The sequence below is a fragment of the Arthrobacter sp. CJ23 genome, from assembly GCF_024741795.1.
GTDB lineage: Bacteria > Actinomycetota > Actinomycetes > Actinomycetales > Micrococcaceae > Arthrobacter.
The window spans coordinates 344,298-397,998 of the sequence record NZ_CP102950.1 but is presented as its reverse complement, the minus strand read 5'-3'; the positions used below and the strand labels follow the sequence as shown (position 1 = coordinate 397,998).

At 65.6% G+C, this 53,701-nt stretch carries 60 protein-coding genes and 1 pseudogene (2 of these 61 only partly in view); 23 read left to right on the top strand and 38 right to left on the bottom strand.

Annotated elements, in window-relative coordinates:
* The 7 genes from hutH to NVV90_RS01705 form a co-directional block, all read right to left on the bottom strand.
* On the bottom strand, positions 1–197 hold the beginning of the coding sequence (hutH, locus tag NVV90_RS01735) for a histidine ammonia-lyase (protein WP_258439481.1). The gene continues 1,396 nt to the left of window position 1, outside the view; the window shows 197 of its 1,593 coding nt (coding positions 1–197); the start codon lies at positions 195–197; its stop codon lies off the left edge, out of view.
* Between the two features lie 5 nt (positions 198–202).
* Positions 203–1,933 (bottom strand): urocanate hydratase, encoded by a 1,731-nt coding sequence (locus tag NVV90_RS01730; RefSeq protein WP_258439480.1) that lies wholly within the window; start codon positions 1,931–1,933, stop codon positions 203–205.
* Between the two features lie 171 nt (positions 1,934–2,104).
* A complete protein-coding gene (locus tag NVV90_RS01725) occupies positions 2,105–2,911 on the bottom strand; it encodes an IclR family transcriptional regulator (RefSeq protein ID WP_258439479.1) in 807 nt (268 codons plus the stop codon).
* A 214-nt stretch (positions 2,912–3,125) separates the two neighbouring features.
* Positions 3,126–4,097, bottom strand: coding sequence for an NAD(P)-dependent alcohol dehydrogenase (locus tag NVV90_RS01720; protein WP_258439478.1), 972 nt, complete (start codon positions 4,095–4,097; stop codon positions 3,126–3,128).
* Positions 4,094–4,327 (bottom strand): helix-turn-helix transcriptional regulator, encoded by a 234-nt coding sequence (locus tag NVV90_RS01715; RefSeq protein WP_258439477.1) that lies wholly within the window; start codon positions 4,325–4,327, stop codon positions 4,094–4,096. Before NVV90_RS01715 ends, NVV90_RS01720 begins: the two co-directional genes overlap by 4 nt.
* The gene (locus NVV90_RS01710; protein ID WP_258439476.1) at positions 4,321–4,749 is read right to left on the bottom strand and encodes a hypothetical protein; all 429 of its coding nucleotides are present in this window, start codon (positions 4,747–4,749) and stop codon (positions 4,321–4,323) included. The genes NVV90_RS01715 and NVV90_RS01710 overlap by 7 nt, the downstream gene beginning before the upstream one ends.
* A 141-nt stretch (positions 4,750–4,890) precedes the next feature.
* Positions 4,891–5,280, bottom strand: coding sequence for a hypothetical protein (locus NVV90_RS01705; protein WP_258439475.1), 390 nt, complete (start codon positions 5,278–5,280; stop codon positions 4,891–4,893).
* 241 nt (positions 5,281–5,521) lie between these two features.
* On the opposite strand from NVV90_RS01705, the gene NVV90_RS01700 reads away from it, so the two are divergent.
* Positions 5,522–7,021, top strand: a complete 1,500-nt coding sequence (locus tag NVV90_RS01700; RefSeq protein WP_258439474.1) for an amino acid permease — start codon at positions 5,522–5,524, stop codon at positions 7,019–7,021.
* Positions 7,022–7,059: 38 nt separating this feature from the next.
* A complete protein-coding gene (locus NVV90_RS01695; protein WP_258439473.1) occupies positions 7,060–7,695 on the top strand; it encodes a LysE family translocator in 636 nt (211 codons plus the stop codon).
* 47 nt (positions 7,696–7,742) lie between these two features.
* Here NVV90_RS01695 and NVV90_RS01690 read toward each other — a convergent pair whose 3' ends face one another.
* Positions 7,743–8,606: an SDR family oxidoreductase gene (locus NVV90_RS01690; RefSeq protein ID WP_258439472.1), complete on the bottom strand. Its 864-nt coding sequence runs from the start codon at positions 8,604–8,606 to the stop codon at positions 7,743–7,745.
* A gap of 122 nt (positions 8,607–8,728) precedes the next feature.
* On the opposite strand from NVV90_RS01690, the gene NVV90_RS01685 reads away from it, so the two are divergent.
* Entirely contained in the window at positions 8,729–9,106 is a 378-nt protein-coding gene (locus tag NVV90_RS01685; RefSeq protein ID WP_258439471.1) for a helix-turn-helix domain-containing protein, read from the top strand.
* 36 nt (positions 9,107–9,142) lie between these two features.
* On the opposite strand, the gene NVV90_RS01680 is transcribed toward NVV90_RS01685, so the two are convergent.
* The gene (locus tag NVV90_RS01680; RefSeq protein WP_258439470.1) at positions 9,143–9,892 is read right to left on the bottom strand and encodes a 3-hydroxybutyrate dehydrogenase; all 750 of its coding nucleotides are present in this window, start codon (positions 9,890–9,892) and stop codon (positions 9,143–9,145) included.
* Complete coding sequence (locus NVV90_RS01675; RefSeq protein WP_258439469.1) at positions 9,892–11,280, bottom strand: MFS transporter; 1,389 nt, start codon at positions 11,278–11,280, stop codon at positions 9,892–9,894. Before NVV90_RS01675 ends, NVV90_RS01680 begins: the two co-directional genes overlap by 1 nt.
* A gap of 129 nt (positions 11,281–11,409) precedes the next feature.
* On the opposite strand from NVV90_RS01675, the gene NVV90_RS01670 reads away from it, so the two are divergent.
* The gene (locus NVV90_RS01670) at positions 11,410–12,327 is read left to right on the top strand and encodes a LysR family transcriptional regulator (RefSeq protein WP_258439468.1); all 918 of its coding nucleotides are present in this window, start codon (positions 11,410–11,412) and stop codon (positions 12,325–12,327) included.
* Between the two features lie 27 nt (positions 12,328–12,354).
* Here NVV90_RS01670 and NVV90_RS01665 read toward each other — a convergent pair whose 3' ends face one another.
* The 4 genes from NVV90_RS01665 to NVV90_RS01650 all read right to left on the bottom strand — a co-directional run bounded on the left by NVV90_RS01665 (position 12,355) and on the right by NVV90_RS01650 (position 14,952).
* Positions 12,355–13,275, bottom strand: coding sequence for a spermidine synthase (locus NVV90_RS01665; protein WP_258439467.1), 921 nt, complete (start codon positions 13,273–13,275; stop codon positions 12,355–12,357).
* Between the two features lie 63 nt (positions 13,276–13,338).
* Positions 13,339–13,842, bottom strand: coding sequence for a GNAT family N-acetyltransferase (locus NVV90_RS01660; protein ID WP_258439466.1), 504 nt, complete (start codon positions 13,840–13,842; stop codon positions 13,339–13,341).
* Between the two features lie 35 nt (positions 13,843–13,877).
* Positions 13,878–14,567 carry an O-methyltransferase gene (locus tag NVV90_RS01655; RefSeq protein ID WP_258439465.1) on the bottom strand — a complete coding sequence of 230 codons (690 nt, stop codon included), beginning with the start codon at positions 14,565–14,567 and terminating at the stop codon, positions 13,878–13,880.
* A 58-nt stretch (positions 14,568–14,625) separates the two neighbouring features.
* Positions 14,626–14,952 carry a thiamine-binding protein gene (locus NVV90_RS01650; RefSeq protein WP_258439464.1) on the bottom strand — a complete coding sequence of 109 codons (327 nt, stop codon included), beginning with the start codon at positions 14,950–14,952 and terminating at the stop codon, positions 14,626–14,628.
* A gap of 113 nt (positions 14,953–15,065) precedes the next feature.
* Between NVV90_RS01650 and NVV90_RS01645 the strand changes: the two genes are divergently transcribed.
* Positions 15,066–15,698 (top strand): TetR/AcrR family transcriptional regulator, encoded by a 633-nt coding sequence (locus NVV90_RS01645; protein ID WP_258439463.1) that lies wholly within the window; start codon positions 15,066–15,068, stop codon positions 15,696–15,698.
* A gap of 5 nt (positions 15,699–15,703) precedes the next feature.
* Here the strand turns inward: NVV90_RS01645 and NVV90_RS01640 are convergent, their stop codons facing one another.
* From NVV90_RS01640 to NVV90_RS01625, 4 genes are read right to left on the bottom strand one after another with little or no spacing between them, the layout of a single operon-like run.
* Positions 15,704–16,015, bottom strand: a complete 312-nt coding sequence (locus NVV90_RS01640) for an AzlD domain-containing protein (protein WP_258439462.1) — start codon at positions 16,013–16,015, stop codon at positions 15,704–15,706.
* On the bottom strand, positions 16,012–16,770 hold the full coding sequence (locus NVV90_RS01635) for an AzlC family ABC transporter permease (protein WP_258439461.1): 759 nt from the start codon (positions 16,768–16,770) through the stop codon (positions 16,012–16,014). Before NVV90_RS01635 ends, NVV90_RS01640 begins: the two co-directional genes overlap by 4 nt.
* Positions 16,767–17,252 carry a hypothetical protein gene (locus tag NVV90_RS01630; protein ID WP_258439460.1) on the bottom strand — a complete coding sequence of 162 codons (486 nt, stop codon included), beginning with the start codon at positions 17,250–17,252 and terminating at the stop codon, positions 16,767–16,769. Before NVV90_RS01630 ends, NVV90_RS01635 begins: the two co-directional genes overlap by 4 nt.
* Before the next feature lie 49 nt (positions 17,253–17,301).
* Complete coding sequence (locus NVV90_RS01625; protein WP_258439459.1) at positions 17,302–18,177, bottom strand: glycerophosphodiester phosphodiesterase family protein; 876 nt, start codon at positions 18,175–18,177, stop codon at positions 17,302–17,304.
* A gap of 49 nt (positions 18,178–18,226) precedes the next feature.
* On the opposite strand from NVV90_RS01625, the gene NVV90_RS01620 reads away from it, so the two are divergent.
* The gene (locus NVV90_RS01620; protein ID WP_258439458.1) at positions 18,227–19,564 is read left to right on the top strand and encodes a DUF445 domain-containing protein; all 1,338 of its coding nucleotides are present in this window, start codon (positions 18,227–18,229) and stop codon (positions 19,562–19,564) included.
* Positions 19,565–19,603: 39 nt separating this feature from the next.
* On the opposite strand, the gene NVV90_RS01615 is transcribed toward NVV90_RS01620, so the two are convergent.
* Positions 19,604–20,029, bottom strand: a complete 426-nt coding sequence (locus NVV90_RS01615; protein WP_258439457.1) for a hypothetical protein — start codon at positions 20,027–20,029, stop codon at positions 19,604–19,606.
* Between the two features lie 218 nt (positions 20,030–20,247).
* Between NVV90_RS01615 and NVV90_RS01610 the strand changes: the two are divergent.
* Positions 20,248–20,517: pseudogene (locus NVV90_RS01610) on the top strand (DUF445 family protein); the annotation flags it as partial.
* A gap of 116 nt (positions 20,518–20,633) precedes the next feature.
* Positions 20,634–21,371 (top strand): dienelactone hydrolase family protein, encoded by a 738-nt coding sequence (locus tag NVV90_RS01605; RefSeq protein ID WP_258439456.1) that lies wholly within the window; start codon positions 20,634–20,636, stop codon positions 21,369–21,371.
* 27 nt (positions 21,372–21,398) lie between these two features.
* On the opposite strand, the gene NVV90_RS01600 is transcribed toward NVV90_RS01605, so the two are convergent.
* From NVV90_RS01600 to NVV90_RS01590, 3 genes are all read right to left on the bottom strand, one after another.
* Positions 21,399–22,199, bottom strand: coding sequence for a biotin-dependent carboxyltransferase family protein (locus NVV90_RS01600; protein ID WP_258439455.1), 801 nt, complete (start codon positions 22,197–22,199; stop codon positions 21,399–21,401).
* Between the two features lie 69 nt (positions 22,200–22,268).
* Positions 22,269–23,018, bottom strand: coding sequence for a LamB/YcsF family protein (locus NVV90_RS01595; RefSeq protein ID WP_258439454.1), 750 nt, complete (start codon positions 23,016–23,018; stop codon positions 22,269–22,271).
* On the bottom strand, positions 23,008–23,805 hold the full coding sequence (locus NVV90_RS01590) for a hypothetical protein (protein WP_258439453.1): 798 nt from the start codon (positions 23,803–23,805) through the stop codon (positions 23,008–23,010). Before NVV90_RS01590 ends, NVV90_RS01595 begins: the two co-directional genes overlap by 11 nt.
* Before the next feature lie 133 nt (positions 23,806–23,938).
* On the opposite strand from NVV90_RS01590, the gene NVV90_RS01585 reads away from it, so the two are divergent.
* From NVV90_RS01585 to NVV90_RS01575, 3 genes are all read left to right on the top strand, one after another.
* Positions 23,939–24,124, top strand: a complete 186-nt coding sequence (locus NVV90_RS01585; RefSeq protein WP_258439452.1) for a hypothetical protein — start codon at positions 23,939–23,941, stop codon at positions 24,122–24,124.
* Between the two features lie 21 nt (positions 24,125–24,145).
* Positions 24,146–24,451, top strand: a complete 306-nt coding sequence (locus tag NVV90_RS01580) for a DUF1905 domain-containing protein (protein ID WP_258439451.1) — start codon at positions 24,146–24,148, stop codon at positions 24,449–24,451.
* Between the two features lie 61 nt (positions 24,452–24,512).
* On the top strand, positions 24,513–25,898 hold the full coding sequence (locus tag NVV90_RS01575; protein WP_258439450.1) for an MFS transporter: 1,386 nt from the start codon (positions 24,513–24,515) through the stop codon (positions 25,896–25,898).
* A 107-nt stretch (positions 25,899–26,005) separates the two neighbouring features.
* Here NVV90_RS01575 and NVV90_RS01570 read toward each other — a convergent pair whose 3' ends face one another.
* Positions 26,006–26,467 carry a DUF6278 family protein gene (locus NVV90_RS01570; RefSeq protein WP_258439448.1) on the bottom strand — a complete coding sequence of 154 codons (462 nt, stop codon included), beginning with the start codon at positions 26,465–26,467 and terminating at the stop codon, positions 26,006–26,008.
* A gap of 136 nt (positions 26,468–26,603) precedes the next feature.
* Here NVV90_RS01570 and NVV90_RS01565 point away from each other — a divergent pair, with 136 nt between their 5' ends.
* Both NVV90_RS01565 and NVV90_RS01560 read left to right on the top strand, forming a co-directional pair.
* Positions 26,604–27,206 carry a hypothetical protein gene (locus tag NVV90_RS01565; RefSeq protein WP_258439447.1) on the top strand — a complete coding sequence of 201 codons (603 nt, stop codon included), beginning with the start codon at positions 26,604–26,606 and terminating at the stop codon, positions 27,204–27,206.
* Positions 27,207–27,332: 126 nt separating this feature from the next.
* On the top strand, positions 27,333–27,743 hold the full coding sequence (locus tag NVV90_RS01560; RefSeq protein WP_258439446.1) for a DUF6855 family protein: 411 nt from the start codon (positions 27,333–27,335) through the stop codon (positions 27,741–27,743).
* Positions 27,744–27,763: 20 nt separating this feature from the next.
* Here NVV90_RS01560 and NVV90_RS01555 read toward each other — a convergent pair whose 3' ends face one another.
* From NVV90_RS01555 to NVV90_RS01525, 7 genes are all read right to left on the bottom strand, one after another.
* Positions 27,764–28,261, bottom strand: a complete 498-nt coding sequence (locus NVV90_RS01555; RefSeq protein WP_258439445.1) for a DUF2871 domain-containing protein — start codon at positions 28,259–28,261, stop codon at positions 27,764–27,766.
* Positions 28,262–28,295: 34 nt separating this feature from the next.
* Positions 28,296–29,303, bottom strand: coding sequence for a LacI family DNA-binding transcriptional regulator (locus NVV90_RS01550; RefSeq protein ID WP_258439444.1), 1,008 nt, complete (start codon positions 29,301–29,303; stop codon positions 28,296–28,298).
* An 85-nt stretch (positions 29,304–29,388) separates the two neighbouring features.
* The gene (locus NVV90_RS01545) at positions 29,389–30,336 is read right to left on the bottom strand and encodes a carbohydrate kinase (protein ID WP_258439443.1); all 948 of its coding nucleotides are present in this window, start codon (positions 30,334–30,336) and stop codon (positions 29,389–29,391) included.
* Positions 30,333–31,394 carry an NAD(P)-dependent alcohol dehydrogenase gene (locus NVV90_RS01540; RefSeq protein ID WP_258439442.1) on the bottom strand — a complete coding sequence of 354 codons (1,062 nt, stop codon included), beginning with the start codon at positions 31,392–31,394 and terminating at the stop codon, positions 30,333–30,335. Before NVV90_RS01540 ends, NVV90_RS01545 begins: the two co-directional genes overlap by 4 nt.
* Positions 31,395–31,430: 36 nt before the next feature.
* Positions 31,431–32,345 (bottom strand): carbohydrate ABC transporter permease, encoded by a 915-nt coding sequence (locus NVV90_RS01535; RefSeq protein WP_258439441.1) that lies wholly within the window; start codon positions 32,343–32,345, stop codon positions 31,431–31,433.
* Entirely contained in the window at positions 32,342–33,310 is a 969-nt protein-coding gene (locus NVV90_RS01530; protein WP_258439440.1) for a carbohydrate ABC transporter permease, read from the bottom strand. Before NVV90_RS01530 ends, NVV90_RS01535 begins: the two co-directional genes overlap by 4 nt.
* A 20-nt stretch (positions 33,311–33,330) precedes the next feature.
* Positions 33,331–34,683: a sugar ABC transporter substrate-binding protein gene (locus NVV90_RS01525; protein ID WP_258439439.1), complete on the bottom strand. Its 1,353-nt coding sequence runs from the start codon at positions 34,681–34,683 to the stop codon at positions 33,331–33,333.
* Between the two features lie 208 nt (positions 34,684–34,891).
* Here NVV90_RS01525 and NVV90_RS01520 point away from each other — a divergent pair, with 208 nt between their 5' ends.
* The 3 genes from NVV90_RS01520 to NVV90_RS01510 all read left to right on the top strand — a co-directional run bounded on the left by NVV90_RS01520 (position 34,892) and on the right by NVV90_RS01510 (position 37,868).
* Positions 34,892–35,815, top strand: coding sequence for an AraC family transcriptional regulator (locus tag NVV90_RS01520; protein ID WP_258439438.1), 924 nt, complete (start codon positions 34,892–34,894; stop codon positions 35,813–35,815).
* A 116-nt stretch (positions 35,816–35,931) separates the two neighbouring features.
* Complete coding sequence (locus NVV90_RS01515; protein WP_258439437.1) at positions 35,932–37,083, top strand: Gfo/Idh/MocA family oxidoreductase; 1,152 nt, start codon at positions 35,932–35,934, stop codon at positions 37,081–37,083.
* Positions 37,080–37,868 carry a TIM barrel protein gene (locus NVV90_RS01510; protein ID WP_258439436.1) on the top strand — a complete coding sequence of 263 codons (789 nt, stop codon included), beginning with the start codon at positions 37,080–37,082 and terminating at the stop codon, positions 37,866–37,868. The genes NVV90_RS01515 and NVV90_RS01510 overlap by 4 nt, the downstream gene beginning before the upstream one ends.
* An 82-nt stretch (positions 37,869–37,950) precedes the next feature.
* On the opposite strand, the gene NVV90_RS01505 is transcribed toward NVV90_RS01510, so the two are convergent.
* Positions 37,951–38,844: a DMT family transporter gene (locus tag NVV90_RS01505; protein WP_258439435.1), complete on the bottom strand. Its 894-nt coding sequence runs from the start codon at positions 38,842–38,844 to the stop codon at positions 37,951–37,953.
* A gap of 85 nt (positions 38,845–38,929) precedes the next feature.
* Here NVV90_RS01505 and NVV90_RS01500 point away from each other — a divergent pair, with 85 nt between their 5' ends.
* The gene (locus NVV90_RS01500) at positions 38,930–39,802 is read left to right on the top strand and encodes a LysR family transcriptional regulator (RefSeq protein ID WP_258439434.1); all 873 of its coding nucleotides are present in this window, start codon (positions 38,930–38,932) and stop codon (positions 39,800–39,802) included.
* 69 nt (positions 39,803–39,871) lie between these two features.
* On the opposite strand, the gene NVV90_RS01495 is transcribed toward NVV90_RS01500, so the two are convergent.
* Positions 39,872–40,216 (bottom strand): cupin domain-containing protein, encoded by a 345-nt coding sequence (locus tag NVV90_RS01495; RefSeq protein WP_258439433.1) that lies wholly within the window; start codon positions 40,214–40,216, stop codon positions 39,872–39,874.
* Positions 40,217–40,446: 230 nt separating this feature from the next.
* Between NVV90_RS01495 and NVV90_RS01490 the strand changes: the two genes are divergently transcribed.
* Both NVV90_RS01490 and NVV90_RS01485 read left to right on the top strand, forming a co-directional pair.
* On the top strand, positions 40,447–40,623 hold the full coding sequence (locus NVV90_RS01490; protein ID WP_258439432.1) for a hypothetical protein: 177 nt from the start codon (positions 40,447–40,449) through the stop codon (positions 40,621–40,623).
* A gap of 258 nt (positions 40,624–40,881) precedes the next feature.
* Positions 40,882–43,041, top strand: a complete 2,160-nt coding sequence (locus NVV90_RS01485; protein ID WP_258439431.1) for a glycogen debranching N-terminal domain-containing protein — start codon at positions 40,882–40,884, stop codon at positions 43,039–43,041.
* Between the two features lie 33 nt (positions 43,042–43,074).
* Here NVV90_RS01485 and NVV90_RS01480 read toward each other — a convergent pair whose 3' ends face one another.
* Genes NVV90_RS01480 through NVV90_RS01455 form a run of 6 tightly spaced genes read right to left on the bottom strand, consistent with a single transcriptional unit; the run spans position 43,075 to position 49,791 of the window.
* Complete coding sequence (locus NVV90_RS01480; RefSeq protein ID WP_258439430.1) at positions 43,075–44,115, bottom strand: NAD(P)-dependent alcohol dehydrogenase; 1,041 nt, start codon at positions 44,113–44,115, stop codon at positions 43,075–43,077.
* Positions 44,116–44,144: 29 nt separating this feature from the next.
* On the bottom strand, positions 44,145–45,125 hold the full coding sequence (locus NVV90_RS01475; protein ID WP_258439429.1) for a D-2-hydroxyacid dehydrogenase: 981 nt from the start codon (positions 45,123–45,125) through the stop codon (positions 44,145–44,147).
* Complete coding sequence (locus NVV90_RS01470; protein WP_258439428.1) at positions 45,122–46,231, bottom strand: tartrate dehydrogenase; 1,110 nt, start codon at positions 46,229–46,231, stop codon at positions 45,122–45,124. Before NVV90_RS01470 ends, NVV90_RS01475 begins: the two co-directional genes overlap by 4 nt.
* Positions 46,228–47,796, bottom strand: coding sequence for an aldehyde dehydrogenase family protein (locus NVV90_RS01465; RefSeq protein ID WP_258439427.1), 1,569 nt, complete (start codon positions 47,794–47,796; stop codon positions 46,228–46,230). The genes NVV90_RS01470 and NVV90_RS01465 overlap by 4 nt, the downstream gene beginning before the upstream one ends.
* Before the next feature lie 17 nt (positions 47,797–47,813).
* Positions 47,814–49,091 (bottom strand): FAD-binding oxidoreductase, encoded by a 1,278-nt coding sequence (locus NVV90_RS01460; RefSeq protein ID WP_258439426.1) that lies wholly within the window; start codon positions 49,089–49,091, stop codon positions 47,814–47,816.
* 25 nt (positions 49,092–49,116) lie between these two features.
* Complete coding sequence (locus tag NVV90_RS01455; RefSeq protein WP_258439425.1) at positions 49,117–49,791, bottom strand: haloacid dehalogenase type II; 675 nt, start codon at positions 49,789–49,791, stop codon at positions 49,117–49,119.
* Positions 49,792–50,205: 414 nt separating this feature from the next.
* Here NVV90_RS01455 and NVV90_RS01450 point away from each other — a divergent pair, with 414 nt between their 5' ends.
* The 4 genes in view from NVV90_RS01450 to solA are tightly spaced (at most 56 nt apart) and all read left to right on the top strand, a layout consistent with a single transcriptional unit that may run on beyond the window.
* Positions 50,206–51,123, top strand: coding sequence for an ABC transporter substrate-binding protein (locus NVV90_RS01450; protein WP_258439424.1), 918 nt, complete (start codon positions 50,206–50,208; stop codon positions 51,121–51,123).
* A gap of 56 nt (positions 51,124–51,179) precedes the next feature.
* Entirely contained in the window at positions 51,180–52,067 is an 888-nt protein-coding gene (locus NVV90_RS01445) for an amino acid ABC transporter permease (RefSeq protein ID WP_258439423.1), read from the top strand.
* Complete coding sequence (locus NVV90_RS01440) at positions 52,064–52,831, top strand: amino acid ABC transporter ATP-binding protein (RefSeq protein ID WP_258439422.1); 768 nt, start codon at positions 52,064–52,066, stop codon at positions 52,829–52,831. The genes NVV90_RS01445 and NVV90_RS01440 overlap by 4 nt, the downstream gene beginning before the upstream one ends.
* Before the next feature lie 3 nt (positions 52,832–52,834).
* Positions 52,835–53,701 carry the 5' portion of an N-methyl-L-tryptophan oxidase gene (solA, locus tag NVV90_RS01435; RefSeq protein ID WP_258439421.1) on the top strand. It continues 267 nt past the right edge of the window, so 867 of the gene's 1,134 nt are visible here — the first part of the coding sequence; the start codon lies at positions 52,835–52,837; the stop codon falls past the right edge of the window.

Below are 53,701 nucleotides of genomic sequence, written 5' to 3'. Positions count from 1 at the left end.
CCGGTGGAGATGCCGTAGGCCGGCGTGTCGCTGACAGCCAGCTCATCGATGTGGGCGCGGACCTTGGCGACGTTGTCCAGGGCTTCCTGGGAGATGGTGATCTGCGCGCCGTGGCGTGCGACCGCGAGGACGTCCTCGGGGGTGACGCCGCTGGAACCGAGGGTGACAGTCAGGGGTTCGTGGGTAGTAATAGTCACTTGGGTTACTTACTTTCGTTCATGGGGATGCGGACGCCGCGTTCGGCGGCGACCTCGACGGCGCGTTCGTAGCCGGCGTCGACGTGGCGGATGACGCCCATGCCGGGGTCGTTGGTGAGGAGGCGCTCGAGCTTCTCGGCAGCGAGGTCCGTGCCGTCGGCCACGGAGACCTGGCCGGTGTGGATGGACCGGCCGATGCCCACGCCGCCGCCGTGGTGGATGGACACCCAGGTGGCGCCGGAGGAGGCGGCGGTCAGGGCGTTCAGCAGCGGCCAGTCGGCGATCGCGTCGGAGCCGTCCTTCATGGCTTCGGTCTCGCGGTACGGGGAGGCCACGGAGCCGGAGTCGAGGTGGTCACGGCCGATGACGATCGGGGCCTTGACCTTGCCCTCGGCGACGAGCTTGTTGAAGAGCAGGCCGGCCTGGTGGCGTTCGCCGTAGCCGAGCCAGCAGATGCGGGCCGGGAGGCCTTCGAACTCCACGCGCTCCTGGGCGGCGTCGATCCACTTGTGCAGGTGCTTGTTCTCCGGGAAGAGCTCCTTGATGGCTTCGTCGGTGACGCGGATGTCTTCCGGGTCGCCGGAGAGCGCCACCCAGCGGAACGGGCCCAGGCCCTCGCAGAACAGCGGGCGGATGTAGGCCGGGACGAAGCCGGGGAATTCGAACGCCCGCCCGTAGCCGCCCTTGCGTGCTTCGTCGCGGATGGAGTTGCCGTAGTCGAAGACCTCGGCGCCGGCGTCCTGGAACTCGACCATGGCCTGTACGTGGCGGGCCATGGAGGCCTGCGCCTTCTTGGTGAAGCCTTCCGGGTCCGCGGCGGCCTCGGCGTGCCATTCCTCGACGGTGATGCCCTCGGGAAGGTAGGACAGCGGATCGTGCGCGGAGGTCTGGTCGGTGACGACGTCGATGCTCAGCTCGCCGGCCTTGTGGCGGCGGAGCAGTTCGGGGAAGACCTCGGCAGCGTTGCCGACGTAGCCCACGGACCAGCCGCGGCGCTCGTCCTTGGCCTTCTGGACCTTGGCGATGGCGGCGTCCAGGTCGGTCTCGACCTCGTCCAGGTAGCGCTTGCCGACGCGGCGGCGCAGCCGGGTCTCGTCGACGTCCACGATCAGGCAGGCGCCGTCGTTCAGGGTGACGGCGAGCGGCTGGGCGCCGCCCATGCCGCCGCAGCCGCCCGTCAGGGTCAGCGTCCCGGCCAGCGGGCCCTCGGTGGAGCCTTCCGCAGCGGGAGCGGGGTGGCGGCCTTCGGCTGCCAGCTTGTTGCCGACGGCGGCGAAGGTCTCGTAGGTGCCCTGCAGGATGCCCTGCGTGCCGATGTAGATCCAGGAACCGGCGGTCATCTGCCCGTACATCGTCAGGCCCTCGGCCTCGAGGCGGCGGAACTCGGGCCACGTCGCCCAGTCGCCGACGAGGTTGGAGTTGGCGATCAGCACGCGCGGGGCCCACTTGTTGGTGCGGAAGACGCCCACCGGCTTGCCGGACTGGACCAGCAGGGTCTCGTCCTCTTCCATGTCCCTCAGGGTGTCCGCGATCGCGTCGAACGCCTTCCAGGAACGCGCGGCGCGGCCGGTGCCGCCGTAGACCACGAGGTCCTCGGGGTGCTCGGCGACCTCGGGATCCAGGTTGTTCATCAGCATGCGCAGCGGCGCCTCGGTCTGCCAGCTCTTGGCGGACAGCTCCGTGCCGCGGGGCGCCTTGACCGGGCGCGTTCCGGTGGTGAAATCGGCGGATGCCATGGGGACTCCTTCGTCGCGTGGAAAGTTGAGCGGGATTTGCTTCTGTCTCTACTAAAGCCCCTTTGCGGAGCCTTCGGAATGGCTTTTCGAAGGGTGCTGTCCGGGATTCCAGACCGGACCAGCTGGCCTTCCGGCACCCGGCCCGCCGCCGCTCCGGGTGGGAGCGGCAAGCTACTGGGCGGGGCGTCCGTGGAGCCGGACCGAGAGCTCGTCGGCGGCCTTCTGGATGCGCGCGGCCAGGACCGGCCAGTCCTCGGCCGGCAGCTTCTCCTCCAGGAACGTGACAGCGACGGCGGCCGTCGGCCAGCCCAGGTGGTCGGTGACGGCGGCGGCGATCGAACCGAAGCCAAGCGTCACTTCGCCGTGTTCGGTGGCGTAGCCGCGCTGCCGGACCTGGTCCAGGTGCGAGGACAGCGCGGAATACTTCATGATGGGCGATTCCATCTCATGCCGGGCGGTGAAGGCGGCCGCGTTTGGATAGAGGGCGCGTACCTGGGACTTAGGCAGCGCGGCCAGGATGGCGCGGCCGCTGGCGGTGAGGTGGCTGGGCAGGCGGACCCCGACGTCGGTCACCAGGGACGGGCGGTTTTTCGCGCGTTCCTCGACGATGTAGAGCACGTCCCGGCCATGCAGCACGGCGAGGTGCGCGCTCTCGCCGATCGAGTCCACAAGGGCGGCCAGCAAGGGGCGGCCCAGCCGGGACAGCGGCTCCTGGCGCGAATACGCGGAACTGAGTTCGAAGGCGCTGATGCCCAGGCCGTAGCGCTGCTCCTCATGCAGGTGCAGGACAAAGCCGTTGGCCTCCATGACACCCAGCAGGTGATAGACGCTGGACCGCGGCAGGCCCAGCGCTGTGGCGATATTGGACGCAGCCATCGGCCCGCGGCGGGACGCGAGGAGCTTCAGGATGCGCAGGGTGTTTTCCGCGGCGGGGACCTTGGAGGTGGCTTTGCCTGGTGCTGGCGGCTGTATGGTCATGGCTCCTCATCGAGTACAGGGACTGGCGGCGCGATGCGGCGCTGTCCTCGGACGCCCGGAGCTGCGGCCAATGCGGCCTGTCCGGGATCCCGTACTTAAGCGTGCGCCGCCTTGCAGGCAGCGCACAAACCATCGGAACACATCATTGTCTGAAATACCAGACGTTTGCCGCGACTATCGCGCCCGCAGCCGCCGGCCGCGCCGCGGCTTTTCCTCAGACGGTGACCACGGCCTTCCCGCGGGCGCGGCCCCCGCGCATGTACCGGATGGCGTCCGGCGCCTCGCCCAGTGAGAAGACCTTGCCGATGGCCGGCTTCACACTGCCCGCCTCAAGCAGCATGGCCAGGGCCTCGAGTTCCCGGTAGTTCTCGGTCGAAACCAACCCCTTGAATTTCTGCCCGGAGAACAGTGACATCAGCGGCGCACCCAGGGAGCGCTCAAACCCGCCGGTCAGTTTTCCACCGCCCTCACCGCCGACTATCACCAGTGTCCCCCGCGGCCCAAGTGCGGTCCGCAGGACAGACAGCGGCCGGCTGCTGGCGGTATCAATGATGACGTCGTAGAGCACTCCTGCGGCGGCAAAATCGTCCCGCGTGTAATCGATGACGTGGTCAGCGCCAAGGGACCTGGCCAGCTCCACCTTTCCGGTGCTGCAGACCCCTGTGACCTCTGCCCCGAATGCCTTGGCCACCTGGATCGCAAACGAGCCCACTCCCCCGCCGGCCCCGATGACCAGGACCTTCTGGCCGGCACTGACCTTTCCGCCGTCGCGGACGGCCTGCAACGCCGTGACGCCGGAAATGGGCGCCACCGCAGCTTCCTCAAACGTCAGGTTCGCGGGCTTGGCGGCAAGCAGTGATTCTTTCGCACAGACGTACTCGGCGAAGGACCCCTCGCATGTGCCGAACACTTCGTCGCCGGCCTGGAAGCGGGTCACGCCAGCACCAACCGCCTCGACGACGCCGGCAACCTCCCGTCCGCGGACCTGCACCTTGGGCTTCTTCAGTCCGAAGCCGAAGAGCCGGATGAGGTACGGCCGCCCCGTCATGAGGTGCCAGACACCTTGCTCGACGCCGGCCGCACCGACGCGGATGAGGACCTCGCCGCCGCCGGGCGCCGGCCTGCCGATGTCCTCAAGCCTGAGCACCCCGGCCTCGCCGTAGCTGTCCTGAACGATTGCTTTCATGGCTTTTCTCCTTTGCTGTCCGGGTACTGGAACACATCGTCCAGCGGCACGCTGAGCACGCGGGCGATTTGGAAGGCCATCTCGAGGGAGGGCGAATACCGGCCCTGTTCGATGGCGATGATGGTCTGGCGGGTGACGCCGATGCTGTCCGCGAGCTGCGCCTGGGTCATTTCCCCGCTGGCGAAGCGGAGGGCGCGGATGGAGTTGGTGACGCGGGTGGGTTTCACCATGGCTGGAACCCCCGGCGGTAGGCGACGATCTTGGCCACGGAGCCAAGGATGGCGGACAGCACGAAGGCCAGGTAGATGACGTTGGCGATCCAGAAGTGGCCGAGTTCAGCCATGGCCATGAGGAGCGCCGCCACGGCGCCGATCACCACGAACGACTGGCCGATGTATTCGCCGAAGCGGTAGATCTCCTTGTCGCGCTGGTCCTTTTTCCCTGCCTCCTTGGGCGAGAAGATGCCCACCACGATGTGGAGCACGATGGACACCACGATCGAGGCGCCTATGGTCCACAGCAGCGGTGCAACATAGGGAGCCTCAACCAGCGGGGTGCTGGCCGCCATCCCGAAAACGATGACGAGGTACGCCGAGTACGCGCCGATTGCGAGCAGTCCCATGATCCAGGCGCTCTTCTCTTCGAAGGACATTTCCACTCCCAGGTGATGCATGCATGTAAAGCAAGCTTGACATTCCCAATGTAAAAGAAAGCAGACATCGAGTCAAGGTTTTTTTACCCGGCAGGTGGGCAGGCGTCAGCCCCGGCATTTCTGCGCGAGGGGCAAGCCCGCCTAGATGCGTGGAAGGCGGGCAAAACCAGCGTGGACGTCATGGACGATGACCGCTCCACCGCCCAGTAGCTTGGCCTTGGCCTGGAGCCGCGCCACCAGTTCCTCGCTGACGCGGCCGAATACTTCGATGGTCCGCAGCGTGATGAGGGGCGCGATGGGAGGAAACTTGGGCCCTGCGACCTTCATGTGGAACTCCAATGAGGCCTGATCCGTGTGGAGGTTCAGGACGCTCATCGTGGAACCGTCACCTGAGAAATAGACGCGGTAGGCGATGATCTGAGGCTCGTTCAACTCGACGAACGCGCTCAGCTCCGCCATGGCGGCCTTCAGCGCCTCGAGCTTGCCAGGGCGCACCTCAGACGTGTCGAGATAAGCAATGAAATCATCCATGTCATCCCTCCTGCCAAGGCCGGGCCAAGGGCCGCCCTTGGCTTGCGAACGCCATCCGTTGTGGCCAATTTTCCTCCCGATCCGGCTCCGGTACACCCCCCGACGCCAGCCAATCGCCCGTCAAGCGGTCCTCTCATCGTCTGAGAACCGAGACAGGGATGTGCCGTGAGGCCAATCACAACGCCTCCGGAAATGGTCTGCTGGTTAGCGATCCCCCTCCCAATGACGAGAAGGTATTCGTATGCAGCAAACCCCAGCAGCCGTCAGGACGCCCGCCGCACGGGCCGTCGACGGCGTCGTCGAGACCGTTCTCAACCGCGGCCTCAACGTCCGCCACATCCGCTTCATGGCCCTCGGCTCAGCCATCGGCACAGGCCTCTTCTACGGCTCCGCTTCCGCGATCCAGAAGGCCGGCCCCGCCGTCCTCCTGGCGTACATCATCGGCGGCGCGGCCGTCTTCATGGTGATGCGGGCCCTGGGCGAGATGGCCGTCCGCCACCCCGTCTCCGGCTCGTTCGGCCAGTATGCCAGCCGCTACCTCGGCCCCTTCGCCGGGTTCGTGACCGGCTGGACCTATGTCTTCGAAATGGCGATCGTGGCCATCGCCGACGTGACGGCCTTCAGCATCTACATGGGCTTCTGGTTCCCGCAGGTGGACCGCTGGATCTGGATCCTGGCCATCATCCTGTTCCTGGGCGCCATGAACTTGCTCAGCGTCAAAGTGTTCGGCGAGCTCGAGTTCTGGTTCTCGCTCATCAAGGTGGTGGCGATCATCGCCATGATCGCGGGCGGTGCGGCCATCGTGGCATTCGGCTTCCAAGCCGGCGACGGCGGCGGCGTGGCACCGGGGCTGGGGAACCTCGTCAACCACGGCGGCCTGTTCCCGAACGGTTTCGAGGGGCTCCTGGCCGCGTTCGCCGTCGTGATGTTTGCCTTTGGCGGGATCGAAACGATCGGCATCACCGCAGGTGAGGCCGCCGACCCCAAGAAGGTCATCCCGCAGGCCGTCAACACCGTGCCCGTGCGCGTGCTGCTCTTCTACGTGCTGACCCTGGGTGTGCTGATGAGCCTGTTCCCTTGGAATGAGATCGGCAGCAACGGCAGCCCGTTCGTGCAGATCTTCGATGGCCTGGGCATCCCGGCCGCCCCGCACATCCTCAACGCCGTGGTCATCACGGCCGCACTGTCCGCCATCAACAGCGACATCTTCGGCGCCGGCCGTATCCTCTTCGGCCTGTCCCGGCAGGGCCATGCACCCAAGAGCTTCGGCAAGGTCTCCCGGCACGGCGTCCCCTGGATGACCGTGGTGATGATGGGCGGCATCCTGCTGGTGGGCGTTGTCCTGAACGCACTGATCCCGGAGAACGTGTTCGTGCTGATCGCCTCGATCGCCACCTTCGCCACCGTTTGGGTATGGGTCATGATCCTGGCCTCGCACGTGGCCATGAAGCGCGAGATCGCCCGGAAGGGCCTGCCGGCGTCGGAGTTCCCGTCCCCATGGTGGCCCGCGGCGTCGGTGCTGACCATCGCCTTCATGGCCATGGTGATCGTGATCCTGGGCGTCTTCGAGGACACCCGCGTGGCGCTCTACGTGGGAGGGGCCTGGCTGGCCCTCCTGTTCGTGGCGTACCGCCTGTGGGTCCGCGGCGGCGGCCGGCAGCGTGCCGAGCTAGTGGATGAAACGGCAGCGCTCCCGGTAGTGCCCGTCGCGTCCGGCGGCAGGGTTTCCGCCGGCAGCTGAGCGTCGACTCCCGGCGCAGGCCAGGGCTATCATCAGGCATGGTTCCGTTCACCAACCTCCTGGCGTTTGCCCTGGCCTCGCTGGTCCTCATCGCCATCCCCGGCCCCAGCGTGCTCTTTGTCATCGGCCGCTCGCTCGCCCTCGGGCGCAAAGGCGGGCTCCTGAGCGTGCTGGGCAACGCCCTAGGCATGGTGCCGCAGATCATCGCCGTTGCCCTCGGACTCGGCGTGGTGCTGGCCCAGTCGATCGTGCTGTTCACCATCATCAAGTTCGCCGGCGCGGCCTACCTGGTGTATCTCGGGATCCAGGCGATCCGGCACCGCGGCGGACGAACGACGGCGGCCGGCCCGGCGCCGTCGTCGTCCACCTGGCGCTTGCTGCGCGAGGGCTTCCTGGTGGGTGCCACGAATCCCAAGTCGATCGTGTTCTTCGTGGCGGTGCTGCCGCAGTTCGTTGACTACTCGGCGGGCAGCATCCCGGTGCAGCTCGCCTCCCTGGGTGCGGTTTTCCTGGTGATCGCCCTCGTCTCGGACAGCATCTGGGCCCTGGCCGCCGGCACCGCGCGGCACTGGTTCGCGCGCTCCCCCCAGCGCATCTCCACGCTGGGCGCCACCGGCGGGGTCATGATGATCGGCCTGGGCGGAACGCTGGCGTTGACGGGCAACAAGTCCTAGTCACCCCGCCCAACGGCCGTCTGACAAGGACGCGCCAACAGCGAGCGTTAGACCGCGGCAACCGCCGAGCGGACGGCAGCCGGCATCGGCGTCGTGGGCCGGCCGATCAGGGTGCGGAGGTCCGAGCCGCTGACCAGGAGGTCGCCGCGGGCAATGCCCAGGTCCGAGTCCGCCAGGATGTCGGCGAAGAACTCCGGCACGCCGAACCCGGCGAGGAGTCCGGCGTAGTCGCTGGCCGGGAGGTCCTGGTAAGCCACGGGCTTGCTGGCTGCGGCACTGATTTCCTGGGCCAGCTCGGCAAGCGTGAAGGCGTGGTCCCCGCCCAGCTCGTAGATCTTGCCGGCCTGGTCCTCGGCCACCAGAACAGCGGCGGCGGCCTCGGCGTAGTCCGCGCGGGACGCGGCGCTGACCCTGCCTTCGCCGGCGCTGCCCGCGATGGCGCCCTGGGCCAGGGTGCCCTGCAGCTGGTCCGTGTAGTTTTCGAGGTACCAGCCGTTGCGGAGGATGGCGAAGGGCACGCCGGACTCCTTCAGGATGGCTTCCGTTGCCTGGTGCTCGGCGGCCAGCTTCATGACGGTGGTGTCGGCGTTGGCCACGCTGGTGTAAGCCAACAGCTCCACACCCGCAGCCTTGGCCGCCTCGATGACCGTGCGGTGCTGCTTCACGCGCCGGCCAACTTCAGTGCCGGAGATGAGGAGTACTTTGCTGGCGCCTTCCAGCGCCTGCGCCACGGAAGCGGCGTCCGAGTAGTCCATTGCCCTGATCTGCACGCCGCGCCCGGCAAAGTCGGCCAGCTTCTCGATGGAACGGCCGGCGGCCACAATTTCCGCGGCGGGGACGTTGCGCTGCAGCAGGGCCTCGACGACGTGGCGGCCAAGCTGTCCGGTTGCTCCGGTGATGACGATGCTCATGGGGTGGTTCCTTTCACCATGTGTAGGGGGTCACCATGCACAACGAGCCATCCTGGGGAATACTTCCTGAAAGAGAGTACGCACTTTCAGGTAAGGTACGCACCTCTTGGTAAGATATGGCCATGGAAGCCATTGCCTTGCCCGCCAAACTGCGTACGGAGATTTCCGACGGCGTTTTCCCGGCCGGGTGCCCCAGCCGAACGGTCCTGGACCACATCACCAGCAAATGGGGCCTGCTGATCCTGCTGGCACTCTCGGAGGGTGAGCACCGCTGGAGCGAACTCCGGCGCCGGGCCGAGGGCATCAGCGAAAAGATGCTCGCGCAGACCCTTAAGACCCTGGAGCGCGACGGCCTCGTGCTGAGGAAGGCCCAGCCGGTGATTCCGCCCCACGTCGACTACAGCCTGACGGACCGCGGCTATGAACTGACCGCACTGCTGGTCCCCCTGGCCACCTGGGCCTACGACAACGCCGACGATATCCTCAGCGGCCAGCGCTGACCGGCAACACGTCCTGTCGCCGGCCAGGCCGCGGGCCTATCTGGCGGACCAGCCGCCGTCCATGGTGTAGCTGGCGCCGGTGACCATGCCTGCGTCGTCGGACGCCACCCAGGCCGCCAGCGACGCAACCTCGGCCGGCTCCACCAGCCGCTTCACGGCCGACTCCGTCAGCATCACCCCGGCCAGGACCTCGGACTCGGGGATGCCGTGCAGCAGGGCCTGGTCCGCGATCTGCTTCTCCACGAGCGGCGTGCGCACGTACCCGGGGTTGATGCAGTTGGAGGTCACCCCGCGGGGCCCGCCCTCGAGCGCCGTCACCTTGCTGAGCCCCTCCAGCCCGTGCTTGGCCGAGACGTACGCGCTCTTGTAGGCGGAGGCCCGGAGCCCGTGCACGGAGGAGATGTTGATGATCCGGCCGAAGCCGTTGGCATACATGTGCGGCAGCGCGGCCCGGATGAGCAGGAACGGCGCCTCGAGCATCAGGGCCAGGATGCGCCTGAACTCCACAGGCTCGAACTCCTCGATCGGGGCCACCTTCTGGATGCCGGCGTTGTTGATGAGGATGTCGCAGTCCAGCCGGAGGGACGCCAGGGCGTCCACGTCCAGCAGGTCCACGGCCCAGGCGGTGCCGCCCAGCTCATCGGCGAGCGCCGCGGCTCCGGCGGCGTCGACGTCGGCCACCACCACCTTCGCTCCCCGGGCGGCGAGCGCCCGGGCACAGGCGGCTCCGATTCCGCTCGCCCCGCCGGTCACCAAAGCCTTGCGGCCGTTCAGAGTGTTGTCCATCAGCGGGCTGCCTGTGCAGCACTGGCCAGGCCGTGCCGCACGGCGTCGGCCTTGTCCAGGTCCTCCAGCGCCACTCCGCGCGTTTCCTTCAGGCTAAGCACCGCGACGCAGGTGATGGCGCAGGCGACCACCAGGTAGATGGCGGTGGGAACCCAGGATCCGGTGTCCTTGAGCCACTGGGTGGCCAGGAGCGGCGCCAGCGAACCGGCGAAGATCGAGGTGACCTGGGAGCCGAGGGAAACGCCGGAGTAGCGCATGCGGGTGGGAAAGAGCTCGGACATGATGGCGGGCTGCCCGGCGTACATGAACGCGTGCAGGCACAGGCCGATGGTCACGGCCAGCACGATCACCGCGGCGTTGCGGGTATCGAACATCGGGAAGGCGAAGAACGGCCAGGCGGCACCGGCCACCGCGCCCACCAGGTACACGGGCTTGCGTCCCCAGGCATCCACCAGGCGCCCCACCTGGGGGATGACCAGGAAGTGGATGACGTGGGCGATCAGGAGGGCCAGCAGCAGGGACGAGGTGTCGTACTTGTGGACGCTCTTGAGGTAGACGATCGCGAAGCTCACCACGAGGTAGTACATGATGTTTTCGGCGAAGCGCAGGCCCATGGCCTGCAGGATGCCCTTGGGGTACTTGCGGATGACCTCGCCGACGCCGTAGCTGACGGCCTGCTCCTTCTCCAGCCGGGCTTTCGCTTCCAGGAAGATGGGCGCCTCGGTGACGTGGGTGCGGATGTAGTAGCCGACGAACACGATGACGGCGGAGAGCCAGAAAGCCACGCGCCAGCCCCAGCCGAGGAACGCCTCGCTGCTCAGGACGCTGGACATGGTGAACAGCACCGCAGTTGCCAGCAGGTTGCCCACCGGCACGGCGGCCTGCGGCCAGCTGGACCAGAAGCCGCGGGACTTGCTGGGGCTGTGTTCGGCCACCAGCAGCACCGCGCCGCCCCATTCGCCGCCCAGCGCGAAGCCCTGGATGAAGCGGAGGGCCACCAGCAGCGCGGGGGCCAGGTAGCCGATGTCGGCGAAGCCCGGGAGGCAGCCCATCAGGAAGGTGGCCACGCCCACGATCACGATGGTCAGCTGCAGCGTGGGTTTGCGGCCCAGTTTGTCGCCGATCTGGCCGAACACGATGCCGCCCAGGGGCCTGGCCACGAAGCCAACGGCGTAGGTGAGGAAGGCCTGGATGATGCCGTCCAGCTCGTTGCCGGTGGCCGGAAAGAAGTACTTGCCGAAAACCAGGGTGGCGGCGGTGGCGTAGAGGAAGAATTCATACCACTCCACCACCGTGCCCACCATCGAGGCCGCCACGATCTTCTTCAGGCCCGAGCCCTTGCCCGCCGCCTGCCCTGCTGCTGTTCCGGAGCGTTGCTCTACGCTCATGTCCATCTCCTTAGTGTCCTCGTTGACACGTGCTGTGATCCACAGCACGGAATGCTCCACTGAGTATTGCCGCAGATTCCTGGCCTCTCAATGACCAAAAGGGCACCAAGTATGTGCAAAATTGCAGATATGAATCCGAATCCGGACGATCTGCTCGTCCTCCTCGCGGTGTCCCGCTCAGGAAAATTCACGACGGCGGCCCAGGAACTGGGACTGAACCACACCACCGTCTCGCGCAGGATCGCCGCCCTGGAGAAGGCGCTCGGTGGCCGGGTGCTGGCCCGCGCCGCGGGCGGCTGGGAGGTCACCGAGCTCGGCGCCGGCGCGGTGACGGTGGCGGAACGGATCGAGGCCGCGGTGGGCGCGCTGGGACCGGGCGGCCGCGCGCCGGACCCGATCACCGGCGTCGTGCGCATGACCGCAACCGATGGCTTCAGCGCGTACATCGCCGCACCCGCCGTGGCGCGGCTCCGCAACGCGCATCCGGGGCTCAGCGTGGAGATCATCACGGTGACCCGGCGGGCGCTGCAGCAGCGATCGGGCCTGGACATCGAGGTGGTGGTGGGTGAGCCGCAGGTGCACCGGGCCGAGGCGCACCGGCTGGGCGAGTACAGGCTGGGCATGTATGCCTCGCGCGGGTACCTGGCGGTCCACGGCATCCCCGGAACCGCCGAGGAACTGACCCGTCACCAGCTGGTCTACTTCGTGGATTCCATGCTGCAGGTGGACGATCTGGACGCCCCGCGCCGGCTGGTCCCGTCCATGCGCGACGGCCTGAGCTCCACCAATGTGTTCGTGCATGTGGAGGCCACCCGGGCCGGGGCCGGCATCGGCTTCCTGCCCTGCTTCATGGCCGATCAGCACAACGACCTGGTGCGCCTGCTGCCCGCCGAATTCGCTGAGCTCCTGCCCTACTGGATGGTCCTGCGGCCCGATTCCCTGCGCCGCCCGGCCGTGGCCGCCGTGGCGCAGGCCCTGCGCGAACAGACGGCCGCGCACCGGGAAGCGCTGCTGGGGCAGGACGTGACGGCGCGAACGAACAGTTGATGCCCCTAAATCCGTGTTCTGGGGGCGTTAGCTGACCGTTCGCGCCGGGGTTTCGGGCGCAGCCTCAGCCGGATCCCGCCGGATCTTGGCGCCCGCGGCGAAGGCCCGCACCTGCGCGTCATCCCAGATGTGGGCCGGCACGGCGCCGCCCAGGAGCGTGCGCGCCAGCCGGGGGTCGTCGCCGAAGGGTTCGTGGCTGCCGGCCATGACCATGTTGCCGTAGCGGCGGCCCTTCAGCATGGCGGGGTCGGCGATGATCATGGTGTGTTCGAAGGTATCGGCGATGGTGGCGGCGTCCTCGCGGGCGTTCTTGAGGTCCGGGGCGTCGCCGGAGTTCACCACGTAGAGGCCGCCTGGGGCCAGCACCCTGTCCGCATGGTCATTGAATTCGCGCGTGGTAAGCGCCCGCGGCGTGAAAGCCCCGGCAAAGACATCGCGGATAATGAGGTCCCGGGTCTGCGGCGTGAGGCTCTCCGTGACCTGCCGGGCCTCGCCCACGCGGATCCGAAGCATGGGCGCCTTGGGGAGGTCGAACCAGCCGCGGACGTATTCGGCGAGCTTGCCGTCCAGTTCCACCACCACCTGGCGGGCGTCCGGGTAGGCGGCGTGGAAGTGCCGGGCCATGGAGCAGGCTCCGCCGCCGAGGTGGAGGGCTCGCAGCTTGGGCCGGGTTTCGGGCGGCCACTTGGACGCGACCAGCGCCGCGATCCAGCGCATGTACTCAAAGTCCAGGAACAGCGGATCGGCGAGGTCGATGTGCGAGCTCATCACGCCGTTGATCTTCAGGAGCCAGCCGTTGGAGTTGTCCGGGTCCGCCACGAGTTCGCAGTCGCCGGTGTCCACGTAGTAGACGCCCGCCACGGGACCGTCCGGGCGGGTGCCCGCGGGCACCTCGACCACTCCCGCCGTCGACCTGTCTGATTTGCCGGCCTTGCCGCGTTTCGCCATCAGTTGCGCCGTGCCTCAGTCATGCTTCAACCCTAGTTGACCGGCGGGACGCCCGCTCCGGGGTCAGTGCCCGACGGCGGGGCGCACCATCCGGTGTTCGGGCAGTTGGTGCCACTCAGGTGAACAGAGCTGCCTTTTGCCATCGGGCACGAAGCCGTTCCGGCGGTAGAACGCCTGGGCCCGGGGGTTGTCGTCAAGGACCCAGAGGTAGGCCGCCTCGGCGCCCGCCACGGAGTCAACCAGGGCCTGGCCGATACCCCGCCCGTGGACGCGCTGCAGCGTGTAGATCATGAACAGCTCAAGCTCGCAGGGACGGTCATAGTCACGGCCGGGGCCGGACGCGGCGATGCCCACCAGTTCGCCTGCAGCATCGTGCGCCAGCATCCGGGTGTGATGGTTCGCGATTGCGCTCCGATACCGCTCAATCCTGTCGGTTTGCTTCGTCTCCTGGAGTTCGAAGAATTCAGGCGGTAGCAAGTGTCCGTAGCTTTCACGCCAGGACCGGAGGTGCATGGCCACCATTTCGGCGGCGTCGCCGACGGTTGCCGGGCGCAATGTGAAATCCATCGGACCAGCCTAATCCTCCAGCCGCACCCCAGGGCCTAAGGCCCGAGGACGCGCGCCAGCGCGAAACCGTCCCAGCCTTTGGCGCCCACGGTCTGGATGGCCGTGGCATCGAGCCGGGGATCCTTGCCCATCATTTCGAGGGCACTGACAATTCCCGGGGCATTGATCATGTCCCGTTCCGGTTCCAGGATGGCGCCGTCCCAGATGACGTTGTCCATGACAATGACGGTGCCGGGCCTGCCGAGCCGGATGGCCCAGTCCAGGTAGTTGGAATCGTTCTCCTTGTCCGCGTCGATGAACACGAAGTCGAAAGCGCCCTGCCTGGCCACGTACTCCACCAGCGTGGGGAGCGAGTCAAGTGCCGCGCCCACACGGATCTCCACCTTGTGGCCCACTCCCGCGGCATCCACGTTGGCCCGCGCCACCTGCGCGTGCTTGGGCAAATATTCGCAAGTGACCAGCCGGCCGTCCTCGGGAAGTCCTTGTGCCATCCAGATGGTGCTGAACCCGGCAAGCGTCCCGATCTCCAGGATCCGCCGCGCTCCGGACATTTGCACCAGCATCCTGAGCAGCTTGCCTGCGTTCGGCGCCACCTCGATGGGCGGCATGCCCGCCTCGACGGCGGAGTGCAGCGCCCGCTGATGGGCCGGATCGGGATGCACGACGACGGCAGACAGGTACTCCTCGACAGCCACCCAGCCGGGCTGGGTCACGTGTTCAATCATGGGCCCCAGTCTTGCACCAGTGCGTCCGCGGGGGAAGAACGCCGTCGGGGTTGGAACCTTAGTCCTTCTGCTCCGAGATCGCAGCCTCCAAACGCTCCACCTTGCCAGTCAGCTCGCCCGAGTAGCCGGGGCGGATGTCGGCCTTGATCACCAGGGAGACGCGGTTGCCGTATTTGCCGACCGCCTCGGTGGCGCGCTTGACGACGTCGAACACTTCATCCCACTCCCCCTCAATGGTGGTGAACATGGAGTCCGTCTGGTTCGGCAGGCCGGATTCGCGGACGATCCGTACGGCTTCGGCCACGGCGTCATGCACAGAACCGTCGGTGGATGCGGTGCCAGAGCTGGGCTGGCCGGACGGAGCGACAGAGAATGCAAGCAACATGGCTCCAGTGTTTCACGCGCGGGGAATCCAGTCTTTCCCGCGCAAGAAGTCATATAACCGATTACAACAGCGCGGCAATCGGATGCGGCCGCCTGCATTGCTACTCTGACAGCATGGACCAGCCCTCCGAACGCAAGCCCCTCAGGGCGGACGCCGCACGCAATGTAGACAAGATCATCACCGCTGCCCGGCAGTGCTTCCGGGAGCAGGGTCCCGAGGTTCCCCTCCAGACCATCGCCGCGACGGCCGGCGTCGGGCCCGCAACTCTTTTCCGGAACTTCTCCGACAAGGAACAGCTGGTTCTGGCCGCACTGTCGCGGCAGCTGCGCCTCCATGTCGACCCCGTGGCCGAGGACGCCCTGGCCGGCATGGACGCCGCCGTGGGGCTCATCCGCATCATCGACGCCGTGATGCAGGTGGCCAGCGAAGACGCCAACCTGCTGGGCGCCGTCGCCGGCCGCCGCGGGCTGCTCATCGGCATCACCGGAGGTCTCATCGACTCCATCGAGACCTTGCTGGAGCGCGGACAGGGCCAGGGCTCGCTGCGCCGCGACATCACCATCGAAGACATGATCCGCCTGATTGCCATGCTCATCGGCGCCGTGGACACCATGGAGCCCGGTTCGCGTGCCTGGGAGCGGCCGGTGGCCTTGATCGAGGACGCCATCCGCACCGAACGCCCCAGCCGCCCGCTGCCCGCCCAGTCCGATATCCCCGGCGTCACGTTCGGCCAGGCGGTTTCCTAGCCCGCTCAGCCCCAGCCGAGCAGGCGCAGCACGGCCGCGGCCGCCGCACCCACAATCACCACCACGAGGAAGGGCGCGCGCAGCCAGAGAGCGACGGCGGCCGCAGCCAGGGCACCGATCCTGGCGTCCAGCACCAACCCCTGCCCCGAGGCGACGGCGTTGACGATGGTCAGGGAGGCGAGCAGGCCGATGGTCATGGTGCCGGCGATGTGCATGATGCGCGGGCTTTCCAGCAGCTTGGCCGGCACGAAGTAGCCCACGAGTTTGGTGAGGTACGCCAGCGCACAGGCGATCAGGATCCAGAGCCAGAGGTTCATTCGGCGCTCCGATGGTCGCGGCCCGCGTCGTGGTGCTTGTCGCGGTGGGGGTGGGCGTAGGGGTCGATGTCCGGCTCCAGGCCCTCGTCCTTGCGGGCGTGGCTGAACCAGCCGATCACGCCGGCCACCAAAGCCGCCACCAGAATAGGCACGCCCGAGGGCACGAAGGGAACGGCCAGCACGGTGGCCAGGGCACAGGCGGCGGCGATGGCCCAGGGTTCGCGGCCCTTGAGCCGCGGCCACAGCAAGCCTAGGAAGGCTGCCACAGCGGCGCCGTCCAGCCCCCACTGTTTGGGGTCGCCCATGGCATCGCCGGCCAGGGCGCCGACGGCGGTGAAGAGATTCCACAACAGGAATATGCCGATGCCGGCGGTCCAGAAGCCGCGCCGCTGCTCGTCCTGATCGCTCTGGCCCGAGGCCGTGGCGGTTGACTCGTCGATGGTCAGCTGGGCTGCGGCATACCTGCGCCAGCCCCGCGGCTGCAGCATCGCATTGATCTGCATCCCGTAGATGCCGTTGCGCAGGCCGAGCAGGGCACTGGCTGTCATGGCTGCGACGCCGGATCCGCCGCCGGCCACCACACCGATGAAGGCGAACTGCGAGCCGCCGCTGAACAGCAGCAGGCTCAGTGCCATGGTTTGCCAGAAATCGAAGCCTGAGGCCACGGACAGGGCACCAAAGGAGATCCCGTAGAAACCTGTCGCGATGCTGATGGACAGGCCGACCTTCACGGCCGGGGAGTCGGGCAGCTTCACTTCCGCAGCCTCCAGGCCCACAGCACCAGCGGCAGCTGCAGGGGCAGTCGGAGCGTGTGGACGCGACGCTCAGCCGGCGTGCCATCGGGACCATAGGCCCGGCGGAGGGCATCAATATGCCCTGCAAGGAATGTAGTGAACATGGCGGCAGTGCCGGCGGCCGCGGCCTTGCGGGTTGCGGGGATCAGGAGCCCGACGGCGGCAGCCGCCTCGAGCAGGCCGGTGGCGGCGATCCATTCCTCACGGGACATGATCGCCAAGGGACCGTTGCGCGGGGCTGCCGCGGCGAGCGCGGTCCCGCTGGCGCCTGCCGTCTCAGCGGCGTCAGCGTCGGCATCGTCATTGCGGCACAGGTAGTCGGGCACCACAGGGTAGAAGAACGAGGGCGACCGGAAATGCTTCATGGCGCTGGCCAACAGGAGCGCGCTCAGGGCCGTTGCGGACAGGGCCTGGGTGGCTCGGGCGGACCAGGTAAAAGACATGGGACCACTCAATCACATCCGCGCTGGGGCTCCATACCGCCCAGCGCGGCTACAGCTGTGCGAGGACCTGGGCTGGCCTGTTGGTGGTGATTTCGTGGATGCCCAGTCCTTGGCAGAGTGCCACGTCCTTCTCGGCATCCACGGTCCACACCCGGAAGCGGCGGCCCGATTCAAGCCAGCGCTGCACGGTGCGGGCATGCTGGCGCACGTAGTCGATGCCCGGGCCGGCGATCCCCACCTCGCCGTCGTCCAGGATCCGTTCGCCCTCCAGCTGCGCAGCCTTCATGACATTGGCCACGGCCCCGCCGGTCAGCAGGCCGAGACCAAGTTCCTGACGCACTTCCTCAACGGTGATGTCATCCACCAATTGGCAGAGGTGTTCGGCGGGAACCGTCTTGAGCAGATGCTTCACGGAGTCCGGGCTGAAGCTCATGAAGGAGACCCGGATGTTCTCCAGCACTGAGTCTTCCGGGGTCCAGCCTTCGGCGAGCAGCAGTTCGAGGACCCGGTCCTCGAGCTTGAGCTGGTAGGGGCTGGGGTGCTTGAGCTCGATCGCGAGGCCGATGCTGCGGCCTGCCCCGCGCAGGATATCGAGGAGCTCATCGAGCGTGAGCAGCTGGTCCGCGATGCCGCCGTACTCATCCGGGATGCGCGCACCCTTCCAGGACGAGAAGTCCAGGGCCCGCAGTTCCTCGAGCGTCCGTTCGGCCACGGGACCGGTGCCGTCCGAGGTCCGGTCCAGGTTGGAGTCATGGATCAGGACGATGTGCTGGTCTTTGGTCAGGTGGACGTCGCACTCCACGCCGTCGGCGCCGTCGGCGAGTGCCTTCAGGTACGCGGCGCGGGTGTGCTCGGCAAAGGTGGAACTGGCCCCGCGGTGGGCGTAGACCAGGGGCCTGCGGGAGGCGAAGTCGTCGCTTGTCATGCAGACACGGTAGCCCAACACCCTGCGCACACGGGGCTACGCTGGGCACATGCAGGTGAACTCTGAACAAATCCCGGACACGCTCAGCGCGCCCCCCACGGCAGCCGGACCCGCAGCGGGTGCTGCTGGCGCCGTCGGGCTTTCCTCCGGCGACGCCGCGAAGGCTGCGGCCCTGCGCAAGATGAAGGCCGTGGCGCTGGGGCTGCTGATCGGCATGGCGGTGGTGTTCACCCTCGCGTATGCCTTCCAGAAGGAGTACCCCTGGCTCGAATACGTCCGGGCGGCGGCCGAGGGCGGCATGGTGGGTGCGCTGGCGGACTGGTTCGCCGTGACGGCCCTATTCAAGTACCCCATGGGCCTGAAGATCCCGCACACTGCCATCATTCCGCGCCGCAAGGACCAGATCGGCGAATCGCTGAGCGACTTCGTGGAGACCAACTTCCTGTCCGAGCAGGTGGTGCAGCAAAAGCTGGCCAGCATCGACATCGCCCGCAAGGCCGGGGCCTGGCTGGCCGGGCCGGGCGGCGCCGAACGCGTGGCCAAGGAAGGCGCGGCGCTGATCCGCGGCGCGTTCACCGTGCTCAACGACGACGACGTCCAGGCGGTGATCGAGGGCATGGTCCGCAAGCACCTGCTGACTCCGCCGTGGGGGCCGCCCGTAGGCCGGATGGCGGAGCGGATCTTCGCCGACGGCCACCACCACAAGCTGGTGGACCTGCTGGTGGACCGCACCGCGGACTGGGTGGACGCGAACCATGCCGCGGTGAACCGGCTGGTGTCCGACCGTTCGCCGCTCTGGGTGCCGTCCTTCGTGGATGACCTGGTGGGCGACAAGGTCTACCTGGAGCTGTCCAAGTTCGTCCGCGCGGTGCAGCAGGACCAGGACCACCAGGTCCGCCGCGCCATCGACACCTACCTCACGGAGCTGGCCCAGGACCTCCAGCACGATCCGGTGATGATCGAACGCGCCGAGGGCATCAAAGCCCAGATCCTGGGCGATCCCGAGGTCCGCGAACTGGCGTCCCGCACCTGGGGCACCATCAAGAACGCCCTGCTCGGCGCCGTCGAGGATCCCGAGAGCGAGCTCACGCAGCGCTTCAAGAGCGCTGTGCGGGACTTCGGTTCCCGGTTGGTCAACGACGACGAACTCGCCGGCAAGGTCAACGCCTGGATCGGCGACGCGGCTGGGTACCTCGTGACCACCTACCGCTCGGACATCGCCGGCGTCATCTCGGACACCGTGGCCCGCTGGGATGCCGAGGAAACCTCGCAGAAGATCGAGCTTCAGGTGGGCAGGGACCTGCAGTACATCCGCATCAACGGCACCGTGGTGGGCGCCCTGGCCGGCCTGGCGATCTTCACGGTGGCGCACCTGCTGTTCGGCTGATGTGCTGCGCTAAGACGCTCATGCATGCTCCAGCCCGGATCACGCGAGCAGCTTTGCTTGTCCGTCAGAATCCCGTCCGAGCTTGGCGAAGAGCATGAGCACCAGCGCGGTTCCGGACAGCACTCCGTCCGCAAGGCCGGCGGGGAGAAGGAAGATCATCAGAACGAGCGTCACGATGCAGTTGATGAGGGAGAGCCCGAGCCCCCACAAGCGGTTGCGCAGCAGACCGATAGCGCCGAGAACACGCAGTGCGGCAAAGATCCCGCTCATCGCCATCATGAGATAAAGATTCTCCTGCAGGTAGGGCAGGGCGAAGACATCAGCGCGTTCAACTATCACCGTCTCCGGGATGCCGAGGGCGAGGAGTACGACGAGCCCGACGAACACCAACCCCTCCATGAGAACACCTTGGGCCAGGAGCAGCGCACCGGCCCACCGATACTGCAGTCGTCGAGTTCCATCCACGTAGCGACAATATGCGATGGCAGCACGGATGGTGGAACCCGGAATAGCGGACGTTGGCTTGGACGGAGCCGGCTACGTGAAGATCAAGAAGAGTTGCGTCGGGACTGCCACGAACTTAAGTGAGTTCTTGACCGCAAACGGACGCGAGGCCTGGGCTGGACACTTGTGGACCCCGCGGGACATTGCGGGCGGCTGATCCGCTGCAATTTCCACCAACCTTCGGTTCCCGGCTGGTCAACGACGACGAACTCGCCGGCAAGGTCAACGCCTGGATCGGCGACGCCGCCGGCTACCTCGTGACCACCTACCGCTCGGACATCGCCGGCGTCATCTCGGACACCGTGGCCCGCTGGGATGCCGAGGAAACCTCGCAGAAGATCGAGCTCCAGGTGGGCAGGGACCTGCAGTACATCCGCATCAACGGCACCGTGGTGGGCGCCCTGGCCGGCCTGGCGATCTTCACGCTGGCGCACCTGCTGTTCGGCTAGGGCGAGTTTATGTGCAGCTCCTGCTCCTGACTGTCACAGCACATGGGGTAACAGGGGGATCCTCCTGACGGCTGATGGCAGACTGTGGCGTATCCGGCAACAGGAAGGCCAGCGCTATGGCATACATCGATCTGAGCGATGCGAGCGCCAAAGCCGGCGGCTCGCGCCAGCTGGGCGGGTATCTGGCCGAGCCTGAAGGCGACGGCCCTTTTCCGGCCGTCCTGATGATCCACGAAGCCTTCGGTGTGAACGATGTGATACGCAGCCATGCGGACCGGCTGGCCGCAGCCGGTTACCTGACGCTGGCCGTGGACCTCTACAGCGACGGCGGCGCTCGCCGCTGCCTTGTGAGCACCATGCGGGCCATGATCTCTGGTACCGGCAAGGCCTTCACTGATCTGGGTACCGCACGGACCTGGCTCGGCAATTCGGAGCGCAGCACCGGAAAGACGGGTGTGATCGGTTTCTGCATGGGCGGCGGCTTTGCCTTGCTTGTGGCCAGGGACGGCTTCGATGCTGCGTCCGTGAACTACGGGCAACTCCCCAGGCACCTTGAGGAGTCCTTGCGCGGCGCCTGTCCCCTGGTGGCCAACTACGGCGGCCGGGACCACACGCTGCCGGGCGCGGCCGCCAAGCTGAAGTCCGCCCTCAACGGCCTTGGAATCGAGAATGACGTCAAGGAGTTTCCCACCTCCAGCCACGCCTTCATGAATGAAGTCGACTTGGCACCGAAACTGCTGCGTCCGCTGAACCGCATCATGGGCATCAAGCCGGACCCGGAGGCTTCCCCCGAGGCGTGGCAGCGGATCGAAGACCACTTCGGGAAATACCTCAAAGAATCCGGGGGCTCTTAGGGGCAGGAACTGCATAGGCTCCGGGGCCTACCCCAGCAGATGCACCATCTGCCCGGGCCTCGCCTGCGCCAGGAGGTCCAGGTCGGCGTCCTGCACCACGGCGATCACGGGGTCCTCGCCCGTGGCCGGGTGGTCGGCGAGGCAGATCTGCGGAAGGCCCGACGGCGGCACCTGGACTGAGCCAGCAACCAGGCCGTGGGAGGCGGCTGCTTCCGTCCGGGGCGGCGTGAGCGGCCGGCCCAGCAGCCGTGCGCCCACTCGATCCGAGTCCGGCGACAGCGTCCACGGTTCGTTGGTGAGGCGGAACCAGGCATCGGCGTCGAACTCCCGGGCCTGCGGGCCGGGATCCACGCGGAGCACGACGGGACGTCCGGGATCCGGGGCACGCCTGGCCAGGTGGTTGTGGGGTTCCGTGGAACCGCCGTTGGCCGCCACGCCGTTGCCACCCGCCAGCCGCCCGAACTCCAGGGAATCCCCGGCGCGCAGTGGCTCCGGCCCCGCCTCAATGCCGCCCTGGACCGCCAGGTAGTAGCGGATTCCGAACAGCGCGGGCCCAAAGTCCAGGACCGTTCCCGGGGCGACGCGGACGGCCTGGTTCAGGGGCAGCTCGGCGCCGTTGAGCTGCACCATGCCCTCGGCCCCCGTGACTGCAATGGCGGAGGCGGTGACGAACCGCAACCGCAGCCCGCCCAGCAGGACTTCAAGCCCCGTCGCTGTCCCGGGGTTGCCGAGCAATGAATTGGCCAGGCGCAACGCCGCCCGGTCGAGGGCTCTGCCGGTGCCGCGCACCAGGGTCAGAGCGCCCGGGTCCATCACCACGGCACCCATCAGGCGGCGCCCATCGCACCGCCGCGCCGGACCAGCCGGGCGCCGCGCGGGTCACGGGTCACAGCGAACTCAGGCGAAGGCTTCAATCCCAATACCGGCTTCCTCGAGCCCGGCACGGACGGCCGCGGCCATCTGCACTGCGCCGGGGGTATCCCCGTGGACGCAGAGCGAGTCCGCCCGCACCGGCACCACCGTTCCGTCCACCGCGACAATCTCGCCCTGCTTCGCAAGGCGCACGGCCTGCGCGACCACGGCTCCGACGTCGTGCAGTACTGCGCCTTCCTGCGAGCGCGGCACCAGGGTACCGTCCGGCTGGTAGGCGCGGTCCACGAAGGCCTCGCGGAAGACGGGGTGGCCGGATTCCTCGGTGAGGCGCAGCAGCGCGGAGCCGGGCAGGCCGAGGACGGGCAGCCCCGGATCGTAGGCGTGGATGGCGGCCACCACGGCCTCGGCCTGATCGGTGTCGTGCACGATCCTGTTGTAGAGGGCGCCGTGCGGCTTCACGTAGTCCACGGAGGCACCCACTGCGTGGGCCATGCCGTCCAGGGCGCCGAGCTGGTAGAGGACGTCGCCGAAGAGTTCGTCGAAGGACATGTCCATGGAGCGGCGGCCGAAGCCGTGCAGGTCCCGGTAGCCGACGTGGGCGCCCACGCGGACGTCGAGCTCGAAGGCGGCGCGGCAGCTGTCCAGCATGGTCAGGGGGTCGCCCGCGTGGAAGCCGCAGGCCACGTTGGCGCTGCTTACGATGCGGAACATGGAGGCGTCGTCTCCCATGTTCCAGGAGCCCAGGGACTCCCCCAGATCAGCGTTAAGATCCACTGTTTCCGCCTTCCAGCGAGGGTTTGTGGGCGGCTGGCAACAGCTCGCCCGGGATGGTTTCCGGCATGGGGCCGAAGGCTTGTTTGGCGGTGGCCGCGACCGCGCGGCCCATGACCAGGTTGCCGGCGCCGCCCACCACCGCACCCACTCCGAAGGGCAACGCGCGGCCAAGGAAGGCGGTGCCCTGCCGTTTGAGCAGGCTCTTCAGGAAGGCCCGCTGGATGGCGTCGCGGACCAGGCCGAAGCCGCCGCCCGGCAGTTTCTTGGTGAGGGTCTTGCCCCAGGCATTCGACACACCCGTGCTCCGGCCCAGCGACTGGCCGCTGAGCGCCCCCAGCAGGGCGGTGCCTTCCTCGCCCAGCATGATGGCCATGACCATGGTCCTCGCCCGGTCCGGGTCCACCAGCCGGATGCCGTGCAGTTCGGCCAGCGACGCCGCATAGAGGGCGGTGGCCTCGAGGAAGCCGATCGTCGCGACAGCGGACAGTCCCAGCGATGCGGCGGTGCCGATCCCGGGGACGACGGCGGTGGCCCCGACGGCGGCACCCCCGCCGGTGACGGCGGCCAGGTAGTCGCGCTCCAGTTTGGCGGCCAGCTGTGCGGCGGTGGCGTTGGGGTGCCTGCGCTGCAGGCGGCGCAGATTGGCCAGCACCAGCGGGCGCTGGACCTCGACGGCGCGCAGCAGCACAGTGTGCACTCCCGGTTTCGGGTTCCCGTCCGCGTCAAAGACAGCATTGTGGGCCGTCTCCTGGGCAATTTTCACCGCCGGATTGGGGCGCTTGGCCATCGTCTCCCTGCCTTGGACGTCTGCGGACTGGCGTTGTTGTTCCTTGGCCTAGCCTAGGCCACCGGCCGCCTTCCCGGCGTAGACTTGAGTGCATTCACGGGAGCAGTCCACAGAGGGACAGGGAGTATCCGGAATGAACACCACGGGCAACACCGAACACATCGTGCGCCACCACAGCGACGCCCCGGCCGAAGGCGAAACGGAGGGCTGGGTCTCGCACGACACCGGCATCCACAGCCAGGAACCCGCCGAGGGCCCGGACATCGACGACGCCCCGGAAGCGGCGGCGGATGCGGATACGGGGCCCGAGGAAAGTTGACGGTTTCCAACCGTTGACGCCATGGCGCTGAAGTATTCGTTCAAGGCCAGGCTGTGGCACTATCCGGAAGAAGCCGGATGGTACTTTCTCACGCTTCCGGAAGACCTTGCGGCAGAGATCCGGGAGGACACGGCGCCATTTCGTCGCGGCTTCGGCTCCGTCAAGGTCACGGCCACCGTTTCCGGGCAGAGTTGGTCCACATCGCTCTTCCCGGACAGCAAGAGCAGTTCCTATCTTCTGCCCGTCAAGAAGGCAATCCGGGTAGCAGCAGGCATCGGTGTGGGCGACCAGGTGCACGTCCGCCTCGGGGTGTCCGAGGCAGACTGACCGCGTCCGTAGGCGGCTGGATCCCCATGTCCCCGGCAAACCGCACGTTTAGACTGAATCAATGGCTACCCTGAGAGCCCTCCGACCCTTCGCCCACCGCGAATACCGCGTGCTGATCGCGGCCCTGGCCATCTCGATCTTCGGTTCCGGCATGTGGGCCGTGGCCATGGTTTACCAGGTGATCCACCTCGGTGGCGGGCCCCTTGAACTGTCCCTCGTGGCCACGGCCGCGAGCGTCGGACTTGTCGCGTTTGTGCTCGCGGGCGGGATCGCCGCGGACCGTGTGCCGCAACGGCTGCTGATCATCGCCGTCGAGGGCACCAATCTGGCCGTCATCGGCGCCATCAGCCTGCTGGCCATGACGGGCGCATTGCAGCTCTGGCACCTCGCCCTGGGCGCGTTCGTCCTGGGCGTGGGCGCCGCGTTTTTCTTCCCTGCGTACTCGGCCATACTGCCGCGCATCCTCCCGGCCGACGATCTCCTGGCGGCCAACGGCATGGAGGGCACCATGCGGCCCATCCTGCAGCAGGCCGCCGGTCCGGCCGTCGCCGGTGTGGTGGTGGCGGCGCTCTCGCCCGCGTGGGCGGTCACCGGGGTGTCGGCCTGCCACCTGCTGGCGTTCATCATCCTGAACTTCCTTGGAAGGCACGCGCTCGACGCTCCGCCGAACGGCGCCGTCGACGGCGGGGCTTCGGGCGACGGCGGGGCTTCTCGCGCCAGTGGCGGGGCGGGCGGCAAGCCCGCGAAGACCTCGTTCTTCCATGACCTGCGCGAAGGCGTTGCCTATACGGTCCGCACGCCCTGGCTGCTGTGGACGCTCATCTGGGCGTGCCTGTCCGTGCTGTTCCTGATCGGGCCCATCGAGGTGCTGATCCCGTTCGTCGTCAGGGACCAGCTGGGCGGCGACTCGCGCATGTTCGGGTTCCTGCTTGCCGTCATGGGCGTCGGCGGGGCGGCGGCATCCCTCGCGACCGCCTCGTTCAAGCTCCCCCGGCGGTACCTGTCGGTGATGATCGTGTCCTGGGGCGTCGGCACCCTGCCGCTGGCCGCCGTCGGGATCATGGACAACTTCTGGGTGCTCGCGGCCGCGCTGTTCATCTTCGGCGCCACCGGCGGCGTGGGCATGGTTATTTGGGGCACGCTGCTCCAGCGCCGGGTGCCGCCGCATCTGCTGGGCAGGGTGTCGAGCCTGGACTTCTTCGTGTCCCTGGCACTCATGCCGGTGTCCATGGCGCTGTCCGGACCGGCCGCGGCCGTGGTGCCGATCTGGCTGATTTTCCTGGGCGCCGGGCTGGTGTGCCCCATCATGGCCGTGGTGGCACTCTTCGCCGCGCGGATGACAACGGACGAGATCGAGAACCCGCTGGATTCGAACCCGGTTCCGGTTCCCGCTCCCGCTCCCAGCGACGAGCCTGAGGACGAATCAGCTGCCCGCTCTCGGGATTGATGAGGCGCGCGTCGATCTTGGCCGCGTCGACACCAATCGGAGCGAGGCCGGGATGCCGCAACTATCCATGGGTGACGGGACCGCGTCAACGCGGCTACTTCCCCAGCTCAGGAGTCGTGGCGAAGTTCAAGGACATGGGCAAAGTTCTGCAGAAGTGTAGGTTCTTCGGATACAAGCCGCTTTTGGGCTATGCGAACGACGTCAACCGTGGTCTTCCCGGTGACACGGACTAAGGGGAACCTGTCCTCGACCACTTCCCAGTGCGCTCCGGCAACAGCATGGGTGAGCACATCTCCGTAGAACATTCCGATGGGCCGGGCAAGTTCTGCCGACTGCTCCCCATTCACGTTGCTCCCGATGAAATCATCGACGGCGGCAAGGCCCGCCTCCGAGCGCGGCAACTCAAGTCCTCTCGCTTTGAAGACGGCAAGAAGTTCGTCATACCCTCCGACGTCTGTCAGCGCCTGCACAGATGGTGGCGCGTCCTCTGGGTTGTACTCGGCATGTCCCTTTGGCAGTCCCGCCGGTAGGAGCTGCGGCGGTTCAGCCGAATCGTCCGACCCACTCATGGCCAAAGGCTACGCCTGATTCGGTACCTCGGCGTCCCGCACCCCGCCCGAACTACTGGATCACCTGGGAACCACTGCAGACACTCGACCTGATCCTGCGTAGCGTGGAGGCAACCGCGCAGATGGGAGGGCCGGCATGCGATGGATCAAGGGCTTTGGGAGGAATCCGTGGCCACGCGATATGGCGATCCGCGTCAACGATCACCCGCAGCAGCTGCACCAGCTCTTGTTTGTCCGGCACGCGTGGTCGATAGCGGCCGAGGCTGACGTCCCGGAACTCTGGCCGGTCCCGGACCCTGGCACTTCCAAGATGCCGGACCCACCCGGGGCCACGGTGTGGGAGGAACGCTGGCAAGCCGCCTGGAAGCGGGCATGGGATTGGTTCGACATCGAGGACCACAGCCAGCAAGAGCTGGCAACGCCGGCGTTCATCCGGGAAGCCACGAGGCCGGGGCAGGACCTCAACCCCGTCATTCCGCCGTTCTGGACATCCGAATACGGGATGGACGGCCTGGATTACGCCGCGTTCAGTGCATGGGATTCGTGCCTGATCCCGAGCTTCCCCTCGACCGCGGAACGGCGGAGCCTTCCGGACCTGATCCCCGCATGGGAGAGCGGCATCGTCCTGCCCTACGCCGACTACTTCGCCAAGCGCATCAGCCGCCGGCACCTCGTCGTTTCCGCGGTAACGAGGAACGACGAGGAGAGCTACGGCCGGGCCCTGAGGACCAGGATGTAAGCCGCGCCTCCCAGCTTGAGCCGCGTTGATCCAGCCGTGGAATGCCACCCGACCGCTGCAGACACGCTGCCCGGCGCTGTGTAGCCTGAAGCCATCGCAGCACCTCTGCACGGAAGGATGTGCCACATGGCCGCCGGAACCAAAGACGACCCCTGGCTGCTGACCACGCCTCCGGGTTCGTCCGACTACACGATGTACAAGGACGAGGCCGCCGACCCTCCGGCAATCGTCTGCCAAGTGGGCTCCACCAAGCTGCTGTACCATCTCCGGGCCATCGAGGACCTGCACGCCTGGCTCACGGAGCAGGGCGACTGGGTTCCGCTCGGCGCCGCGGACGAAGGCAAGGATGCCGCCGAAGGCAGCGTTGAAGCCTGGGGCCGCGACGCCGGCAATCCTGTGGGCGGTTGGTACGGCCTCCGTAAGGGCTACCGCGGCCGTTTCGGCATGTACATGCCGCCGTTGCTGGAGGTGCTCGGCCTCGCCGAACTCACGCACGAGAAGCGGAACAACAGCATGCGGGCCATCGCGCCCAAGTAGCCGCCCCGGCGGTCAGGGCCTTAGGTGAGGTTCGACGACGGCACGCGCCCGCCGTCGTCGTCTGCCTCTTCGGCGGGTCCCTTCACCGCGCGTACCGAATGGGGAAGCTGGGCCAGCACGGCTTTGCGCAGCGCCAGGAAGAGCAGCACCAGCCCCGCCGTGAGCAGGATGTGGCCCATGCCCGCGATGCCGGACAGCGCCTTGGACGAGGCATCTACCCCGGCCACCACCATGGACCCCTTCACCAGCATGATGCCGCCTGTGATGACCACGCCCGCGTTCCAGATACCGAAGAACCACGCGCTCAGTTTCGGTGCCGCGGCGGAGATCCGGAAGAGCTGTTCGAGCGCCAGCACAATGAGCAGGACGATGAAGCCCAGGACCAGCCAGTGCGTGTGCACCAGGCCGAGCTGGGAGTCGCCGGAGAAGCCGTTGGCCTTGGTGAATTCGCGATAGTAGAGGCCGGAGAGGACGCCGGCGGCGGCATAGCTGAAGGAGGCGTAGAGAAGTTTTTTCACCCTTCAAGTCTTCCGGCGCCGCAGCGGCCAGGCATCAACCGTTCGGTTGACTTTGGCTGGCGGGTGGCGCGGTGGTCTTGCGAAGGACCAGGTGTGGCGTTCCCACGAAGTGGGCCGGCGGGCCGGAGCCTTCCAACCGATCGATGGCCCGCTCCACGGCGGCGGCGGCCAGGAGGGGTGCGTCCTGGCTGATGGACGATAGCTGCACGTAGCTGAGCCGCGCGAACTGGCTGTCGTCATAGCCCAGGACGGAAACGTCCTCCGGGACCCGAAGCCCTGCGGCTCGGAGGCTCTCGATGACGCCGAGGGCGCACCTGTCGTTGAAGGCGATGACAGCGGTGGGCATGTTGTCCCTCAGCTGTATCCCGGCTTCCATGCCGGCTTCTTCATATGGCCCGCCAGGAATATTCTGGGGATCCAGCCCCCGGGCGAGCATCTCCTGCCGGAAGGCATCGCGCCGTTGGGCTGCCGAAACGGCCTCGCCGCCGTCCACATGGGCGATGCGTCGGTGCCCCAAGGACGTGAGATGCTCGACGGCGATCCGGATGCCTGCGTGGTCGTCGCTGCTGACGGAATCGACGGACTCACCGGCATCGTCGCGCAGCAGGCTGACCACGGGGATCCGGGCCGTGTACCCCGCCAGTTGCCGCACGCCCAGTGTCGGCGAAATCAAGATCAGGGCCTCGCAGCCAAGATCCAGAAGGGCCTCCACCGCACGAGGTTCGGGACGTCCGTTGGCCACCGCGCTGAGGGCGATTTCGTAGCCGCGCAATTGGGCGGCCGCATAGGCTGCGTCCACGATTTCGGAGTGGAAGGGCTGCGAGGTGGAGAAACTGACGCCCAGCAGCCGTGTGCGGCTGCTGCGGAGGAGCCTGGCTCGGCTGTCCGGCCGGTAGCCGAGCGCCTGCGCTGCTTCCTGCACCCTGCGCCGCGTGGCGTCCGAGGCCCCTGGCACGTCACGCATGACGATCGAGACCAGGGCCCGCGACACACCCGCAGCCTCGGCCACATCCATTAGCGTGGGGCGGCGCTTCCCGGTCATGGTCCTCCTCTTTCCCAGCCAGTCTATAGAACGATCCAGGGCAGCCTCCGGACAGGCATGATCACCACCGCTGCGCTCACGAGGCTTAGAACAACAGCCCAAGTTCGGCCGAATCGGGCGGGTTGGCTCCGGGTCTGGAACAGGTGATCGCCGCGGCACTGTTGGCGTAGGCGGAAAGTGCCTTCAACTCATCCAAGGTGAGGCTGTGCAGTCGTTGCCTTCCGCCGCGGCCCAAGGCTCCAAGCTGCGCCAGGCCCGAAATGAGGCCAGACATGAACGAGTCACCAGCCCCCACGGTATCCGCTACGGTGACGCTCTCGGCGGCCATCTCGACCCGTCCCTGGCGCGTTAGGAGGACCGGGCCCGCTGCTCCCCTGGTTAGCGCCACCAGTGCCGGGCCAAGTTGCAGCCATGCCGCCAACGCCCGCTCCGGTGTGCTGTCCGGATAGAGCCAGAGAAGGTCTTCGTCGCTGGCTTTCACGATGTCGCTGGCCGCTACAAACCGTTCCACCTGAGCCCGCGCCGAGTCCGCATCCGGGCTGATGGCAGGGCGGCAGTTGGGATCGTAACTGATGGTGGCGCGCTCCCGCGTTGCCTCCACGAACGCCAGCGTTGAGCGGTCGCCTGGTGCCAACATGGCAGCAATCGACCCCGTGTGGACATGGGTGGAATCCCGAGCGGCCGCCGTGATCGAAGCCCCCTCGATATCCCAGCTGATGTCAAAGACGTAAGTTGCGGCCCTGTCCAGGCCAAGGGTGGCGGTCGCCGTTGAGGTCGGTGCAGTTCCACCCTTGAGCACGGCGACACCGTTGGATTTCAGGTGCTCTTCGAGCATGCGCCCGTGAAGGTCATCGGCGTAGTGCGTCACAAGCCTCGTCCCCAGGCCCAGCCTTGCTGCCCCGACGGCAACGTTCAGGGGACTGCCGCCCGGGTGTGCTTGGGATCCGGGTTGGCGAGGGTCCCTGATGATGTCGACGAGCGCCTCCCCGATGACCGTGAGGACTGGGCTGTCCCGCAGTTCCCTGTGATTCATCGGCCCGGGTACACCACTGCTTTGAGCTGCCCGGGCTGCTTGCCCGCCTTGAGCGCGGCCTCGGATTCGGCCAGGGTGAATTTGCCCGTGACCAGGATGTCCAGGTCCACCTTGCCATCGGCGAGCAGCTGGATGGCCAGCGGCCAGGTGTTCGTGTACCGGAAGACGCCGGACAGCCAGATCTCGCGGTTCTGGATGTAGGAAACAGGGAGTTCGACGTCGTCCGCGCCGAGCCCCACCAGGATCACGCGGCCCGCGGGTCCGACGGCTTTGATTCCGGAACGGACCGCCTGAGGCGCGCCGGAAGCGTCGATGAAGGAATCGACGTCGAGCCCTTCCACGCTGTCAGTCTTCGCGTTCAGCGCGTGCGTGGCGCCGTGTTCCAGAGCGAACGCGAGGCGGTCCTCGGCGATGTCCGTGATGTAGATCTCGCTCGCACCGAAGGCACGAGCGGCCTGAGCCGCGATGATGCCGATGGGTCCCGCTCCAGCGATCAGGACCCTGCTGCCCGGCTTGATCTGCGCACGTTCGCAAGCCCAGAGCCCCACCGAGAGCGGCTCGATCAGCGCAGCCGCTTCGTCGCTGACGTTGTCCGGGATGTCGTACGCGAAGTCGCTCTGGATGGTGACGTACTCGGCGAAGGCGCCGTCCACCGGCGGGGTTGCGTAGAACTTTATCTCAGGGCACAGGTTGTAGCGCCCGGCCTTGCACTGCTTGCAGCTGCGGCATGGGCGTTGGGGCTCGACGGCGACCCTCGCACCTATGCGGGCCGGGTCCACGGCACTTCCGACGGCGGCAATCCTGCCGGCGAGTTCGTGGCCGAGGATCAGCGGGTGGTCCACCACGAAGTCGCCGATCCGGCCGTGCTCGTAGTAGTGGACGTCGCTGCCGCAGACGCCGACGGCCGAAACCTGCACCAGGACCTGGCCGGCCTCAAGGTTCGGTATTGGCAGGGTTTCCATGGTCATCTCACCTTGGCGCTGCAGGATGGAAGCGCGCATGGTGGCCGGCAGTTCGGGCTGTCCGAGCAAGGGAGTCTGGGTGGTTGAGGTTGTCATGGTGGAATCCTTCGAAGTGTGAGGGGGCTGGCTGCGCTACTTGACGGCGCCGAGGGACAGGCCCTGGACGAGCTTGTCCTGCGCGGCGAAGCCGGCGAACAGTACAGGGAGTGAAATCACGACGGCGGCGGCACACACCTTCGCGAGGAAGAGGCCCTGTCCTGAGACGAAGCCGGTCAGGAAGACGGGGGCCGTACCGGCGACGACGCCGGTGAGCACCCGGGCTAGCAGCAATTCGTTCCAGCTGAAGATGAAGCAGATCAGCGCGGTGGCTGCGATGCCGGGCATGGCCACCGGGGCGACGACCTTGCGGAGCGTGAGGATGAGGTTGGCGCCGTCGATCTGGGCTGCCTCCAGCATTTCCACTGGGACCTCGGCAAGGAAGGACCGCATCATCCAGACCGCGATGGGAAGGTTCATGGACGTGTACATGAGGATCAGGAACCAGATGTTGTCCAGGGCACCAACGGTTCTGGCGAAAAGGTAAAGCGGGAGAATCGCGGCGACCACGGGCATCATCTTGGTGGAGAGGAAGAAGAACATGACGTCGGTCCACTTCTTCACCGGCCGGATGGAGAGCGCATAGGCTGCCGGGATGGCCAGGACCAAGACGAGGACGGTGGACAGGATCGAGGCAGTGGCGGAGTTGATCAGGGGCGGCCACGGGCTGACGCCGGACGTTTCTCCGAAGAACGCCTTGTAGGCGTCCAGGGTGAGGTTCGCCGCGATGGAGGGCGGGTTGGTGGCCGCGTCGGTTTCGGAGTGGAACGACGTCAGGATCATCCAAAGGACCGGTGCGGCGAAGAGCAACGCCAACAGCCAGGCGGCAAGTCCGGCGGCCGTGTTGTTGCGCGAAGGGTCCATGCGGGACTTGCCCCGCCGGCCGATTCCTGGAAGGGAACTTGTCTTGGCGGGCGTAGTGCGGGCTGCGGAAGGCGTGAGTGTGCTCATCGCGCTGCCTCCTTCTTGAAGAGCGAGAATACGGTACGCAGTGCGAAGGTCGCGACGATGATGGTGCCGATCACGACGACCACGCCTGCTGCGGAGGCCAGGCCGTACTCGTTGGCGAAGTAGAACGTCTGGTAGATCGCGTAGGGCAGGTTGGTTGTGCCCAGTCCGCCCGCGGTGAGCGTAAAGACGGCGTCGAAGTTCTGCACGATGTAGATGGCCCCGAGCAGGCCGCCGAGTTCCAGATATTGACGCAGGTGCGGCAGGGTGAGGTGCCGGAAGATGGCCCACGGCGTGGCACCGTCCATCTGGGCCGCTTCCACGGTGTCCATGGGCCGCGACTGCAGGCCTGCCAGCAGGATGAGCATCATGAACGGGGTCCACTGCCAGACCAGGGACACGATGACGGCCATCATCGGCGCCTGGGACAGCAGGTCAAGCTGTGGTGGGGTGTCACTGCCGAACAGGGACCACATCCAGGTCAGGACACCGTTGATCAGCCCGTACGTGGGGTTGAGCAGGGCGTGCTTCCAGATCAGCGCCGCCGCAACAGGGACCACAAGGAAGGGCGCGATGAGCAGCGTCCTTGCCAGGCCCCGGCCGACGAACTTCTTATCGAGCAGCAGGGCCAGGCCGAGTCCGATGACGAGGCTGGCCAGCACCACGGAGACCGTCAGCAAGATGGTGGTGAAGATGGCTTGGCGAAGGTCGGCGTCAGTGAGAACCGTGATGTAGTTCTCAAAGCCGGCGAATCCGGTCTTGTTGGGACTCAAGCTGTTCCAGTTCAGGAACGAGATGATCAGGGTCACCACAAACGGGAGCTGCGTGACGATGATGAGGAAGACCAGAGCCGGAAGCAGCGGCGCACGCCGTGCCCAGGCCAGTGCGCGTTCCTTCGAGCGCGCGTTTCTTGAAGGTTTGGCTGCGTTGTGTCCCGGGCGGGAGACGCGCGCCGTTGCGGTAGTCATGATGTTCTCCTGCGGTTCCGTTATTGCTTCTTGTACTTGTCGCCGACTTTTTGTGCGGCTTCCTGGCCCTTTGCCAAGGCATCGGCCACGCTCCCCTGCCCGGCGATGGCAGAACTGACACCCTGCGAGACCTTGGTGCCCAGGGCAGCAAATTCGGGAATGCCCACGAACTGGATGCCGACGGCGGGGCGTTCCTGTGCGCCTGGGTTCTTCGGGTCGGCGTTCTCAATGGCGAAGCGTTCGGCTTTGAAGAACGGCGCCGCGTTCTGGAAGTCCGTGTTCTCGTAAGTGGAGATGCGCTTGCCGGAAGGAACCTTCGCCCAGCCGAGCTTGGCGGCGACCAGTTCTTCGTATTCCTTCGAGCTGGCCCAGGCGATGAACCTGGCTGCGGTTTCCTGCTTCTTTGAGGCCGCTTGCATGGCCCAGGACCAGGTCCACAACCAGCCGGAGGACTTCGTCTTCTTCACAGGGGCCTGGGCGTAGCCGATCTTGCCCTTCACAGGCGAGGCTTCGGCCTCGAGTGCTCCAGCGGCCGAGGTGGCGTCGTACCACATGGCTGCTTTGCTCTGCGTCAGGTTGTTGAGGCATTCCGTGAAACCTGCCTGTGCTGCACCGGCTTCACCGTGTTCACGGACCAGCTTGGTGTAGAACTCTGTAGCTTCAGTGAACTCGGGAGAGTCGACCTTCGCGTTCCAGTCTTTGTCGAACCACGTACCCCCGAACGTGTTGACGACCGTTGTCAGCGGTGCGAAGACCTGGCCCCAGCCCGGCTGGCCGCGCAGGCAGATACCCTTCATGCCCGGTTCGGCGCCGTCCACCTTGGCGGCAAGATCGGCCACTTCATCCCAGGTTGGCTTGTCCGGCATGGTCAAACCCTTGGCGTCAAAGACGTCCTTGCGGTACATGAGGAAGGAGGACTCCCCGTAGAACGGTTCCCCGTAGAGCTTGCCGTCTGTGCCGGTGAGGGACGCCGTGTACGCCGGAAGGATGTCGGCCTGGTTGAATTCGGGATCCTTGGCAACGTCGTCGAGCGGTGCCAGCCAGCCGTTGGCCGAGTAGAACGGGATCTCGTAGTTGGACAACGAGGCAACGTCGTACTGACCGGCCTGGCTGGAGAATTCCTGGCTGATCTTTGCCCGGACATCGTTCTCCGGCAGCACCGTGTAGTTGACCCTGATGCCGGTTTCCTTGGTGAAGTTGTCCGCAGTGAGCCTCTGCAGGTCTTCCATCTGGGGGTTGTTGACCATCAGTACGTTGATGCTGTTCCGGTCACCTGCCCCCGCTCCGCCGCCCGCGCCGGCACAGGCCGTAGCGGATAGCGCGATGCACAGGGCGCCTGCTCCAAGGGCTGCCACACGTGTTTTTGGGCGCATTGAGGACTCCTTCGTTCTTCATGGGGATGCTCAGCCGCCGTACTCCGACTGCTGCGTGGAAGTACAGGACTGGGACGAAGCATTCCTCCCGGACATCCGGGGCGCCTCGCTGTATTCCTCAACATTAGGCGTGTGGGGTGGGGCACAACTAGCGCCCTTGATGACGCATACTGATACTTATTTTCCCGATCGCAAAGTGAGACCAACCATGACTTCCGCAAACCCGGGTGATGGCGCAGCGACCCGGCTCGCCCAAAGGCTCCTGGGAATGCGCGCCAATCGCGAGGTCATTCCCGAAGACCCTAGCCACTCGGTCCGCTGGCATCAGCATGACTATCCCAGCCCAGTGGCACGCTGGAACTACCACCCCGAATACGAGATCCACCTGCTCCGCAAGGGCGCCGGGAAGTTCATTGTGGGAGACCACATCGGCACTTTCGAAGCCGGACAGGTCGTTTTGGTCGGGTCCGGACTCCCCCATGACTGGGTCAGCGACCTGGAGCCCGGAGAAGTCCTGGAAAACCGGGACGCAGTGATCCAATTCGACGGCAAATGGGTGGACCAGGCCGCTTCACTGATTCCTGAACTGACCGAGGTCAAGCCCCTGTTGGATCAATCGGCACGTGGAATCGAGTTCCTCGGAGCAACCGCAACAGGGGCGGCAGCCTCCATCGAAGCCATGGGAACATCCACCGGCATGGAACGCCTGCACCACCTCATGCGACTCTTCACAATCCTCACCCGGGCGCCCCAGGACGAACGCCGCTACCTGGCGGATGAGTGGTTCCGGCCGCAACTGGACGGTCAGGCGGAGGCCGTGGTGGACATAGTCCTCGAATACGTATTCACCAACCATGCCGGCACGGTCACGATGTCAGAAGCGGCAGCCATGGTGGGAATGGCAGAACCGACATTCTCCAAGTACTTCAAGCGCGCCACGGGCCAGAACTTCAGCGATCTCGTCAGGAAACTGAGGCTGGCGCACGCACGGCGGCTGTTGGAAGCCAGCGACAAAGCCGTCTCGGACATCTGCTATGAGGTGGGTTTCACCAATCTGTCCAACTTCAACCGGCATTTCCTCAAGGACACTGGCGAAACACCCCGGCAATACCGGCAGCGCTTGCAGGGCTGAACCGGCGAGCGGGCGCCGTCGTGCAGTAATCAAAACTAGAACGATCTAGACGCGGGCCTCACAGGCGTGCAACCATAGGCTGACTAGAACGATCTAGCCCTGAATCGAGGAGCCCCATGACGTACCTCCAGCACCCGGTCAACGAAGACCGGCCCGTCCGCATTGCCGTGATCGGGGCCGGCTGGATCGGCAATTTCCATGCCGAGTCCATCGCACGCCGCATCCCGAACGCACGCCTTGAAGCCATCGCCGATCCCGTCCTGCCCGCGCTGGAGTCCCTGGCGGGCAGGCTCGGCGTGAGCAAGATCAGCACTGACCCCGCCGATGTGCTGGCTGACCCGGACGTGGACGCCGTGCTCATCGCGGCCCCGCTGCGCTTCCACTCCGAGCTCATCGCGGCGGCCGCCAAGGCGGGCAAGGACGTCTTCTGCGAAAAGCCCGGCGGGCGGACCATTGCGGAACTGGACGCAGCGATTGAAGCGGCGGACACCGCCGGCGTCGTGCTTCACTTCGGCTTCAACCGCCGCTACTCCGCCGATTTCGCCGCCGCCCGCAAACTCATCGATGACGGCGCGGTGGGGGTCCCGCAACTGCTCCGCTCCCTCACGCGCGACCCCGGAACCGAGGCCGGACTCAGCAACCCTGAACGGATCGCCCCAGGCACGATCTTCCTGGAAACTCTCATCCACGATTTCGACACCCTCAACTGGCTGAACCCGGGCACCATTCCCGTCAAGGTCCACGCCGTGGCCGACGCCCTGGTGGCGCCCGAGGCCAAGCCCGGCGGCCTCCTGGACACGGCGGTCGTGACGGTCACCTACAGCAACGGCGCCATCGCCGTGGCCGAGGCCAACTTCAACGCCCTCTACGGCTACGACGTCCGTGGCGAAGTGTTCGGCTCCGCCGGAATGGTGACGGCAGGCGGCCCGCAGGCCAGCAACGCGACCAGCTACACGGCAGCAGGCATCGGCTCGGACACCGTACGGCTCAACGTGGACCTCTTCCACGACGCCTACACCGCAGAACTCGCGCACTTTGCCGACGCCGTAAAGGCGCGCCGAAGCGGCGCTCCTGAGGACATCACGACGGCGGCAAACGCACCTGCCGCTGCCGGCGGAACCGACGCGCGCAACGCCCTGGCCGTGGCCCTGGCGGCCTTCAAGTCAGCGGAAACCGGGCTCCCCGTCCAGGTGTCCTCGATCGCGGAACTGCAGGCCGCCGAGACTGCGCCCCGAGGTGCAGCGGTGTTGCAGGAGGCCGGAGCGTGAGCTTCCGCCTGTCCGTCTGCGCCGAAATGGTCTACGGCGAGCTGCCCCTGCTCGACCGCGTCCGCCGCATCCACGAGCAGGGACTCGAGGTGGAACTCTGGGATACCCGCGGCCGCGACATTCCAGCACTGGCGGCCACAGGCGCCCGGTTCTCGTCGATGACCGGCTACTTCGGCGGCAGCGTGATCGACCCAGCCAATGCCGATGAAGTCCTGGCCTCCGCGGAAAAGCTGATCCTCACGGCACTGGAGCTCGGAGTCGAGCGCATGGTGGTTCATCCCGCCGAACTCGGCGAGGGCGGTGTCGCCGTCCGGCCTGCGCAACGCGCCACGGGAGAGATGTGGCTGACCGGCCTGCGCACCCTGGAACGGCTGGGCGCACTGGGCGCAAAGCATGGCATCACCTTCGCCCTGGAGAACCTGAACACCGTCCTCGACCACCCGGGCATCCCCCTGGCGAGGGCCAAGGACACGCTGGCACTGGTGCAGGCCGTCAACCATCCCAACGTGAAGATGATGCTGGATCTCTACCACGCGCAGATCGGCGAGGGAAACCTGATTGAACTCGTGAGGGCCGCGCAGCCATGGACCGGCGAAATCCAGGTGGCCGACGTTCCCGGGCGCTGCGAACCCGGGACGGGAGAAATCAACTATCCCGCCATCGCCAAGGCCCTCAACGAGGCTGGTTATTCCGGCGTGATCGGGCTGGAGGCCAGCGCTGTTGGTGGCCAAGGAATCGAAGCCGGGGACGCAGCGCTGGCCGCCTTCCGCGCCGCCTTCTCCTGATCCTCACCCAACTGAGTCGCAGCAGGTGTCGTTTTGGAGGCTCAAAACGACACCTGCTGCGACTACTTGGGCCGGCGTCGCCTCAGGCCTGGCGCGGCCGCAGCAGCAGCGCTCCCGCATTGGCCGCGACGATCAGCGCAATCCCGGTCCACTGCCCAAGGTTGAGTACCTGGTGCAGGGCCACCGCGCCGATGATCGCGGCGAACACGGGGTTGATGCTCATGAGCACGCCGAACAGCTGGGCCGGAACCCTGCGCAGCGCGATCAGGTCGGCCACGTACGGCAGCACGGAGGCCAGGATGCCAGCACCGACGGCGCAGAGGACGGCAAAGCCGTCCAGCGGCCGGCTCAGGAAAATCACGACGGCGACCGGCAGGAACAGGGTGGCTGACACTCCGGATGCGGCTGCTGTTCCCTGGATGCCCGGGATGCGCTGACCCACGGTCCGGTTCAGCAGGATGTAGGAAGCCCAGCTGCACGCGGCGACCAGTCCGAGGCCAATGCCGGCGAAATCCATGGACGCGTCCGGCTGGGTAATCGCCACTACACCGATGCCCGCAGCAATGGCGCACAGCACGCTGCTCTTCCGGCGCGAGCTGATCAGCGCAACGGCCAGGGGCCCGAGGAATTCCAGCGTTACTGCCAGTCCCAGCCCGATCCGCTGGACGGACGCGTACAGGCAGAGGTTCATGGTCCCGAACACCACGGCGAGGAGGAGGACGGGCCACCACTGCCGCCAGCTCAGATCACGGAAACGGGGCCGGACGATCGGCAGGAGCACCGCGGCTGCCACGAGCTGGCGGACCGCAACAACGCCCAACGGTCCCATGGCCGGGAACGCCAGCGAGCCGGTGGCGGCGCCCAATTGGTTGGACAGTGAACTCGCAATGAGCGTGGCCACGCCACGCACGCTGCGCGGCTGCCCGCCGGAACCAGTCGCCGGGCCGGAAACGACTACTGCAGTGCTCTCGATCATGAGGGAATTCTGCGCCCGTGGCACGGATCCGCTAAATGCATGAACGGCCCTATTTATGCGGTGGGTGCATGAATAAGATGGGCCCATGAGCGTTGAACTGCGGCAGTTGCGCTGCCTGGTGGCAGTAGTGGAGGAAGGCACGTTCACGGACGCCGCCATCGAGCTGCGCATGTCCCAGGCAGCGGTGTCCCGCAACATCGCCGCTCTGGAGCAGACGCTCGGGGCAAGGCTGGTGGAGCGCACCACCCGGAGCGTGGGCCTGACCCCCGGCGGCGAGCGCGTCCTGGCCAAGGCGCGGCGCATCCTGTCGCTCCTGGAGGACCTGGAACGGGAGGCCCGCGCCGGCGCGGGGAAGATACGCATCGGCTACGCCTGGTCCGCCCTGGGCGAGCACACCACCGAGTTCCAGCGGCGCTGGGCCGCCACGTTCGCCGACACGGAACTTCAGCTCATCCGCTCCAACAGCCCGACGGCGGGACTCACCGACGGGACCACCGACTTCGCCATCCTGCGGCGCCTGCCGGAAGCGGCCGCCGTCGGGCACGTCCGCATTGGTGCGGAAAGGCGCTACTGCGCCATGTCCTCCGAGGACCCCCTGGCACCCAGACGCTCGGTGACCCTCGCGCAGGTTGCGGAGCGGCCGCTCGCCGTTGATGTCCGCACGGGCAGCACCACCCTGGAGCTCTGGCCCGAGCATGGCCGCCCCCAGGAGGTGATCGCCATCAGCGACATCGACGACTGGCTGACCCTGATCGGCAGCGGCAAGGCACGCGGCATCACGGCCGAGTCAACGGCGCACCAATATCGACGGCGAGGCGTGGTCTACCGCCCGGTGCGCGACGCGCCGCCCGTGCCCGTCTACGCGGCGTGGTCCACAAAGGATCCGCCGCGGGAGCGCGAGCAAATTGTGGAGTTGCTGGCAGGGCTGTATGGCTTGGTTAGGATTCCGCCGGACTGATGACGGTTGCATCGGCAGGCATCTTCGCTGCGGCAAAGCCGCCGCAGCGAAGATGCCGCGTGTCCCGTGTTAGCTGGCGGCGGCGGGAAGGTCTGCCACCACCCACATCTTGCGAAGCGTTTCGTGGATGAGCCAGGTACCCTCCCACCCGGCGGGTGTCACGAACAACGATCCCGGTCCGACGTCGAAGCTGCTTCCATCGGCTTCGGTGATGGTCGCGGTTCCGCTGAGAATCTGGCAGATTTCGTCATACCCGGGCCGGGTGCTCTTGAACGTCCCCGGAGTCACCTCCCAAATGCCCGTCTTCAATCCCTCCCTGGCCCAAAGGCGCAGGGACACCTCGGTCTGTCCGGGTGTGGTGGAGGTCTCCTTCAGAACGTGTTCACCCGGGTTCTCGGTATTTGCATTACTCATGACGGTCGCCTTGACCATGGTTTCTCCTTCTCGGGCTGAGCCCTGCATTGGGATGCCGGTCTCCGTTGAAACGGCACCCGAGCAGTCTAGCAATTGTCAACAATCGACGATAGAGTGAATCAAGAGTTTTTATCCCTTCGCCCGAGAAGGCCTCCAGGGGCCGCTCCGCGTGCGGATTAGAAAGGCAGACAAGAATGCGACAAAGTGGTCGTGACGCCAAGCATGTGTCCGTGTGGACTTCCCTCCAGCCCGGTGACATCGTCACCCTTTACCGTCGCGGCGTGCGTTGCCACAGAGGCACCGTCGACGAACAAACAGAAGATGGCCGAACGATCTGGGTGATTGACGGCATCGGTGATCGTCGCCTGTTCCACATAGAGGACGGCTACGAACTTACTCACTACTGACGATGTCTTCGCCTAATGAAAGTCCTGGGTGGCACACCGCAGAATTCCAGGATCCGCGGCGTGGGAGGTGTGATGAAAAAGCGTTCGGATGACGTCCACCCGTTGACCGCCTGGCCATGCACCTTTCGTCATGGCATCCTGCTCTGGCGCCCTCCACGAGGGCGGCGTACCTTCAACAATGAAGATGGAATCCGGGACCTGCGACGATAGCCAGCGGTATCGACGGCGTTTCGGACCAATGCGTCGAGGGAGCCTGAATTGGCTGGGTGGAACGCGGACACGGCGGCCGGTCCCCTTGGGGCCGGGACAGTGACGCTGGTCGAAGGATCCAATTTCTGCATTTCCCTGCCAAACGGAGACATTCACCCTGAACATCCGCACGGGGCATTCTTCCATGACACGCGGATCCTCTCCCGGTGGAATCTGACGATTAATGGACAGACGCTGGAGCCGTTGACCGCGCAAACCAAGGAAGCCTACCGGGCACTCTTTGTGGGGCGCGTTCCTCGCGCGGACGGGTATGCGGACAGTCCCCTGATCGTGGAGCGGCTGCGGGAAGTCGGTGCGGGCATCCAGGAACAGATCACTATTCGCAACTACTCGCCGGAGCCCGCCCCATGTGACATTTCTTTGAGCCTTGAAGCGGACTTCGCTGACCTTTTTGAAGTGAAAGAAGCCAGGATCCAGCGGCGTTGGGAGCAAACGCGCCAAGCGGCCGGTGACTCGCTAACCATCCGGGGTGTCTGGAACGAGGTCCGAAAAGGCATCCTGGTCCAGGCGCCGGGAGCCGAAGTCACGGAAGGCACTTTCAAATATCGTGCCTTGATCGCACCGCACGGCCAGTGGAGTACGGTTCTCACCGCTGTTCCGAGCAACGAAGCAGCAAGTCCTCCGCCGCCGTCGTTCGTCCACGCTGACAGTGACGAACTGTCGCCCCGCGACCGGCGCCGGCAGGAATGGGTGGCAAAGATTCCCGTTGTCCAGATCGGAAACCGTTCCGTTGAGCGGACTCTCCGGAGAAGCTACGACGACCTGGGCGCCCTGCGCATCGAGGACCCTGTGCATCCTGATCGCGTCGTGGTTGCCGCCGGCGCCCCATGGTTCATGACATTGTTCGGCCGCGACTCGCTGTGGGCATCGGAAATGGCCATGCCGGTGGATCCTTCGCTTGCCTTGGGCACCCTGCAGACCCTGGCCGATCGACAAGGCCGCACAGTAGATCCGCTGAGCGAGGAGGAACCCGGAAAAATACTGCATGAGGTCCGTCTCGATGTTTCCAGCGAACTCGCACTCGGCGGAAAATCCATCTACTACGGCAGCGTTGATGCCACGCCGCTGTTTGTCATCGTTCTGGGTTCCGTGAGCCGCTGGGGCTTCGCCAAGGACACCATAGCCAAACTGCTCCCCCACGCGGACCGGGCTTTGGAGTGGATCCGCGACTACGGCGACAAAGACGGCGACGGATTCGTTGAGTACGAGCGCCTCAACCCGCGGGGACTGATCAATCAGGGCTGGAAGGACTCCTGGGACGGCATCAACTTCGCCGACGGCCGATTGGCTGAACCCCCTATTGCCTTGTGCGAGGTTCAAGCCTACGTTTACGACGCGTACATGGCCCGTGCCTGGATGGCGTACGACGCCGGTGACCGGGCTTTGGGCACAGAATTCGCCGACCGGGCGGCCCGGTTGAAAAAACAGTTCAACGAGCAGTTCTGGATGCCTGATCGCGGCTACTACGCCATCGCCCTGGACGGCGAGAAGCGTCAGGTTGACTCATGTGCATCCAACATGGGGCATTGCTTGTGGGTGGGCTTGGTCGATCAGGACAAGGCCCCCTTGGTGGCCGAGCGGCTGATGTCTCCGGAAATGTTCAGCGGCTGGGGAGTGAGGACCCTGGCCAGTGACATGGGGGCCTATAACCCGGCCAGCTATCACAACGGCTCAGTGTGGCCCCATGACAATGCGGTCATCGCGGCCGGACTCATGCGATACGGGTTCGTCGAGGAGGCGCAACGGATCGCAACCGCTCTCCTGGAGGCGGCAGAGTTTTCGGAAGGACGGCTGCCGGAATTGTTCTGTGGTTTTGACCGCCAGCAGCTCGCAGCACCTGTGCCCTATCCGACGGCTTGTTCCCCCCAGGCCTGGGCAGCCACCGCACCAATCCAGTTGGTGACCAGCATGATGCGGTATGACACGCACGTTTCGCGGGGCGGATTCTGGATGGATCCGGTGCTGCCGGCGTCCTACGGCGATCTTCACATCAGCAATGCGCCAATGGCCGGCGGCCGGATAACCATCGACGTCGTCAATTCCACGCCTACGGTCCAGGGCCTGCCTGAGGGAATGGTTTTCCACCAGGGTCATCGCCCGTGGCTGGCCGAGCTGGTGGAACAGGCGGGATTGGATCGGAACCTGTAGCCGCCGCACGCGCCCTTCGGAACCAAACGAGGCCTAGAAGGTGCTTGCATCGACCACAAAGCGGTACCGCACGTCGCTGGCGATCACCCGATCGAAGGCGTCATTGATCTTGTCGGCGGAAATGACCTCCACGTCGGCACCTAAGCCGCGGGCCGCACAGAATTCGAGCATTTCCTGCGTCTGCGCAATACCGCCCAGCTTGGACCCGGCGAGAGTGCGCCGGGACCCGGCCAGCGACCAGACGCGTAACGTCACCGGTTCCGACGGTAGGCCCACCATGATCAACGCACCGTCAACCGCAAGCAACGAAAGGTACCGGTCCACGTCGATATCGGCCGACACCGTGTTAATGACCAGGTCGAAGTGCCCGCTGAGAACGTCGACGACGCCGGGATCGGATGTTGCATAGTATCCATTCGCCCCCAAGCGGAAGGCGTCCTCCTGCTTCTTGAGTGATTGGCTAAGCACACTGACATCAGCACCCAAGGCAGACGCAATCTTGACGCCCATGTGGCCCAGCCCGCCCAAGCCGATGATGGCCACTCTCTTCCCGGGACCAGCACCCCAGGTGCGCAGCGGCGAATACATCGTGATTCCGGCGCAGAGCAGCGGTGCCGCAGCCTCGAGTGAAATGCCCTCAGGAATCCGCAGGACATAATTCTCATCCACCACAATGCTGGTGCTGTATCCGCCGGCGGTTGGCAGGCCATCGCGCCCTGTCGAGTTGTACGTGCTCAGCGATCCGGACAGGCAGTACTGTTCCTCCCCGGCCAAGCAGTTGACGCATTCCCGGCAGGAATCCACGAAGCACCCCACGCCAACGCGGTCCCCGATGGCGTGGCGGGTTACCTTGGCCCCGACGGCCTCGACGACGCCGGCAATCTCATGGCCAACAACCACCGGGTATTTGACTCCTGCCCAATCGCCTCTTGCCGTGTGGATATCGGAGTGGCAGATACCTGTGAACTTGATGGAAATCCGAACTTCAAACTCGCCGGGTTCACGGCGTTCAATGAGCCCGGGCCGCAATTCCGTAGCCGACGTGGCCACATAGGCTTTGGCAACAGTGGGCATGGCGGGGTCCTCTGTGGATGGATGGAAGATCAGGGAACGGAAACGAATCCGAGGGACTTGTCCACCACGTTTTGAAGTGGCCGGCCCTCGATGAAGAGCCGGAGGTTGTCCACGAACAGCTTGCCGAGATCGTCGAGGTAGTCCTCGGTGTCGCCGCTCATGTGAGGGGTGATGATCACGTTCCCCATGTCCCAGAGCGGGTGCCCTTCAGGCAGAGGCTCCGGGTGCACAACATCGAGGGCAGCGCCGGCGATGGATCCTGAGACCAGGGCTTCGGTGAGTGCGTCTGTCTGGACGAGCTCCCCGCGCCCCACGTTGATGAGGCGCGCGGACGGTTTCATCGCCGCAAGGACGTCCGCGTCCACCAGGCCTTTGGTAGCTGCGGTCAACGGAGCCGCAAGCACTAGATAGTCGAAGTCCTGCACCGCACTGGCCAGGTCCTTGGAGGAGTAGACCACATCAAAGTCGTCATCCTGTGGGCGACCGGTGCGCCCGGCCCCGCTGACCTCCATGCCCACGGCGCGGAACAGGCGCGCGGTCTCGCGTCCAATGGAGCCTGTGCCCACCACAAGTGCTCGTTGGCCCTGGATCTTCCGGGTCACGCGGTGCTGCCAGCGCTGTTGCTGCTGCAACCGGAACGAGCCCTGGGCGTCCTTGGCCATATCCAGCACGAAACCCAGGACAAATTCCGCAATGGCCCGGCTGAGGATCCCGCGGGAATTCGTGTAGACAATGTTGCTGCGGATCAGCCCGTCAAACAGAAGTTGGCTGACTCCCGCAGCCGAGACGTGGACCCACTCCAGCGACGACGCCGCATCCCAGTTTTCCTTCAGGGCTGGCGAGAACGAATGCCACTGGTACAGAACATCGGCGCCGGCCATCGCCTCAGCCAGTCCATCCGCCTTCGTGAGGCGGACCTCGGCCAACTCTTCGATCTCGTCCAGCCGCGGCGGCAAGGCCTCCCGGTACAAAACCGCGACGACGGGCCGCCTGCCTTCCGTGACCGTCATGACGCCGCTGCTGCTGCCGCCGGCTTGCCTGCCGAACCGGAGTCAATCGCGCCAATTGCCTCGATCGCTGCCAGGACGGAAGCCGTGAAGTCCGACGTCGACGAGGTGCCGCCGACGTCGCGGGTGCCAAGGCCCTCACGAAGGACAGCCTCGAAGGCCAGCTGAAGGTGCTCGGCGGCGGCGGGGTGGCCGAGGTGCTGAAGCATCATGGCTCCGGACCACATCTGGCCCACAGGATTTGCCAACCCCTTGCCTGCAATATCGGGGGCGGACCCGTGGACCGGTTCGAAGAGTGACGGGAAGTCACCTTCGGGATTCAGGTTCGCGCTCGGTGCGACGCCGATGGAGCCGGTGACGGAGCTTCCCAGGTCCGAAAGGATGTCGCCGAGCAGGTTGGAGGCAACGATGACGTCGAAGGTCCAGGGCTTCAGGACCAGGTGGGCGGCCAGTGCGTCTACCAGCTCGCTGGTGAGCGTCACGTCAGGGTAGAGACGGGTGGTTTCCTCCACCACCTCGTCCCAGAACGGCATGGTGTGGATGATGCCGTTGCTCTTGGTGGCCGAGGTCAGGTGCCCCTTCCGTGAGGACGCGAGCGATGCGGCGAAGTGCGCGGCCCGCGATACTCCCAAGCGGGTGAAGATGGTTTCCTGCACGGCCGTTTCGTGCGGCAACCCACGGTAGGTGCGCCCGCCGACCTCGGAGTATTCGCCTTCGTTGTTTTCGCGCACGATGAGGATATCGATCGGTTCCTTGGACGCGAGAGGCGACTTCACGCCGTCGAGCGTTTTCACCGGACGGAGGTTGATGTACTGCTGGAATTCCCGCCGGATCGGGATGAGGAGTCCCCAGAGGGATTCCGCATCCGGCACTTCAGGGGAACCCACCGCGCCCAGGAAGATGGCGTCGTGCCGGGCGAGTTGTTCCAGGCCGTCAAGGGGCATCATCCGCCCGTGCTCGGCGTAGTAGTCCGATCCCCAGTCGAAATAGGTGAACTCAAGGTCCAGGGAATGGATCTGCGCGATCCGCTCAAGGCACTCGACGGCCGCCGGGACAACTTCCTTGCCGATCCCGTCGCCCGCGATCACCGCGATTTTGTGGGTACTCATGATGCACTTCCTTCTGAGGTGCCCGTCAGCTGCTGCCACCGGGTGGCTGGCTCCGCCAGTTTGATGATGGTGCTCTTGGGTTCGGTCATTTCGCGGACGGCGTGCTTGACGCCTTCCCTGCCCACGCCGGATTTCTTGAAACCGCCGAAGGGCATGGAATCGATCCGGACGTCGCTGGTCTCGTTGATGACAACAGCGCCCACGTGGAGCTTCTCGGCAATGGCCAGCGCGAGGTCAATGGATTCGGTGAAAACGCCTGCCTGGAGCCCGTACTCGGAGTCGTTGGCCGCGTGGATGGCGTCCGGGACCTGGATGAAGGGCATGATGCTGACCACCGGGCCGAACACTTCCTCGCGGATGACCCGGCAGTCCGCGGGCACGTCGGTGAGGACCGTCGGCAGGTAGAAAGCGCCGCGGCGCTGGCCGCCAACGTGGACGGTTGCGCCGGCGTTCCTGGCCTCGTCCACCCAATCCTCCACCCGGCGGGCCTCCGCTTCGGTGATGAGCGGACCGATGTCCGTGCCGCGGTCGAGTTTCGCCCCGACACGCAGCGCTCTGGTGCCCTCGATGACGCGCTCGAGGACGTCCTCGAACAGGGAAATGTGGACGTAGACGCGCTGGACAGACAGGCAGTTTTGGCCGGCCACTCCGAAGGCCCCGGCCACGATCGCCTCCGCTGCCTTCGCCGGCTCCGCGTCCGCGCAGACGATCGTGGCGTTGTTCCCGCCCAGTTCCGAAAGGATCTTCTTGGCGCCGGCGGCAGCTGCGATGCGGTCCGCCGTCTTTGGCCCGCCGGTGAACGAGATCAGGTCTACCAGCGGGTCGGTCACGATCGCCTCCGAGACGCCGGGCCCGGAAACGATGCCAGCGATGCGGCCAGCAGGGACACCTGCTTCCAGCAGCAGCCGGATGAAGGCCAGCCCGGTCAGCGGTGTGCGTCCCGAAGGTTTAAGTACGACGCCGTTGCCTCCGATGAGCGCCGGCCCCAGCTTGTGTGCCACGAGATTCAGCGGATCGTTGAAGGGCGTAATGGCGGCGACGATTCCCACCGGCTTGCGGCTGTACCAGCCGATCTTGTTCGCGCCGGCCATGCTGTCATCGAACGCGAGAGTCTCACCATTGAGTTCGTCTGACGCAGCAGCGGAGAGCCTCAACGTTTCGATGCACCGGCGCACCTCGCGTTCGGCCTCTTTGATGGTCTTGCTGCTCTCCGCAGCGATAATTTCCGCGAAGCGAACAGCCTGCTCCGCCAAGAGTGCTGCAGCCCGTTCCAACGCCTCGCGGCGGGCCCGGAGAGGCCACTCATCCTCCTGCAGGTGCCGATGAATGTGTGCAACGGCCCGGCGCACATCCTGCGGGGACGAGGAACATACGGTGCCCAAGAGCACACCGTCCTCCGGGTCCCGGACCTCCAGGATCCTGTCAGCCGTCTGCCAGCGGCCCTCGAAAAACGCACCTCCAGGAAGACCCGCAATTCTTGCCCGCCGGTAGGCAGTTTCCCCTGCTGATTCCGGGCGCGCTTCAGATTCCGGGCGCGCTTCAGCGACCGTTGTTGACGAACTCATGGGAACCCTTATCCTGCTTACTTGATCCGGTCGATGATTTTTGCGGCTGCGCCAATGAAGGGCAGGAACCACGGCGGACCGAAGTGGCCCGGAACGGGCGGGTTCTTCAGGTCTTCCCAGACATTCGCTGTCTTGTCGCCCGCCATGTAGTGGGCCATCCTCTTGCCCATGTGGGCGGCCATCTGCACGCCGTGTCCGCTGTAGCAGAGGGAGTAGTAGAGCCCGTCATGGACGCCGGCGTGGACCATCTGGTCCATGGAAAGGTCCACCAGGCCGCCCCAGATGTAGTCCACCTTGGCGTTGGACAGATAGGGGAAGAGTTCGAGCATGGCCTTGCGCAGGATCTCGGCGCTCTTGACGTCCGAGTCCGGGCTGGACAGGGCAAATCGGGCCCGGCCGCCGAAGAGCAGGCGGTTGTCCGGCGTGATCCGGAAGTAGTAGGTCAGCATCTTGCTGTCGGACGCCTGGCGCCGGTTGGGCAGGATCCGGTTGACCACGTCTTCGGGCAGCGGGTCAGTGACAATGATGAAGCTGCCTACCGGGATCACGCGGCGCTGCAGCCACGGGGTAACTCCGCCGGTGTAGCCGCTGGTGGCGACCAGGACCTGCTTGGCCCTGGTGATGCCCCGGGTGGTGTGCACGTCATGGACGGTGCCGGAAACCTTCTTCAGCTCGGTCACTGCCGCGTTCTCGCAGATGTCCGCTCCGGCGGCAGCAGCCACCCCAGCCAGGCCATGCACAAACTTTCCCACGTGCAGACCAGCCCCAAGCGGGTCAACCATCGCTCCCTGGTAGAAGTCCGTGCCGATTTCGCTGTGGATCTCGGACTTCGGGATCACGGTGACATGGTGATCGGCCAGGGTGGCCAGCTTCTCCTGCGACTTCAGGAAGCCTTCGTAATGGGACTTGTGGAAGGCCAGTGAAAGCTTTCCAAAGCGCTTGTAATCGCAGTCGATGCCATTGTCGTGCACCAGCTTCTCGATGGTGTCGATGGCGTCGTTGTATTCCTGGAACATCTCCACTGCACGGGTGGCCCCGTACCGCTTGACTGCGGTGCTGAAGCTGATGGCCAACCCGGTAGTCGCCATTCCGCCATTACGGCCGGACGCGCCCCAACCCACGGTGTGGCGTTCGAAAACGGCAACACTCGCGCCTTGCTTGGCAAACTCCAGGGCCGCGGACAGCCCCGTAAATCCGGCGCCGATGATTGCCACATCGACATTTTCGGGTACCGGAGTCTGCCGGTAGTCTCCGGATGCTTCGGCTGTGTCCAGCCAATAAGGAATGAGTTTCACGGTGTGACCTTTCGCCTCGAAGTCGTTAGAGACCGAGGTGCTTGTTGATCTCGTCCAGGGACTTAACGGTGTTGAGGTCGTAGCCCTCGCCGATGGGGTCATAGCCACGGTCCAGCATCCAGAGATTCCGGAAGCCCATGTCATGCATCGGGTGCATGTCGTAGCGTGTGTGGGAGGAGACGTGCAGGAAGTCCTCGGGCTTGGCGTTCAGGGTATCGAGCATGTACTCAAAGGCCTGGTAACGCGGCTTGTAGGCCTGGGCCTGCTCTGCGGTGAACACGGCGTGGAAGTCCGCGCCGAGCTTCGGAATGCTGATGTCCAGGAAGCTGTCGTCCGCGTTGGACAGGGCCACCAGCTTATAGTTGTCGCCCATGAGCTTCAGCGGAGCCGGCACGTCCTCGTGCGCAGCCCAGCCGCGAACAGCCTCAGCGAACGCCGCGCCGGCACCCTCGGTCGGCCCGATGCCCCACCGCTTGCACACCCGGTCAAATGAATCCTGGAGAATCTGCTCGTAGGGCTTGAAGTCGCCAAGGACCTCGTCGAAGCGGTACCCACGGAACTGCTTCTTGAAGGTCGGCCACTGCTCTTCAGAGATGCGGCCGTCAAGCAGACGACGCGTCGTGGGATCAATGTCGAAGTTGATAAGCGTGCCATACACATCAAAGGAGATGTACTTCGGCCGGAAGTTGGTGTCTGCCATGGTGGTTTCCGTTCTTTTCGGGAGCTGGAAGCGGGCTGGCCCCGCGAGTATGGAGGTGTCGACAAGCGCGAACTAAACCGGGGGTCATACGCCCGGTGGGCTGGGAGAATCCTGCCTTATGAAACGACTCTAAGACTCCAAATTGTAAATTGTCAACAGTTTGGTGAGTCTTGATCAGAACCATTCTCATCCCACGCCGCCCGAAAAAACTTGCTGTAAATTGTTGACAATCTACTGTTAAGGGGGTTGCATTGCATTAGATGGCGGAGAGATCCGGATCACATTACAGCCTAGGTCAGCCCTAGAGACACAGCCTCTGCGGTCCTCCCCGGAGCCTCGGAAAGACGCTGAATCAATTTCGTCCCCCCAGTGACAGTCCCACCCCATAGCTGAAAACCCTCGAAGGGAAGCACCATGAAGACCAGAGTTAAGGCACAGACCACGGCAGCGGGCATCGCCCTGCTACTTGCCTTGAGCGCCTGCGGTGGCGCGGCTAACAGCGAGTCCGCGGACTCCAAGACGTCCAACACAACTGATATCTCTGAGGGCGTTCAGCCTGATGAGAAGGCGGTGAGCCTTTTGCCGGCTTCGTATAAGGAGAAGGGCGAGCTCACGGTCGCCATGGATCTGCATTACCCGCCGACGACGTTCCTGGCGGAGGACAACTCGACTCCGATCGGCCTCAACCCGGACGTCGCCCGGCTCATTGCGAAGAAGCTCGACCTGAAGCTGAAGTTCGTGGACACGAAGTTCGACACCATCATCCCCGGCCTTGACGGCGGACGTTTCGATTTCACGGCCACGACGATGTCCAAGACCGAGGAGCGGCTCAAGGTCCTGGACATGATCGATTACTTCAGGGCCGGCACGTCCGTGGCCGCGGCCGCAGGGAACCCGCTGAAGCTCACGGTTGAGACCTTGTGCGGGAAGAACATCGCCGTCACCCAGGGCTCCACCGGCCAGCTCAAGCGCCTCCCGGCCCTCAGTGAGCAGAGCTGCACCTCCAAGGGACAGCCGGCGATCAACGCCGTGACGCTGCCCAACGTCCAGGAAGCCCTGACGCAGCTGCACTCCAAGCGGATCGACGGCATCCTCTACGACACAACCGCACTCGCGTGGGCCGCCAAGCAGCAGCCGGACTCCTTCACCATCCTCGGCCGGGTCAACGTCGGCTCCAGCGACCTGACCGCCGTCGGTCTGAAGAAGGGCTCGCCGCTCACCCCGGCCCTGCAGGCAGCGCTGCAGTCCGTGCTGGCAACCCCTGAATACAAGGAATCCCTCGAGAAGTGGGGTCTTGACTCCGGCGCCATCACCGACGCCAAGCTGAACTAGTGGGTTCACAGATGAAGCAAGCAACTATTGAGAGAAGCACACCGACAATGAACGGGATGGATCCGGCGCTCAAGCCCCGACTTCGTCGCAGGAGCACCTTTGAATACATCGCCTGGGTGGTCTGTACCCTGGTTGGCCTGGGCATCCTTGTCTCTGTATCGACGAATCCGAACTTCAAGTGGGCAGTGGTCGCGAAGTACTTCACCCACGAATCGATCCTGCGCGGCTTGATGCTCACGATCTTCCTCACGGTCGCCAGCATGGCCCTGGGAACGATCCTTGGCCTCTTCCTCGCGATCATGAGGGCCTCCAGCATCAAGCCCATAGCGGCCACGGCCGGGGCGTACATCACCTTGTTCCGGGGCACCCCTGTCCTGGTCCAGCTGATCTTCTGGTTCAACATCGCTGCCCTGTACCCGAACCTGACCATCGGCATCCCGTTCACTGACATCGGCACGGCGATCGACGTGAACGCGCTGATGGGCCCGATCACGGCGGCCCTGATCGGCCTGACCCTGAATGAAGCCGCGTACATGGCCGAGATCATCCGCGGCGGCTTCTCCTCCGTCGGCAAGGGACAGATCGAAGCCGCGGACTCCCTGGGCATGAGCGCGTCCATGAAGATGCGCAAAGTCATCATCCCCCAGGCCATGCCCTCGATCATCCCGGCCACCGGCAACCAGGTCATCGGCATGTTCAAGGAAACCTCCCTGGTCAGCGTCCTGGGCGTCGCCGAACTGCTCCAGAGCGCCCAGCTGATCTACGCCCGCACCTACGAAACCATCCCGCTGCTGATCGTCGCCAGCGCCTGGTACCTGGTGATGACCCTGCTGCTGAGCTACCCGCAGTCCAAGCTGGAACAGAAATACTCACATACCTCCGTCCGGATTCCCCGCAAGTCCAGGAAGGCTGTATTGACCGCACCGGAAGGCATCGCACGATGAGCAACGACGGCACGATCTACGCCCGGGGGATCCGCAAATCCTTCGGACCCAAAACCGTCCTCAAGGACGTCGACCTTGACATTGCCAGCGGTGAAATCTGCTGCATCATCGGCCCCAGCGGCTCCGGCAAGTCCACCCTGCTGCGCTGCATCAACGGCCTGGAAACCGTGGACTCCGGCGTCCTCAAGGTCAACGGCGAAGACTTCGGCTACTACGAAACAGACACCTCCTACCATGCCCTGAGCCCGAAGAAACTCGCGCTGCAGCGCACCCGCGTGGGCATGGTGTTCCAGCAATTCAACCTGTTCCCGAACATGACCGCCCGAGACAACGTCATGGCCGGCCCGGTCTTGGTCAAAGGCGCCAACAAGAAGCAATCGGCCAAACGGGCTCAGGAACTGCTCACCAGCGTCGGCCTGGGCGCTTTCGGTGACCGCTACCCCGCCGAGCTTTCAGGTGGCCAGCAACAACGCGTCGCCATCGCCCGGTCCCTGGCCATGGACCCGGAAATCATCCTCTTCGACGAACCCACCAGCGCCCTTGACCCGGAAAAAGTGGGAGAGGTTCTGGCCGTCATGCAGGACCTCGCCAAGAAGGGCATGACCATGGTGGTGGTCACCCACGAAATGGGCTTCGCCCGCGAAGTAGCGGATTCGCTTCTCTTCATGGACGAAGGCTTCGTCGTCGAACGCGGCGACGCCCGCGAGGTCCTGGCCAACCCCAAAGAAGCCCGCACCCAGGCATTCCTCCAGAAAGTCCTCTAAGCCATGGACGGAAAACTCGCAGTCATCGGCCTTGGCAGCGTCGGCAGCATGGCGCTATGGCAAGCGTCCCGCCTGACCGACTCCGTGGTCGGCTTCGAAGCACACTCCCCGGGTCACGCCAGGAGCGCCGCAGGTGGCGATACACGACTCTTCCGCATGTTGTATCGCGGCAGGCCGGACTACTACCCCATCCTGCAACGCTCACGGGAACTCTGGGCCGAACTCGAAGCAGAAACCGGACAGGACATCCTGACCCGCTGCGGTGGGCTCTCCATAGGGACAGTTGACGGCCCCTACATCCCGAGCCTGCTCGAAACCACCCGAATCAACGGGGCCGACCACCAAATCCTGAGCCGCGAGGGGATGGCCGAGCGCTATCCGCAACACAACCTCAGGCCCGATGACGTAGCGGTCTTTGACCCGCACGGCGGCGCCCTTCGAACGGACCGTGCGGTCAATGCCGCCGTTGCCGCAGCCCAGGCCAACGGCGCGACGGTGCTCACCAACACCCCCATCACCGGCATCCAGGAAACCGACGACGGCGTTGTCGTCACCTCAGGTGACACCTCATGGACCTTCGAACGAGTCATAGTTGCCTCGGGTGGCTGGTCCCAGCGGCTCATGCCTGGGTATCTGAAGGCGCATACGGAAACGCGCCGGATCTTCCTCTCGTGGTTCGTCGCCCGGGATGCAGCCCAGTTCACACCGGAGAAGTTCCCCATCTTCATCCGGATTTCCGGTGATCGGTCCATGTATGGCGCGCCAACCGTGGACGGCGTGACGGTCAAAGCCACACTTGACGGGCGTGGGAAACCTACGCCCGCGGCTGACTCTGTACCGAGGGACCTCACTGAAGCGGAGATTGCGGAG

What these genes read in the sequence shown, in the direction of transcription:
- NVV90_RS01660 (WP_258439466.1), bottom strand. Translation starts at nt 13,842, where the DNA reads ATGGATTTCACATTGCGCCCGGCAACCGTCGGCGACGCCGCCGAAATG.
- NVV90_RS01470 (WP_258439428.1), bottom strand. Translation starts at nt 46,231, where the DNA reads ATGAGTACCCACAAAATCGCGGTGATCGCGGGCGACGGGATCGGCAAG.
- NVV90_RS01570 (WP_258439448.1), bottom strand. Translation starts at nt 26,467, where the DNA reads ATGAGTGGGTCGGACGATTCGGCTGAACCGCCGCAGCTCCTACCGGCG.
- NVV90_RS01650 (WP_258439464.1), bottom strand. Translation starts at nt 14,952, where the DNA reads ATGTTGCTTGCATTCTCTGTCGCTCCGTCCGGCCAGCCCAGCTCTGGC.
- NVV90_RS01620 (WP_258439458.1), top strand. Translation starts at nt 18,227, where the DNA reads ATGCAGGTGAACTCTGAACAAATCCCGGACACGCTCAGCGCGCCCCCC.
- NVV90_RS01600 (WP_258439455.1), bottom strand. Translation starts at nt 22,199, where the DNA reads ATGGGTGCCGTGGTGATGGACCCGGGCGCTCTGACCCTGGTGCGCGGC.
- NVV90_RS01705 (WP_258439475.1), bottom strand. Translation starts at nt 5,280, where the DNA reads ATGGATGATTTCATTGCTTATCTCGACACGTCTGAGGTGCGCCCTGGC.
- NVV90_RS01655 (WP_258439465.1), bottom strand. Translation starts at nt 14,567, where the DNA reads ATGATTGAACACGTGACCCAGCCCGGCTGGGTGGCTGTCGAGGAGTAC.
- NVV90_RS01680 (WP_258439470.1), bottom strand. Translation starts at nt 9,892, where the DNA reads ATGGACAACACTCTGAACGGCCGCAAGGCTTTGGTGACCGGCGGGGCG.
- NVV90_RS01535 (WP_258439441.1), bottom strand. Translation starts at nt 32,345, where the DNA reads ATGAGCACACTCACGCCTTCCGCAGCCCGCACTACGCCCGCCAAGACA.
- NVV90_RS01715 (WP_258439477.1), bottom strand. Translation starts at nt 4,327, where the DNA reads ATGGTGAAACCCACCCGCGTCACCAACTCCATCCGCGCCCTCCGCTTC.
- NVV90_RS01560 (WP_258439446.1), top strand. Translation starts at nt 27,333, where the DNA reads ATGGCCGCCGGAACCAAAGACGACCCCTGGCTGCTGACCACGCCTCCG.
- NVV90_RS01530 (WP_258439440.1), bottom strand. Translation starts at nt 33,310, where the DNA reads ATGACTACCGCAACGGCGCGCGTCTCCCGCCCGGGACACAACGCAGCC.
- NVV90_RS01550 (WP_258439444.1), bottom strand. Translation starts at nt 29,303, where the DNA reads ATGACCGGGAAGCGCCGCCCCACGCTAATGGATGTGGCCGAGGCTGCG.
- NVV90_RS01480 (WP_258439430.1), bottom strand. Translation starts at nt 44,115, where the DNA reads ATGCCCACTGTTGCCAAAGCCTATGTGGCCACGTCGGCTACGGAATTG.
- NVV90_RS01625 (WP_258439459.1), bottom strand. Translation starts at nt 18,177, where the DNA reads ATGACAAGCGACGACTTCGCCTCCCGCAGGCCCCTGGTCTACGCCCAC.
- NVV90_RS01720 (WP_258439478.1), bottom strand. Translation starts at nt 4,097, where the DNA reads ATGAAAGCAATCGTTCAGGACAGCTACGGCGAGGCCGGGGTGCTCAGG.
- NVV90_RS01580 (WP_258439451.1), top strand. Translation starts at nt 24,146, where the DNA reads ATGGCGCTGAAGTATTCGTTCAAGGCCAGGCTGTGGCACTATCCGGAA.
- NVV90_RS01605 (WP_258439456.1), top strand. Translation starts at nt 20,634, where the DNA reads ATGGCATACATCGATCTGAGCGATGCGAGCGCCAAAGCCGGCGGCTCG.
- NVV90_RS01525 (WP_258439439.1), bottom strand. Translation starts at nt 34,683, where the DNA reads ATGCGCCCAAAAACACGTGTGGCAGCCCTTGGAGCAGGCGCCCTGTGC.
- NVV90_RS01505 (WP_258439435.1), bottom strand. Translation starts at nt 38,844, where the DNA reads ATGATCGAGAGCACTGCAGTAGTCGTTTCCGGCCCGGCGACTGGTTCC.
- NVV90_RS01465 (WP_258439427.1), bottom strand. Translation starts at nt 47,796, where the DNA reads ATGAGTTCGTCAACAACGGTCGCTGAAGCGCGCCCGGAATCTGAAGCG.
- NVV90_RS01445 (WP_258439423.1), top strand. Translation starts at nt 51,180, where the DNA reads ATGGATCCGGCGCTCAAGCCCCGACTTCGTCGCAGGAGCACCTTTGAA.
- NVV90_RS01690 (WP_258439472.1), bottom strand. Translation starts at nt 8,606, where the DNA reads ATGAGCATCGTCATCACCGGAGCAACCGGACAGCTTGGCCGCCACGTC.
- NVV90_RS01545 (WP_258439443.1), bottom strand. Translation starts at nt 30,336, where the DNA reads ATGAATCACAGGGAACTGCGGGACAGCCCAGTCCTCACGGTCATCGGG.
- NVV90_RS01640 (WP_258439462.1), bottom strand. Translation starts at nt 16,015, where the DNA reads ATGAACCTCTGGCTCTGGATCCTGATCGCCTGTGCGCTGGCGTACCTC.
- NVV90_RS01475 (WP_258439429.1), bottom strand. Translation starts at nt 45,125, where the DNA reads ATGACGGTCACGGAAGGCAGGCGGCCCGTCGTCGCGGTTTTGTACCGG.
- NVV90_RS01730 (WP_258439480.1), bottom strand. Translation starts at nt 1,933, where the DNA reads ATGGCATCCGCCGATTTCACCACCGGAACGCGCCCGGTCAAGGCGCCC.
- NVV90_RS01495 (WP_258439433.1), bottom strand. Translation starts at nt 40,216, where the DNA reads ATGAGTAATGCAAATACCGAGAACCCGGGTGAACACGTTCTGAAGGAG.
- NVV90_RS01675 (WP_258439469.1), bottom strand. Translation starts at nt 11,280, where the DNA reads ATGAGCGTAGAGCAACGCTCCGGAACAGCAGCAGGGCAGGCGGCGGGC.
- NVV90_RS01575 (WP_258439450.1), top strand. Translation starts at nt 24,513, where the DNA reads ATGGCTACCCTGAGAGCCCTCCGACCCTTCGCCCACCGCGAATACCGC.
- NVV90_RS01440 (WP_258439422.1), top strand. Translation starts at nt 52,064, where the DNA reads ATGAGCAACGACGGCACGATCTACGCCCGGGGGATCCGCAAATCCTTC.
- NVV90_RS01685 (WP_258439471.1), top strand. Translation starts at nt 8,729, where the DNA reads ATGGAAGCCATTGCCTTGCCCGCCAAACTGCGTACGGAGATTTCCGAC.
- NVV90_RS01630 (WP_258439460.1), bottom strand. Translation starts at nt 17,252, where the DNA reads ATGTCTTTTACCTGGTCCGCCCGAGCCACCCAGGCCCTGTCCGCAACG.
- NVV90_RS01520 (WP_258439438.1), top strand. Translation starts at nt 34,892, where the DNA reads ATGACTTCCGCAAACCCGGGTGATGGCGCAGCGACCCGGCTCGCCCAA.
- NVV90_RS01670 (WP_258439468.1), top strand. Translation starts at nt 11,410, where the DNA reads ATGAATCCGAATCCGGACGATCTGCTCGTCCTCCTCGCGGTGTCCCGC.
- NVV90_RS01710 (WP_258439476.1), bottom strand. Translation starts at nt 4,749, where the DNA reads ATGTCCTTCGAAGAGAAGAGCGCCTGGATCATGGGACTGCTCGCAATC.
- NVV90_RS01450 (WP_258439424.1), top strand. Translation starts at nt 50,206, where the DNA reads ATGAAGACCAGAGTTAAGGCACAGACCACGGCAGCGGGCATCGCCCTG.
- NVV90_RS01585 (WP_258439452.1), top strand. Translation starts at nt 23,939, where the DNA reads ATGAACACCACGGGCAACACCGAACACATCGTGCGCCACCACAGCGAC.
- NVV90_RS01700 (WP_258439474.1), top strand. Translation starts at nt 5,522, where the DNA reads ATGCAGCAAACCCCAGCAGCCGTCAGGACGCCCGCCGCACGGGCCGTC.
- NVV90_RS01500 (WP_258439434.1), top strand. Translation starts at nt 38,930, where the DNA reads ATGAGCGTTGAACTGCGGCAGTTGCGCTGCCTGGTGGCAGTAGTGGAG.
- NVV90_RS01455 (WP_258439425.1), bottom strand. Translation starts at nt 49,791, where the DNA reads ATGGCAGACACCAACTTCCGGCCGAAGTACATCTCCTTTGATGTGTAT.
- NVV90_RS01665 (WP_258439467.1), bottom strand. Translation starts at nt 13,275, where the DNA reads ATGGCGAAACGCGGCAAGGCCGGCAAATCAGACAGGTCGACGGCGGGA.
- NVV90_RS01725 (WP_258439479.1), bottom strand. Translation starts at nt 2,911, where the DNA reads ATGACCATACAGCCGCCAGCACCAGGCAAAGCCACCTCCAAGGTCCCC.
- NVV90_RS01540 (WP_258439442.1), bottom strand. Translation starts at nt 31,394, where the DNA reads ATGACAACCTCAACCACCCAGACTCCCTTGCTCGGACAGCCCGAACTG.
- NVV90_RS01515 (WP_258439437.1), top strand. Translation starts at nt 35,932, where the DNA reads ATGACGTACCTCCAGCACCCGGTCAACGAAGACCGGCCCGTCCGCATT.
- NVV90_RS01590 (WP_258439453.1), bottom strand. Translation starts at nt 23,805, where the DNA reads ATGGCCAAGCGCCCCAATCCGGCGGTGAAAATTGCCCAGGAGACGGCC.
- NVV90_RS01695 (WP_258439473.1), top strand. Translation starts at nt 7,060, where the DNA reads ATGGTTCCGTTCACCAACCTCCTGGCGTTTGCCCTGGCCTCGCTGGTC.
- NVV90_RS01565 (WP_258439447.1), top strand. Translation starts at nt 26,604, where the DNA reads ATGCGATGGATCAAGGGCTTTGGGAGGAATCCGTGGCCACGCGATATG.
- NVV90_RS01645 (WP_258439463.1), top strand. Translation starts at nt 15,066, where the DNA reads ATGGACCAGCCCTCCGAACGCAAGCCCCTCAGGGCGGACGCCGCACGC.